Source organism: Nonomuraea sp. NPDC050786 (assembly GCF_040654115.1).
GTDB lineage: Bacteria > Actinomycetota > Actinomycetes > Streptosporangiales > Streptosporangiaceae > Nonomuraea.
Window position 1 is genome coordinate 171,804 of sequence record NZ_JBFAHJ010000016.1, and the last position, 55,977, is coordinate 227,780.

General features: G+C 70.6%; 53 protein-coding genes (1 of these 53 cut by a window edge). 16 read left to right on the plus strand and 37 right to left on the minus strand.

All coding sequences use genetic code 11. The annotated features are described in order from the left end of the window. Window positions 1-24 precede the first annotated feature (24 nt). On the minus strand, window positions 25-447 hold the full coding sequence (locus AB0H84_RS27625; protein ID WP_357609987.1) for a VOC family protein: 423 nt from the start codon (window positions 445-447) through the stop codon (window positions 25-27). 142 nt (window positions 448-589) lie between these two features. On the opposite strand from AB0H84_RS27625, the gene AB0H84_RS27630 reads away from it, so the two are divergent. Continuing rightward, complete coding sequence (locus AB0H84_RS27630; RefSeq protein WP_357609990.1) at window positions 590-1,039, plus strand: lamin tail domain-containing protein; 450 nt, start codon at window positions 590-592, stop codon at window positions 1,037-1,039. Window positions 1,040-1,193: 154 nt separating this feature from the next. Here AB0H84_RS27630 and AB0H84_RS27635 read toward each other — a convergent pair whose 3' ends face one another. Together AB0H84_RS27635 and AB0H84_RS27640 are read right to left on the minus strand one after the other, a co-directional pair. Then, on the minus strand, window positions 1,194-1,919 hold the full coding sequence (locus tag AB0H84_RS27635; protein ID WP_357609993.1) for a glycine-rich domain-containing protein: 726 nt from the start codon (window positions 1,917-1,919) through the stop codon (window positions 1,194-1,196). Between the two features lie 1,461 nt (window positions 1,920-3,380). Then, window positions 3,381-4,544: an acyl-CoA dehydrogenase family protein gene (locus AB0H84_RS27640; protein WP_357609995.1), complete on the minus strand. Its 1,164-nt coding sequence runs from the start codon at window positions 4,542-4,544 to the stop codon at window positions 3,381-3,383. A gap of 124 nt (window positions 4,545-4,668) precedes the next feature. Between AB0H84_RS27640 and AB0H84_RS27645 the strand changes: the two genes are divergently transcribed. Next, complete coding sequence (locus AB0H84_RS27645; protein WP_357609998.1) at window positions 4,669-5,982, plus strand: UDP-glucose/GDP-mannose dehydrogenase family protein; 1,314 nt, start codon at window positions 4,669-4,671, stop codon at window positions 5,980-5,982. Window positions 5,983-6,081: 99 nt separating this feature from the next. Here AB0H84_RS27645 and purE read toward each other — a convergent pair whose 3' ends face one another. Both purE and AB0H84_RS27655 read right to left on the minus strand, forming a co-directional pair. After that, the gene (gene purE / locus AB0H84_RS27650; protein ID WP_357610001.1) at window positions 6,082-6,582 is read right to left on the minus strand and encodes a 5-(carboxyamino)imidazole ribonucleotide mutase; all 501 of its coding nucleotides are present in this window, start codon (window positions 6,580-6,582) and stop codon (window positions 6,082-6,084) included. Next, the gene (locus AB0H84_RS27655; RefSeq protein ID WP_357610004.1) at window positions 6,579-7,727 is read right to left on the minus strand and encodes a 5-(carboxyamino)imidazole ribonucleotide synthase; all 1,149 of its coding nucleotides are present in this window, start codon (window positions 7,725-7,727) and stop codon (window positions 6,579-6,581) included. Before AB0H84_RS27655 ends, purE begins: the two co-directional genes overlap by 4 nt. 278 nt (window positions 7,728-8,005) lie before the next feature. On the opposite strand from AB0H84_RS27655, the gene AB0H84_RS27660 reads away from it, so the two are divergent. After that, window positions 8,006-8,488: a GtrA family protein gene (locus tag AB0H84_RS27660; RefSeq protein ID WP_357610007.1), complete on the plus strand. Its 483-nt coding sequence runs from the start codon at window positions 8,006-8,008 to the stop codon at window positions 8,486-8,488. Here AB0H84_RS27660 and AB0H84_RS27665 read toward each other — a convergent pair. Both AB0H84_RS27665 and AB0H84_RS27670 read right to left on the minus strand, forming a co-directional pair. Then, a complete protein-coding gene (locus AB0H84_RS27665; RefSeq protein WP_357610010.1) occupies window positions 8,472-9,752 on the minus strand; it encodes an ATP-binding protein in 1,281 nt (426 codons plus the stop codon). The genes AB0H84_RS27660 and AB0H84_RS27665 overlap by 17 nt on opposite strands. 3 nt (window positions 9,753-9,755) lie before the next feature. Then, on the minus strand, window positions 9,756-10,424 hold the full coding sequence (locus AB0H84_RS27670) for a response regulator transcription factor (protein WP_012888073.1): 669 nt from the start codon (window positions 10,422-10,424) through the stop codon (window positions 9,756-9,758). Window positions 10,425-10,684: 260 nt separating this feature from the next. Here AB0H84_RS27670 and AB0H84_RS27675 point away from each other — a divergent pair, with 260 nt between their 5' ends. After that, the gene (locus tag AB0H84_RS27675; protein ID WP_357610013.1) at window positions 10,685-11,161 is read left to right on the plus strand and encodes an RICIN domain-containing protein; all 477 of its coding nucleotides are present in this window, start codon (window positions 10,685-10,687) and stop codon (window positions 11,159-11,161) included. A 44-nt stretch (window positions 11,162-11,205) separates the two neighbouring features. Here the strand turns inward: AB0H84_RS27675 and bfr are convergent, their stop codons facing one another. The 6 genes from bfr to AB0H84_RS27705 form a co-directional block, all read right to left on the minus strand. Continuing rightward, a complete protein-coding gene (bfr, locus tag AB0H84_RS27680; RefSeq protein WP_357610016.1) occupies window positions 11,206-11,691 on the minus strand; it encodes a bacterioferritin in 486 nt (161 codons plus the stop codon). Between the two features lie 15 nt (window positions 11,692-11,706). Then, entirely contained in the window at window positions 11,707-11,883 is a 177-nt protein-coding gene (locus tag AB0H84_RS27685) for a (2Fe-2S)-binding protein (protein ID WP_345002194.1), read from the minus strand. Window positions 11,884-12,082: 199 nt separating this feature from the next. Then, window positions 12,083-12,715, minus strand: a complete 633-nt coding sequence (locus AB0H84_RS27690) for an MBL fold metallo-hydrolase (protein WP_357610019.1) — start codon at window positions 12,713-12,715, stop codon at window positions 12,083-12,085. After that, window positions 12,716-13,801: an S-(hydroxymethyl)mycothiol dehydrogenase gene (locus AB0H84_RS27695; RefSeq protein ID WP_357610022.1), complete on the minus strand. Its 1,086-nt coding sequence runs from the start codon at window positions 13,799-13,801 to the stop codon at window positions 12,716-12,718. 380 nt (window positions 13,802-14,181) lie between these two features. Continuing rightward, window positions 14,182-14,694: a PH domain-containing protein gene (locus AB0H84_RS27700; RefSeq protein WP_357610024.1), complete on the minus strand. Its 513-nt coding sequence runs from the start codon at window positions 14,692-14,694 to the stop codon at window positions 14,182-14,184. 39 nt (window positions 14,695-14,733) lie between these two features. Then, window positions 14,734-15,555 (minus strand): biotin--[acetyl-CoA-carboxylase] ligase, encoded by an 822-nt coding sequence (locus tag AB0H84_RS27705; protein ID WP_357610031.1) that lies wholly within the window; start codon window positions 15,553-15,555, stop codon window positions 14,734-14,736. A 35-nt stretch (window positions 15,556-15,590) separates the two neighbouring features. Between AB0H84_RS27705 and AB0H84_RS27710 the strand changes: the two genes are divergently transcribed. The 3 genes from AB0H84_RS27710 (at window position 15,591) to AB0H84_RS27720 (ending at window position 19,778) form a co-directional block, all read left to right on the plus strand. After that, window positions 15,591-17,795, plus strand: a complete 2,205-nt coding sequence (locus AB0H84_RS27710; RefSeq protein WP_357610034.1) for an FdhF/YdeP family oxidoreductase — start codon at window positions 15,591-15,593, stop codon at window positions 17,793-17,795. Next, complete coding sequence (gene fdhD / locus AB0H84_RS27715) at window positions 17,792-18,634, plus strand: formate dehydrogenase accessory sulfurtransferase FdhD (RefSeq protein WP_357610037.1); 843 nt, start codon at window positions 17,792-17,794, stop codon at window positions 18,632-18,634. Before AB0H84_RS27710 ends, fdhD begins: the two co-directional genes overlap by 4 nt. Before the next feature lie 64 nt (window positions 18,635-18,698). Next, the gene (locus tag AB0H84_RS27720) at window positions 18,699-19,778 is read left to right on the plus strand and encodes an epoxide hydrolase family protein (RefSeq protein WP_357610040.1); all 1,080 of its coding nucleotides are present in this window, start codon (window positions 18,699-18,701) and stop codon (window positions 19,776-19,778) included. A 205-nt stretch (window positions 19,779-19,983) separates the two neighbouring features. On the opposite strand, the gene AB0H84_RS27725 is transcribed toward AB0H84_RS27720, so the two are convergent. The 3 genes from AB0H84_RS27725 to AB0H84_RS27735 all read right to left on the minus strand — a co-directional run bounded on the left by AB0H84_RS27725 (window position 19,984) and on the right by AB0H84_RS27735 (window position 25,003). Further along, complete coding sequence (locus tag AB0H84_RS27725; RefSeq protein WP_357610042.1) at window positions 19,984-22,605, minus strand: phosphoenolpyruvate carboxylase; 2,622 nt, start codon at window positions 22,603-22,605, stop codon at window positions 19,984-19,986. Window positions 22,606-22,670: 65 nt separating this feature from the next. Next, window positions 22,671-24,230 (minus strand): hypothetical protein, encoded by a 1,560-nt coding sequence (locus AB0H84_RS27730; RefSeq protein WP_357610045.1) that lies wholly within the window; start codon window positions 24,228-24,230, stop codon window positions 22,671-22,673. Continuing rightward, window positions 24,227-25,003, minus strand: a complete 777-nt coding sequence (locus tag AB0H84_RS27735) for an ABC transporter ATP-binding protein (protein WP_357610048.1) — start codon at window positions 25,001-25,003, stop codon at window positions 24,227-24,229. Before AB0H84_RS27735 ends, AB0H84_RS27730 begins: the two co-directional genes overlap by 4 nt. Window positions 25,004-25,039: 36 nt before the next feature. On the opposite strand from AB0H84_RS27735, the gene AB0H84_RS27740 reads away from it, so the two are divergent. From AB0H84_RS27740 to AB0H84_RS27760, 5 genes are all read left to right on the plus strand, one after another. Next, window positions 25,040-26,629: an acyl-CoA carboxylase subunit beta gene (locus AB0H84_RS27740; protein ID WP_357610051.1), complete on the plus strand. Its 1,590-nt coding sequence runs from the start codon at window positions 25,040-25,042 to the stop codon at window positions 26,627-26,629. Further along, the gene (locus AB0H84_RS27745) at window positions 26,626-26,835 is read left to right on the plus strand and encodes an acyl-CoA carboxylase subunit epsilon (RefSeq protein WP_357610055.1); all 210 of its coding nucleotides are present in this window, start codon (window positions 26,626-26,628) and stop codon (window positions 26,833-26,835) included. Before AB0H84_RS27740 ends, AB0H84_RS27745 begins: the two co-directional genes overlap by 4 nt. Before the next feature lie 108 nt (window positions 26,836-26,943). Beyond that, on the plus strand, window positions 26,944-27,885 hold the full coding sequence (locus tag AB0H84_RS27750) for an NYN domain-containing protein (protein WP_357610058.1): 942 nt from the start codon (window positions 26,944-26,946) through the stop codon (window positions 27,883-27,885). A 63-nt stretch (window positions 27,886-27,948) separates the two neighbouring features. Then, window positions 27,949-29,328, plus strand: a complete 1,380-nt coding sequence (locus AB0H84_RS27755; RefSeq protein WP_357610061.1) for an Ada metal-binding domain-containing protein — start codon at window positions 27,949-27,951, stop codon at window positions 29,326-29,328. After that, entirely contained in the window at window positions 29,325-29,825 is a 501-nt protein-coding gene (locus AB0H84_RS27760) for a methylated-DNA--[protein]-cysteine S-methyltransferase (RefSeq protein WP_357610064.1), read from the plus strand. The genes AB0H84_RS27755 and AB0H84_RS27760 overlap by 4 nt, the downstream gene beginning before the upstream one ends. On the opposite strand, the gene AB0H84_RS27765 is transcribed toward AB0H84_RS27760, so the two are convergent. Further along, window positions 29,822-30,976 (minus strand): MFS transporter, encoded by a 1,155-nt coding sequence (locus AB0H84_RS27765; RefSeq protein WP_357610067.1) that lies wholly within the window; start codon window positions 30,974-30,976, stop codon window positions 29,822-29,824. The genes AB0H84_RS27760 and AB0H84_RS27765 overlap by 4 nt on opposite strands. A gap of 90 nt (window positions 30,977-31,066) precedes the next feature. Between AB0H84_RS27765 and AB0H84_RS27770 the strand changes: the two genes are divergently transcribed. Continuing rightward, window positions 31,067-31,501, plus strand: a complete 435-nt coding sequence (locus AB0H84_RS27770) for a MarR family transcriptional regulator (protein ID WP_357610070.1) — start codon at window positions 31,067-31,069, stop codon at window positions 31,499-31,501. On the opposite strand, the gene AB0H84_RS27775 is transcribed toward AB0H84_RS27770, so the two are convergent. From AB0H84_RS27775 to AB0H84_RS27830, 12 genes are all read right to left on the minus strand, one after another. After that, complete coding sequence (locus tag AB0H84_RS27775) at window positions 31,491-32,414, minus strand: hypothetical protein (RefSeq protein ID WP_357610073.1); 924 nt, start codon at window positions 32,412-32,414, stop codon at window positions 31,491-31,493. The two genes, AB0H84_RS27770 and AB0H84_RS27775, sit on opposite strands and share 11 nt — an antisense overlap. Then, window positions 32,411-33,010, minus strand: a complete 600-nt coding sequence (locus AB0H84_RS27780; RefSeq protein WP_357610076.1) for a hypothetical protein — start codon at window positions 33,008-33,010, stop codon at window positions 32,411-32,413. The genes AB0H84_RS27775 and AB0H84_RS27780 overlap by 4 nt, the downstream gene beginning before the upstream one ends. Then, window positions 33,007-35,703, minus strand: a complete 2,697-nt coding sequence (locus AB0H84_RS27785) for a BTAD domain-containing putative transcriptional regulator (RefSeq protein WP_357610079.1) — start codon at window positions 35,701-35,703, stop codon at window positions 33,007-33,009. Before AB0H84_RS27785 ends, AB0H84_RS27780 begins: the two co-directional genes overlap by 4 nt. 83 nt (window positions 35,704-35,786) lie before the next feature. Further along, window positions 35,787-36,191 (minus strand): flp pilus-assembly TadE/G-like family protein, encoded by a 405-nt coding sequence (locus tag AB0H84_RS27790; RefSeq protein ID WP_357610082.1) that lies wholly within the window; start codon window positions 36,189-36,191, stop codon window positions 35,787-35,789. Further along, complete coding sequence (locus AB0H84_RS27795) at window positions 36,184-36,579, minus strand: TadE/TadG family type IV pilus assembly protein (protein WP_357610085.1); 396 nt, start codon at window positions 36,577-36,579, stop codon at window positions 36,184-36,186. Before AB0H84_RS27795 ends, AB0H84_RS27790 begins: the two co-directional genes overlap by 8 nt. Continuing rightward, window positions 36,576-37,004 carry a TadE/TadG family type IV pilus assembly protein gene (locus AB0H84_RS27800; protein ID WP_357610088.1) on the minus strand — a complete coding sequence of 143 codons (429 nt, stop codon included), beginning with the start codon at window positions 37,002-37,004 and terminating at the stop codon, window positions 36,576-36,578. The genes AB0H84_RS27795 and AB0H84_RS27800 overlap by 4 nt, the downstream gene beginning before the upstream one ends. Beyond that, window positions 36,991-37,218, minus strand: coding sequence for a hypothetical protein (locus AB0H84_RS27805; RefSeq protein WP_357610090.1), 228 nt, complete (start codon window positions 37,216-37,218; stop codon window positions 36,991-36,993). The genes AB0H84_RS27800 and AB0H84_RS27805 overlap by 14 nt, the downstream gene beginning before the upstream one ends. Then, window positions 37,218-38,138 (minus strand): type II secretion system protein, encoded by a 921-nt coding sequence (locus tag AB0H84_RS27810; protein ID WP_357610093.1) that lies wholly within the window; start codon window positions 38,136-38,138, stop codon window positions 37,218-37,220. The genes AB0H84_RS27805 and AB0H84_RS27810 overlap by 1 nt, the downstream gene beginning before the upstream one ends. Next, the gene (locus AB0H84_RS27815) at window positions 38,131-38,985 is read right to left on the minus strand and encodes a type II secretion system F family protein (RefSeq protein ID WP_357610096.1); all 855 of its coding nucleotides are present in this window, start codon (window positions 38,983-38,985) and stop codon (window positions 38,131-38,133) included. Before AB0H84_RS27815 ends, AB0H84_RS27810 begins: the two co-directional genes overlap by 8 nt. Window positions 38,986-38,988: 3 nt before the next feature. After that, window positions 38,989-40,284, minus strand: coding sequence for an ATPase, T2SS/T4P/T4SS family (locus tag AB0H84_RS27820; protein WP_357610099.1), 1,296 nt, complete (start codon window positions 40,282-40,284; stop codon window positions 38,989-38,991). Further along, window positions 40,281-40,997 carry a hypothetical protein gene (locus AB0H84_RS27825; protein WP_357610101.1) on the minus strand — a complete coding sequence of 239 codons (717 nt, stop codon included), beginning with the start codon at window positions 40,995-40,997 and terminating at the stop codon, window positions 40,281-40,283. Before AB0H84_RS27825 ends, AB0H84_RS27820 begins: the two co-directional genes overlap by 4 nt. A gap of 1 nt (window position 40,998) precedes the next feature. Further along, window positions 40,999-41,670 carry a hypothetical protein gene (locus AB0H84_RS27830; protein ID WP_357610104.1) on the minus strand — a complete coding sequence of 224 codons (672 nt, stop codon included), beginning with the start codon at window positions 41,668-41,670 and terminating at the stop codon, window positions 40,999-41,001. Window positions 41,671-41,981: 311 nt separating this feature from the next. Here AB0H84_RS27830 and AB0H84_RS27835 point away from each other — a divergent pair, with 311 nt between their 5' ends. Then, complete coding sequence (locus AB0H84_RS27835) at window positions 41,982-46,625, plus strand: FtsK/SpoIIIE domain-containing protein (protein ID WP_357610107.1); 4,644 nt, start codon at window positions 41,982-41,984, stop codon at window positions 46,623-46,625. A gap of 9 nt (window positions 46,626-46,634) precedes the next feature. Here AB0H84_RS27835 and AB0H84_RS27840 read toward each other — a convergent pair whose 3' ends face one another. Next, window positions 46,635-47,204, minus strand: coding sequence for a helix-turn-helix domain-containing protein (locus tag AB0H84_RS27840; RefSeq protein ID WP_357610110.1), 570 nt, complete (start codon window positions 47,202-47,204; stop codon window positions 46,635-46,637). Window positions 47,205-47,283: 79 nt separating this feature from the next. Here AB0H84_RS27840 and AB0H84_RS27845 point away from each other — a divergent pair, with 79 nt between their 5' ends. Further along, window positions 47,284-48,690 carry an alpha/beta hydrolase gene (locus AB0H84_RS27845; RefSeq protein ID WP_357610113.1) on the plus strand — a complete coding sequence of 469 codons (1,407 nt, stop codon included), beginning with the start codon at window positions 47,284-47,286 and terminating at the stop codon, window positions 48,688-48,690. Between the two features lie 44 nt (window positions 48,691-48,734). Beyond that, on the plus strand, window positions 48,735-50,144 hold the full coding sequence (gene eccB / locus AB0H84_RS27850) for a type VII secretion protein EccB (RefSeq protein ID WP_357610116.1): 1,410 nt from the start codon (window positions 48,735-48,737) through the stop codon (window positions 50,142-50,144). A 3-nt stretch (window positions 50,145-50,147) separates the two neighbouring features. Here eccB and AB0H84_RS27855 read toward each other — a convergent pair whose 3' ends face one another. The 7 genes from AB0H84_RS27855 to AB0H84_RS27885 all read right to left on the minus strand — a co-directional run. Further along, on the minus strand, window positions 50,148-50,924 hold the full coding sequence (locus AB0H84_RS27855; protein WP_357610118.1) for a hypothetical protein: 777 nt from the start codon (window positions 50,922-50,924) through the stop codon (window positions 50,148-50,150). Beyond that, complete coding sequence (locus AB0H84_RS27860) at window positions 50,921-51,976, minus strand: hypothetical protein (protein WP_357610121.1); 1,056 nt, start codon at window positions 51,974-51,976, stop codon at window positions 50,921-50,923. The genes AB0H84_RS27855 and AB0H84_RS27860 overlap by 4 nt, the downstream gene beginning before the upstream one ends. 86 nt (window positions 51,977-52,062) lie before the next feature. Next, entirely contained in the window at window positions 52,063-53,367 is a 1,305-nt protein-coding gene (locus AB0H84_RS27865; RefSeq protein WP_357610124.1) for a hypothetical protein, read from the minus strand. A gap of 11 nt (window positions 53,368-53,378) precedes the next feature. Continuing rightward, window positions 53,379-53,846, minus strand: coding sequence for a hypothetical protein (locus AB0H84_RS27870; protein WP_357610127.1), 468 nt, complete (start codon window positions 53,844-53,846; stop codon window positions 53,379-53,381). 10 nt (window positions 53,847-53,856) lie between these two features. Continuing rightward, complete coding sequence (locus AB0H84_RS27875; protein ID WP_357610129.1) at window positions 53,857-55,305, minus strand: hypothetical protein; 1,449 nt, start codon at window positions 55,303-55,305, stop codon at window positions 53,857-53,859. A gap of 27 nt (window positions 55,306-55,332) precedes the next feature. Beyond that, on the minus strand, window positions 55,333-55,734 hold the full coding sequence (locus AB0H84_RS27880; RefSeq protein ID WP_357610132.1) for a hypothetical protein: 402 nt from the start codon (window positions 55,732-55,734) through the stop codon (window positions 55,333-55,335). 65 nt (window positions 55,735-55,799) lie between these two features. After that, on the minus strand, window positions 55,800-55,977 hold the 3' portion of the coding sequence (locus AB0H84_RS27885) for a WXG100 family type VII secretion target (protein ID WP_357610134.1). The gene runs 131 nt beyond the window's last position; 178 of the gene's 309 nt are visible here — the last part of the coding sequence; its start codon lies beyond the right edge, outside the window — the gene reads right to left on this strand; its stop codon occupies window positions 55,800-55,802.

The window sequence follows — 55,977 nt, forward strand, 5'->3', positions numbered from 1 at the left end:
ACACTCGATCGCATGTGCCGTCTGTCACGCGCTGCCTGATGGGTCCACGGCGACGAGCTCGACCTCGAAGCCGTCCCTGTCCTCCAGATAGGCGGCGTAGTGCTGATCTCCGCCGGCATAGGGGTGCCGGTCAGGGAACATCAGCGTCCAGCCGTTCGCGGGCGCCTGCGCCACCAGAGCATCGACCATGGCGCGGCTCTCCACGTGGAAGGCCAGATGGTTCAGCCCGGGGCGGCATCGCTCGTGCCGGTCGGCAGTGAGCGCGGGCGACTGCTCCAGGACCAGGTACGTGGCCCCGAGCCGCCAGCTGCGGCCACCGCTCCAATCCTGGAAGAGCGTGTAGCCGAGCGCCTCCAGCAGCCATCGCCAGCTCTCGACGGCTCGCGGCAGGTCGGGCACCCAGAGCTCGACGTGGTGCAGCATGCCGGTAGCGGGCTCGCCACTCATTCCGTGCCTCCTCAGCGTTATCTCGACGATGGGCGTGTTCGCGTGCCGTGGCCGGATGCGGACACCGGCGATTGCCAACCCCCGAATGGCAGCAATCGTCCCATTGATGTCACGTTCCATCCCTAGCCCTATGGAGCCCGTAGTGCTCAAGCGTCTGCTCGCGGCGACCGGCGCCGCGATCGTGGTCCTGCCGTTGGCCTCTACGTCCGCTCAGGCGGCGACCCCGGTCGTTCAGATCGTCAAGGTGTACTACGACTCGCCGGGGTCGGACCGGGGCGGCAACGTCTCGCTCAACGGCGAGTACGCGGTGCTGCGCAACACGTCCAAGAAGAGCATCCAGCTCGAGAAGTGGATCCTGCGGGACGAGACCGGCTACACGTACAGGTTCCCGAGATTCACCCTCAAGCCGGGCAAGTCGGTGACCGTGCGCTCAGGTCAGGGGACTGACGGCACGACCACGCTGTACTGGGGACGCAAGTGGTACGTCTGGAACAACGACGGGGACACGGCAGGGCTCTATCGAGGCAGCGACCTCAAGAAGATCGACACGTGCAGCTGGGGACGCGGCGGCATCTCCACCCTCTGCCAGTAGACCGGCACGACACAGAACGCCGGGTCCCACGGAATCGGGCGCTTTGCCGGCAACCCGGCCGCGCCCGAACCGATCGAGGTGCTTGGGCCCGCCACGGACCCTCGATGTTCGACCAGGTCACTCGGTACGGGTATCGGCGCAGCCAACGGCCTGTTCAGAACGAGAGCACCACGCAGCCGTTTGCCCCGTTGAGGCCGGGCCATGGATGGAAGTACGCGTCGCCGTGCCCACCGTCCCCACCCCGCCCGGCGTCGGCCATGCAGCCGCTCCCTATCGGTGCCCCGGCTGCGCCCCCAGCGCCTCCCGCGGCGCCCCAGTCACCATTGCTTCCCTTGGCGCCATTGCTGCCCGGGACGATGCGCGCGGCGGTGCCGTTGCACAGCGCGTTGGCAGTGCCGCCGCCGAGGCCCCCGGCTCCGCCGAGAGAGCTCAACGTGGTACCTCCTCCACGGCCGGCCGTGGCAACGACCTGGTTGGCTCCATCGATGCTGATGATCGAGAACCCACCGGAGAGGCCGTTAGGCTGAGCGCCCGTCTCAAAGCGCCCACCGGCACCGCCGGCGCCTACGCGAATGGCCAGCGTGCTACCCGCGCGGACGGCGAGTGTGCAGGTCACGGTGGCGCCGCCGCCCCCTCCCCCACCGCCGCCGTAGAAGCTGCCGCGGTCTCCCGCCCCGCCGACGCCGCCTCCCGCTCCCGCGCCGGTGACGGTCGCGACGATCTTCGTCACGCCGTTCGGCACGGTGAAGGTGTAAGCGCCCGGTGTGCTGTAAGGCGGCGGCGACGCCTGAGCGTGCCCGGGGGCGACCGCAACCATGGGGAGCAGGATGCCGCCGGACGCCGCGACGAACCTGCCGATCAACCAGTGACGCACCTGCATGGGATCTCCTGACACCGCCGGGAAAGGCTGGTTGCTTTCGCCGCCAGGATCCCATTACCGATCAGCACTATTTGGCTACTCAGCGCTACAGGCGTGTCGTCACGCTCACAAAGGAGCACCTTGCCGCCTGACTGGTCTTTGGCGGAAATTTCTCAGCGGGTGATCGCCTGGCGCAGCGGTTACGGCTCTCGTCATCTCTCGTTGGTTCTGACGTCCTCACGGAACAGTGACGGAACAGGGAAGGGCACGGACGGGACCACGACCGTGCCTCTGTGCGCAGAAGCCACTCCCCGCTGCTCGATCGCTCCTCCCAGAGGGCCTTTGGCCTGGAGCGCGGCCGAGAGGACTCGAACCCCTAGCCTTCGACCTGCGATTCTAAGGTGGAAAGGTTCAGCTGTATCGGTAGCGTGGAGGCCTCCAGCTCGGAGGTCAACAATGTCCACCCCGCATCAGGACGGCGAGGCCCTGGTCCCTCGCCCGCCATTGACCACTGCTGCTCTCCGGGCGGCAGTCGCTCAGATCGCTCCGTCCTACCTCGGCCAGTTTGTTGACCATCTCGACCAGGCGACAGAGCACCGTCGCACCCCTGCAGAACTTCTTGCAGCAATGGGGCGAGTTCGTAGCGATTCAGCGCCATCCTGCCCGAGCGGCCCGCCTACAGGCCTTGGAGGCAGAAGTCGCCACGGCCACCGACCGAGTCAAGTTGGCCACCGCCTTGGCCGAAATCACTGAGATCACGACAGCCGCGCGCCAAGAGGCCGCTGGTGAGTGACGCCTGAACCTAGGAGTACAACCCCCACGCCGAGCATGTCATTGCTGGGCTCCCGCCGACCATCATCCTTGAGATCGAGCGGCTTGCCGACCAACTTGCAGTCCTTGGCAGGACGCGATCCGCGCCGGTAGAGGCTCGCTACATGGGGGGGTCTTCGAACCCTCGATCTGTTCGGCGGCCGTGGGTTCCTCAACTTCATCGTCGCGGAGCATCTGCGCCTTGTGCTGATCATTCGTGTTACGTGGATAGGTTGAAGCGCCCTCGCCTGACCCTCACGGGAACTGAAGAACGCCCCCGAAGAATGCCCCGAAGGCCTCAGAGGGCGAGCCGCTGCGTGATCCCCGATCCTACGGACGTCAGGGCCGTCGTTCCGTGCCTTACGGAACAGGAACGGAACAGTGATCATCAAGCCGAGAATCGACACGTGCAGTTGGGGACGCGCTGGCATCTCCGTCCTCGCGCCAGTAATCCAGCACCATCGACAGGGTCTGTACGCCGTGCCATCAAGAGCGCGACGTGACCGTGGCCGAGTTCCAGACTCGCGGGCATGACGAAGGGGGCGCAGCGGCTTTTAGCTGGGGGTTGGGGGGCCGCGCCCCCCAATGTCACAGCCTGAGCCTCGAGCGCGAAGCGCCCCATCGTGAGGACCGCGCCTTTCCCTGTGGATTCCTAGGGACCCCTGGAGGCCCTTACTTGAGAAGTTGGCGGGCCATCACCATGCGCTGGATCTGGTTGGTGCCCTCGTAGATCTGGGTGATCTTGGCGTCGCGCATCATGCGCTCCACCGGGAAGTCCTTCGTGTAGCCGTAACCGCCCAGCAGTTGCACCGCGTCCGTGGTGATCTCCATGGCCGCGTCCGAGGCGGCGCACTTCGCGGCGCTGGACAGGAAGGTCAGGTCCTTCTGCGGCTCCCCGTGCATCGCCCGCTCCGACTTCGCCGCCGCGTGGTACGTGAGCTGCCTGGCCGCCTCGAGCTTCATGGCCATGTCAGCGATCATGAACTGCAGCCCCTGGAAGTCCGCCACCGGGCGGCCGAACTGCTTGCGCTCCTTGACGTAGCCGATCGCGTAGTCCAGGGCGCCCTGGGCGATTCCCAGGGCCTGGGCGGCGATGGTGACGCGGGTGTGGTCCAGGGTGGCCAGGGCGGTCTTGAAGCCGGTGCCGGGCTCGCCGATCAGGCGGTCGGCCGGGATCCGGACATCGTCCAGGATCACCTGGCGGGTGGGTGAGCCCTTGATGCCGAGCTTCTTCTCCTTCGGACCGAAGGAGACGCCCTCGTCCGACTTCTCGACGACGAAGGCCGAGATGCCCCTGGCGCCCGCCGACGGGTCCGTCACGGCCATGACGGTGTAATACTCCGAGATCCCGGCGTTGGTGATCCACATCTTGGTGCCGTTGAGCACGTAGTGGTCGCCGTCCCGTACGGCCTTCGTCTTCATGGACGCCGCGTCCGAGCCCGCCTCCGGTTCCGACAGCGCGTACGAGAACATGGCCTCGCCGCTCGCCACCGCGGGCAGATAGCGGGACTTCAGGTCCTCCGAGGCCGAAAGGAGGAGGGGGACCGTGCCGAGCTTGTTCACGGCGGGGATCAGAGAGGAGGAGGCGCAGGCCCGAGCCACTTCCTCGATCACGATGACGGTGGCCAGAGCGTCCGCCCCCGCGCCCCCGTACTGCTCGGGAATGTGTACGGCGTGCAGGTCCGACGACACGAGCGCCTTGTAGACGTCCCAGGGGAATTCCTCGGTCTCGTCGGCCTCGGCGGCGTGCGGGGCGATCTTCTCGTCGGCCAGGGCCCGGATCGTCTCCCTGAGCAGGTCGTGCTCCTCGGCGGGGGCGTAAAGAGGGAAGCTCATGCGCTAGATACTAGGACGTCCGACCATTTGTTACCAGCTAGTACGGTTTGCGAAGAGGTGCAGGTGGCACGTAGGAGGTAGCGAGTCCCGGTAGCATGCCTGCGCGACCGAAAGGAGCTCACTCGTGCCATATCGCCTCACGGTGATCGGGACCGGATACCTGGGGATCACCCATGCGGCGTGCATGGCTGATCTTGGATTCGAGGTCCTTGGGCTTGATATAGACGAAGACAAGATCGCCAGACTGAACCAAGGTGAGCTCCCGATCCACGAGCCTGGGCTCGAACCGGTGCTCCGCCGCGGCCTCGAGTCCGGCCGCCTCCGCTTCACCACCTCCTACGAGGAGGTCGCCGCCTTCGGCGACGTGCACTTCATCTGCGTGGGCACACCGCAGAAACGCGGCGAGTACGCCGCGGACGTCACCTACGTGGACAGCGCCATCGAGTCCCTCGCCCCGTTCCTCGACCGGGAGTGCCTGGTCGTCGGCAAGTCCACCGTGCCCGTCGGCACGGCCGAGCGGCTCGCGGACAAGCTCGCCCGCCTCGCGCCCGCCGGAGCGCAGGCCGAGCTGGCGTGGAACCCCGAGTTCCTGCGTGAGGGGTTCGCGGTCGAGGACACCTTGCACCCGGACCGTCTCGTGCTCGGTGTACGCACCGAACGAGCGGAGAAGGTGCTGCGTGAGGTCTACGAGCCGATGGGCGACGTTCCCTTCGTGGTGACCGATCTCGCCACCTCCGAGCTGGTCAAGACGGCCGCCAACGCCTTCCTCGCCACCAAGATCTCCTTCATCAACGCCATGGCCGAGGTCTGCGAGGCCGCTCACGCCGACGTCAAGCAGCTCTCCGAGGCCCTGTCGTACGACAACAGGATCGGCGGGCGCTTCCTCAACGCCGGGCTCGGGTTCGGCGGCGGCTGCCTGCCCAAGGACATCAGGGCCTTCATGGCGCGGGCCGGGGAGCTGGGCGCGGACCAGGCGCTGACGTTCCTGCGCGAGGTGGACGCCATCAACATGCGCCGCCGGGCCCGCATGGTCGACCTGGCGAGGGAGCTGGCCGGGGGCTCGTTCCACGGGTGCACCGTGGGCGTGCTGGGCGCCGCGTTCAAGCCCAACTCGGACGACATTCGCGACTCCCCCGCGCTGGACGTCGCCGTGACCATCGGCCACCAGGGCGGACAGGTCACCGTGTACGACCCGATCGCGCTCGTGAACGCCCGTAAGGCGCACCCCGAGCTGAACTACGGCGAGTCGGCCCTTGAGGCGGTCCGCGGGGCACACGTCGTGCTGCTGCTCACGGAGTGGCAGGAGTTCGTGGAGCTCGACCCGGAGGAGCTGGGCGCGGTGGTCGCGACCCGGCGCATCGTGGACGGACGTAACGCCCTGAACGCCGAGACGTGGCGCTCCGCCGGATGGCACTACCGCGCCCTGGGCCGCCCGTAACCCTGGAAAACGCGTAACCCCCGGAAACCCGTAACCCCGGAAACCCGTAACGCTGGAAAAGCAGTGGCCGCCCGCGAATCTGCGGGCGGCCACTCTTCATCAGCCCTGCAGCTGGGCGGCCTCCGCGCGGAGCTTCTCGCCCTTGGCGTACGCCTGCTCCTTCAGCCGCCCCTGGAACTCCTCCATGCGCTCCCGCAGCTTCGCGTCCGACGCGGCGAGGATGCGTACGGCCAGCAGCCCCGCGTTGCGAGCCCCGCCCACCGCCACCGTGGCCACCGGCACCCCGGCGGGCATCTGGACGATCGACAGCAGGGAGTCCATCCCGTCGAGGTACTTCAGCGGCACCGGAACCCCGATCACCGGCAGCGGCGTGACGGAGGCCAGCATCCCGGGCAGGTGCGCCGCCCCGCCGGCCCCGGCGATGATCACCTGGAGACCGCGGGACGCGGCGCCGCGGCCGTACTCGATCATCTCGGTGGGCATGCGGTGCGCCGAGACCACGTCCGCCTCGAAGGGCACGCCGAACTCGGCGACGGCCTCCGCGGCGGCCTTCATGACCGGCCAGTCGGAGTCACTGCCCATGACGATGCCGACGCTCATGTGTACTCCCCGGTGGTGAGATAGACGGCGGCGTGGCGGGCGCGGGCGCGGACCTCTTCGAGGTTGGAGCCGAGGGCCGTCACGTGGCCGATCTTCCGGCCGGGGCGCACCTCCTTGCCGTAGAAGTGCAGCTTGATGCCCGGATCGTGGGCCAGCACGTGCTCGTAGCGCTTGAACAGGTCGGGCTCCTCGCCCCCGAGCAGGTTGGCCATGACGACGACCTGGGCGGTCATCTTGGGCGAGCCGAGCGGCAGGTCCAGCACCGCCCTCAGATGCTGCTCGAACTGCGAGGTCGTCGAGCCCTCGATCGTCCAGTGGCCGCTGTTGTGCGGGCGCATGGCCAGCTCGTTGACCACGAGCCCGTTCGGGGTGTCGAACAGCTCCACCGCGAGCAGCCCGGTCACGCCCAGCTCGTGGGCGATCTTCAGGGCGATGCGCTGCGCCTGCGCCGCCTCCTCGGGGTCCAGCCGGGGAGCGGGCGCGATGACCTCCACGCAGATGCCGTCCTGCTGGACGGTCTCCACGACCGGGTAGCTGACGCCCTGCCCGTGCGGCGAGCGGGCCACCAGCACGGCGAGCTCCCGCTCGAACGGCACGAACGCCTCGGCGAGCAGCTCGACCCCGGTCGCGAACGCCTCCGCGACGTCCTCCGGGGACCGGCACACCCACACGCCGCGGCCGTCGTAGCCGCCGCGCACCGACTTCAGCACCACCGGCCAGCCGTGCTCGCCCGCGAAGCGCTCGGCCTCCTCGGCCGACGACACGCGCGCCCAGGCCGGGCAGGGCACGCCGATCGCGCTGAGCCGCTCGCGCATGACCGCCTTGTCCTGGGCGTGCACGAGTGCGTCGGCGCCAGGGTGCACGGCGTGGCCGGCCTCGGCCAGGGCCCGGATGTGCTCGGTGGGGACGTGTTCGTGATCGAACGTGATCGCGTCGCAGCCCTTGGCGAACTCGCGTAGATCGTCCAGATCGCGGTAGTCTCCGATGCGCGTGTCGACGATCACACGTGCGGCGCTCTCCTCAGAGCTGTTGGCCAGCACCCGCAGCTCGACACCGAGCGCGATGGCGGGTGGCTGCGACATCCTGGCCAGCTGACCCGCGCCGATGATGCCGACGACCGGTCCGATGGGGCTGTAGGAACTCACGCCAGGTGAGCTTACCGGGACGGAACGACTTTCCCGGACGCTCCGGGCTGGGCGGCCGTTCCGGGTCGCCTTCGCAGGCACGACCGCCCAGCGCTCTGCCCCGCCCGCGGGCCGGATGGCGCGGGAGGATGCCACGCAGCGTAATGCCCATTTTCCGTAAACGCCGGGCATAAGACGGTATTTGTAAGCAGGATGTCCGCGAGGCTGATATCGACCCTACATCCTGACCGGTACGCTGAGAGGGTCAGGCACGGCGAGGGAAGGGACCGAGCGGAGACGTGAATCTCGTTGGACGCCTCTACGAGCGGTTCGCCTCTCTCTTCTACGAGCTGGCCAAGTTCGGCAGCATCGGGGCCATCGCCTTCGTGATCGACTTCGGCCTCCTCAACCTCTGCAACGTCGTGCTGGGATGGGGCCCGCTGACGTCGAAGGTCATGGCGACGACGATCTCCACGACGTTCGCCTACCTCGGCAACCGCTACTGGACCTTCCGGCACCGCGAGCAGAACGGGCTGGGGCGCGAATACTTCCTGTTCTTCCTGCTCAACGGCATCGCGCTGCTCTTCGGCATGCTGACGATCGGCTTCACCACGTACACCCTGGACCGGCACGACGCGCTCAGCATCAACATCGCCAACATCGTGGGCGTGGGGCTCGGCACGCTCTTCCGTTACTGGTCGTACAAGAAGTGGGTGTTCCTGGAGGCCACCGAGCCGATCCCGGTGGAGCTGCCCGAGGCCGGGGTCAAGCAGGACCGCTGACCACCCGGTTCCTGCTGCCGTCGTCCTGCGCCGGGCGCAGGAAGATGGCGAACGTGGCAGGGCGGCGCCGTACCAGCTCCAGCCGGCCGCCGTCGGCGGCGGCCAGCGCGCGGGCGAGCGTCAGCCCCAGGCCGGTGCCTCCGCCGCCGCTGACGTTCCGCTCGAAGATCTTGGGGGCTATCTCGTCGGCGATCCCCGGGCCCTCGTCGGCCACCTCGATCACCACGTAGTTGTCGCCGCAGGTGGAGGTGACGGTGACGGCGCCGCCACCGTGGCGCAGCGAGTTCTCCAGCAGGGAGGCGATCACCTGGCCGAATCCGCCGGTGGTGGCCATCGCCTTCAGCCCGCGCCCGCCCTCCAGCCGCAGCACGCGGCCGGCGTCCCTGAACACCGGCTCCCACTCCCTGACCTGCTGGATGAGGACCTCGTCGACGGCGATCGGCTCGGCCTGGGCCTGGCGCTGGCGCCGGGCCGCGGCCAGCAGCTCGTCGATCACGGCGGTGAGCCGCTCCGCCTGCACGATCGCCGCCTCCCCCTCCTCGCGTACGACCTCCGGCTCGTTCGCGGCGGACACGATCTCCTCAAGGCGCATGGTGAGACCGGTCAAGGGGGTGCGGAGCTGGTGGGAGGCGTCGGTGGCGAACTCGCGCTCGCGCGTGAGCAGGTCGGAGATGCGGGTGGCGCTACGGTCGAGCACCTGTGCCACCCGGTCCAGCTCGGGGATGCCGTATCGGTGCTTGCTCGGCCGCGCGTCGCCCGATCCCAGCCGTTCGGCGATCTTCGCCAGGTCCTGCAGGGGTAGCGTCAATCGCCGGGACTGTACGACGGCCAGGCTCACGGCCACCGCGAGGGCGGCGCCGGCCAGGGCGACGATGAGCATGAGGCGAGCCCGTACGTCCTGCTCGACCCTGTCTCTGTCGCGACTTATCCGTACGTAGACGCCGGTGTTGGTCTGCGCGTCCTCCGTCATGAGGTGACCGGACGGCGGAGCCGTGCCGACCACGGTCACCCGGAGGGGGGTTCCGCGCTCCCAGATCTGTATGTACCGGCCCGGATATTTCTGCTCCAGTTGCTGAGGGTCGAGCGGTGTCTCCTGAACACGGGCATACTCGACCTCTCCCACGAGGCGCTTGGCCTCCGCCCCGAGCTCCTGAGCCGCCTCGTCGACGATGAGGCGGCTGACGACGACGCCCAGGGGGACCCCCAGCAGCAGGACCGCGATGACCGCGACGAGCAGCGTGGAGGAGAGCAGTCGGCGGCGCATCTCCTACTCGCGCTCGAACCGGAAGCCGACTCCCCGGACGGTGGTGATGTAACGGGGCTTCGCGGCATCGTCGCCGAGCTTGCGACGCAGCCAGGAGATGTGCATGTCGAGTGTCTTGGTCGACCCCCACCAGTTCGTGTCCCAGACCTCGCGCATGATCTGCTCGCGGGTGACGACCTTTCCGGCGTCACGTACGAGCACACGCAGGAGGTCGAACTCCTTGGTCGTCAGGTGCAGCTCCTTGTCTCCCATCCACGCACGACGCGAATCGGCGTCGATGCGCACGCCCTGGACGACGGGAGTCTCGGAGGTGCCGCGGCGCAGCAGCGCGCGGACCCGGGCGAGCAGCTCGGCCAGCCTGAACGGTTTGGTCACGTAGTCGTCCGCGCCGGCGTCGAGTCCGACGACCGTGTCGACCTCGTCGACGCGGGCGGTGAGTATGAGAACCGGGGTGCCGTGGCCCTCGGCCCGGATCCGGCGGGCCACCTCCAGCCCGTCCATTTCGGGCAGGCCAAGATCGAGAACGATGAGGTCGATGCCGCCCGACAGAGCACGCTCCAGGGCTTGCGGGCCGTCGGGGCTCACCTCAACCTGGTAGCCCTCGCGGCGTAGCGCACGCGCGAGCGGCTCCGAGATCGAGGTGTCATCCTCGGCGAGAAGTACGCAGGTCATGAAGCGATCGTAGGACCTTAGGGGATCGTTTCCCGGGCACAGCGCCGGGTTTGACTCGTCGTTGACCTATCCATTGACCTGGGCAAACGCGGCTAAATATCGGTTAGTCCGGATTAAATTACCGCTGTTGGAGCCCCAGCCGGAAAGCATCGATCATGGCGTTCCCGTTCCGCGCCATGACCGACTCTCCGCAGCCGTTCAGAACAAAAGGGAAATTGCGCGCGTCTCAGTGATCGACAGTTCGCAGAAAGGTCATAGACGTGCTCGCAATCTCCAAGAAACTGTTCGCCGTCACCGCCACCGCCGCCGTGGCGCTCTCCCTGGCCACCGCTCCCGCCTCCGCGGCGAGCGGCGGATCCCGTTTGATGAACGCCGCCACCGAGCTCTGTCTGGCCGTGGGCAAGAGCGAGGTGAAGGCCGGCAAGAAGGTCATCCAGTGGACGTGCTCCACCAACAAGGACCAGCAGTGGATCTACAAGGGGCGCAAGCTCGTCAACGCCAAGACCGGCATGTGCCTGGCGATCGCGCGTGGCGTGCAGGTCAAGGGCAAGTACGCGATCCAGTGGCCGTGCACCGACGGCGGGTCCGAGCAGGAGTGGATCTACGACAACCAGCACCTGCGGAACCAGGCCACCGGGATGTGCCTGGCGGTCGGCAAGGGCGAGCGCAAGCCGGGCAAGTGGATCATCCAGTGGACCTGCCGGAACATCACCGACCAGGTCTGGATCATGCGCTAGACCGGCTTCGGGTGGGCTACGGCAGGCCCACCCGATGACCGTGGTCAGTCGTCGGACGACGGCGGCTCGGCGTAGCGAGCCAGGTACAGCTGCTCGCCCAGGCTCCGGATGAGGCCGAGCTCCGTCTCCAGGTAGTCGATGTGCGCTTCCTCGTCCTCCAGGATCTCCTCGAAGATCCGGGCCGAGGTGATGTCGCCCTTCTCGCGCATGAGCGCGATCGCCGGGCGCAGGCGCTCCACGACGGAGAGCTCGACCTCGAGGTCCGCCCTGAGCTGCTCCTCGACGGTCTGCCCGATGTGCAGGGTCCCCAGACGCTGGTAATTGGGCAGGCCTTCGAGGAAGAGGATGCGATCGGTGAGGCGCTCGGCGTGGCGCATCTCGTCGATCGACTCCGCGCGGGTGTGCTCGGCCAGCTTGGTGTATCCCCAGTTCTCCTGCATCTTGGCATGGAGGAAGTACTGGTTGATCGCGGTGAGCTCGGCGGTCAGCTGTTCGTTGAGCAACTCGATGATCTGCTTGTCGCCCTGCATGAAACGGGCCCCTTGCTATGCGGTCGTCAGTTCTTCAGACCTTTTCAGCATTGCACAGATCTTCCGTACACATCGGGCACAGTCCCCACCAGCCCCTGTAGTGTCGCGAATCTGCTTCGCGCTCTTGGCCCCGGCAGCGATGCAGTCGTGCACCTCGTTCTCCGTCACAGCACGGCAAATGCAGACGTACATCCGGGGTAAGGCCTCTCGACAAGCAGCAACAAAGGTTAGGCACACCTAAGGTAACCCACTTTGGTAAGGCTTGCCTACGTTAGTTAGGCCACACTCTGCTATCCGCCGTGTTCATGGCCTCCACTCCGTGGAGGCAGCTCGGTCGCTGGGGAGCCGTCGCCTTCCCTCGTCGCTCTGGTCGCTACGCTCCCGACGCTCCTCAGTCCAGGCGACGGCGCTCCCTCGCGATCCATTCCTGCAGGTGAGGAGCCTCGGCGCCGATCGTGGTGGAGTCGCCGTGGCCCGTGTGCACCACGGTCTCGGGAGGCAGCGTCAGCAGCCGTTCCCTGATCGACTCGATGATCGTGTCGAACGAGCTGTACGACCGGCCGGTCGCCCCCGGGCCGCCCTTGAAGAGGGTGTCGCCGCTGAACAGGGCACCGAGGTCCGGCGCGTACAGGCACACCGCGCCGGGCGAGTGGCCCGGCGTGTGGAGCACCTCCAGCACGATCCCGCCCACCTCGATCTTGTCTCCGTCGGCCAGCGGGTGGTACGGCACCGCGTCGCCGTACTGCTGCTCCCAGAGCACCTGGTCGGCGGAATGGAGCCGGATCGGCGCGCCGGTGAGGTCGGCGAGCGGCTGGGCGGCGTTGATGTGGTCGTTGTGCGCATGGGTGCAGACGACGGCCTTGACCGTGCGCCCGCCCGCCCGCTCGGCGATCCGCCCGGCGTCGTGTGCGGCGTCGATGACGACGACCTCGCGGGCGTCGCCGATCAGCCAGACGTTGTTGTCGACGTCCCAGGTGCCGCCGTCCAGCGAGAACGTGCCCGAGGTGATGACTCTGTCGATCATCTAGAACTTCACCACCGAGCGCAGCACCTCGCCGCGGTGCATCTTCGCGAACGCCTCCTCGACCTGGTCGATCACGATCGTCTCGGAGACGAACCTGTCCAGCGGCAGCCTGTCCTGCAGGAACAGGTCGATGAGCATCGGGAAGTCGCGCGAGGGCAGGCAGTCGCCGTACCAGGAGGATTTGAGCGAGCCGCCGCGGCCGAAGACGTCGAGGAGGGGCAGCTCGAGCTTCATCTCAGGGGTGGGGACGCCGACCAGGACCACCGTGCCGGCCAGGTCCCGGGCGTAGAACGCCTGCTCGTACGTCTCCGGGCGGCCCACGGCCTCGATGACCACGTCCGCGCCGAACCCGCCGGTCAGGTCGCGGATCGCCGCCACCGGGTCGTTCTCGCGGGAGTTGACGGTGTGGGTGGCGCCGAAGTCGCGCGCCCAGGCCAGCTTGCGGTCGTCCACGTCCACCGCGATGATCTTGGCGGCGCCGGCCAGCGAGGCGCCGAGGATCGCGGCGTCCCCCACGCCGCCGCAGCCGATGACGGCGACGGAGTCGCCCCGGGTCACCCCGCCGGTGTTGATCGCGGCGCCGAGGCCCGCCATGACGCCGCAGCCCAGCAACCCCGCCACCTTCGCGGGCGCCTCGGCGGAGACCTTGGTGCACTGGCCGGCGGCGACCAGCGTCTTCTCCAGGAACGCGCCGATGCCCAGCGCCGGGGAGAGCTCCGTGCCGTCCTTGAGCGTCATCCTCTGGGTGGCGTTGTGGGTGTTGAAGCAGTACCAGGGGCGGCCGCGCAGGCAGGCGCGGCACTGCCCGCACACCGCGCGCCAGTTGAGTATCACGAAGTCGCCGGGGGCCACGTCGGTGACGCCCGGACCGACCGCCTCGACGACGCCCGCCGCCTCGTGCCCGAGCAGGAACGGGAAGTCGTCGCTGATCCCGCCCTCGCGGTAGTGCAGGTCGGTGTGGCAGACCCCGCAGGCCTGCACGTTGACGACCGCCTCGCCTGGACCGGGGTCCGGCACCACGACCGTCTCTAGGGAAACTTCCTGGCCCTTGGCTCGGGCGATGACGCCCTGCACTTCGTACGGCATGGCAGCCATCTTGTGTCAGGAGGATGGTCTCCGCAAGACATAGGCCTGGACCGCGTCTTGACCAGCCGGGCACCGTGGGAGGCCACCACATCGGAGGCCAGCGCCTCGAACCCCTCGACCAGCTCGGCCAGCTCCTTCTCGCCGAACTCGCGGGCGCCCGGCCTGCCACTGCGCCGGCCGGGCCGTCGTCTGACCGAGCGCCCGGGCCATGCGGATGACCGTCTGCTCGTCGATGGCTCCGCTGTCGAGCATCCCGCGCACCCGGCGCAGCGCCTGGACGTCGGCATCGGTGAACGTCACGGCGCCGTCGGCCCGCTGCGCGAACCCGAGCGCGCGCCAGACGCGCTCGGCGAGCTCCTGCGGCTGGGGCTGCTCACCGGTCAGTGGCCGTCGATCTCGCCGTCGGAGGCGTCCTCGACGAGCCTGAACAGGTCGGTACGGACGTCCTGGATCCTCGGGATGTCGCGCAGCACGATCTCGCCCCGGTCGCCCGCCGACTCGACGGTCAGCGTGCCGCAGCCGAGCAGCCGCTCGGGGAACGTCTGGTCGGAGCTGACCGTGTTGACCTTGGCGATCGGGATCTCGTCGGTCGACTTGTTCAGCACGCCCATGCTGATCGTGAAGCGGTGCGTGGTGAGCACGTAGCCGGTGTTCACCCAGCGCAGGTAGGGCACGAGCGTGTAGATCGTCAGCAGGACGAGGCCGATGACGACGGCGGCGATCCTGGCGTAGAAGGCGTACTCCCACTCGCCGGGGATCAGGAACAGCGCCGCGCCGACTGCCGCGACGATGAGGATCAGCGCGAAGAAGGGGCCGATGAGCCGCTTCCAGTGGGGGTGGAAGGATCGGACGCGCTGCTCACCCTGCGTCAGATGATGGTCGGGAAGGGTCATGGCCCAAATCGTCCCATCATCGCCGCTCGGCGGCCACGGTCAATCCGCTGGCCTTACATGTACGACATCTCCGGCGCTCAGCGTGTAGCGCTCGCCCTCCGACTCCACCTGCAGGTGCCCGGACAGGTCGACCCCCGTGGCGAGCCCGATCACCGCCTGCCGGCCGGGCAGCTCCACCCTGACCCGCCGCCCGATCGTGGCGCTGGCCGCCAGGTAGGCCGAGCGCAGCCCCGACGCCTCCGCGTCGCCGTCGGCCGCCGTCCACTCCCTGTAGTGGCTCTCGACCTCCCTGAGCACGGCCCTGAGCAGCGGATCCCGATCGACGCACGCGGCCTTCTCGACGGCCAGCGACGTGGCCGTCTCGGTGGGCAGCTCCTCCCGCGTGAGCGACACGTTCAGCCCCATGCCGATGACGACGGCGTCGTCGGCCCGCTCGGCCAGGATCCCGGCCAGCTTGCGCTCGCCGATCAGCAGGTCGTTGGGCCACTTGAGCCGCACGTCCACCTCTGCCATGCGGCGCACCGCCGAGGCGGCGGCCACGCCGTACAGAAGGGGCAGCCAGCCCTGCGTGGCGATCGGCGGCCGCGGCCTGAGCAGGATCGAGAACGTCAGGCCGGAACGCGGCGGCGCCGACCAGCTGCGCCCGAGCCGGCCGCGCCCCGCCAGCTGCGCCTCCGCCACCAGCACCGTCCCCTCCCCGGCGCCGCCGGAGGCGGACGCGGCGAGGTCGGCGTTGGTGGAGCCGGTGCTCTCCACGACGGTGAGGCCCGTCCACAGGGAGCCGGGGCGCACGAGCGCGCGGTTGAGCGCGGCCTCGGAGAGCGGCGGGCGTTCGAGGTCGGAATAGCGTGAGCCGGACATCCCCCTATCTTGGCAGGCAAGAGGAGGATGGAGACATGAGCAAGCCTTTGGATCCGCGTAACTGGGCCTCCTGGCGGCCGTTCGGCGTCGGGCTGCGCAAGCCGAACAACTACCTGGAGCTCTGGAAGGCGTTCAAGTCGGTCAAGGGCAACCGGCGCTACGCGTGGCGGATACTCAATCAGGGCACCTGCGACGGGTGCGCGCTGGGCACCCAGGGCATGCGTGACTGGACGATGGACGAGATCCATCTGTGCAACATCAGGCTGCGGCTGCTGCCCCTGAACACCATGCCGGCCCTCGACATATCCCGTTTGAGGGACGTCTCGGGGCTCGCGGGCAGGAAGAGCGCCGAGCTCCGCGAGCTGGGGCGGTTGCCGTACCCGATGCTCCGCAGGCGGGGCGAGCCCGGCTTCACCCGGATCAGCTGGGACGAGGCGCTGCGCGTCGCCTCCGACGGGCTGCGTGACGCGCGCTTCGGCGCCTATCTGACCAGCCGCGGCATGCCGAACGAGAACTACTACGCGGCCCAGAAGGCCGTGCGCGCGCTCGGCACCAACAGCATCGACAACGCCGCCAGGATCTGCCACTCGCCCTCGACGGTGGCGCTGAAGCAGACCATCGGCGCCGCGGCCACCACCTGCTCGTACACCGACTGGATCGGCTCCGACCTGATCGTGTTCATCGGCTCGAACCCGTCGAACAACCAGCCGGTCGCGATGAAGTATCTGTACCACGCCAAGAAGGCGGGCACGCGGATCGCGATGGTCAACGCCTACCGCGAGCCCGGGATGGACAAGTACTGGGTGCCGTCGAACGCCGAGTCCGCCGTGTTCGGCACGAAGATCACCGACGCGTTCTTCGGTGTGAACGTGGGCGGCGACATCGGCTTCCTCAACGGCGTGCTCAAGCACCTGATCGAGAACGGCTGGGTGGACAAGGAGTTCGTCGAGCGGCGGACGACGGGATTCGAGGAGCTGCGCGCCGAGCTCGCGGGCCAGTCGTGGGAGGAGCTGGAAGCGCTGTCGGGGGCGTCCAGGGAGGACATGTACCGCCTGGCCAGGCTGCTGGGCGAGGCGAAGTCGGCGGTGCTGGTGTGGTCGATGGGCATCACGCAGCACACGTACGGCGAGGACAACGTCCGCTCGATCGTGAACCTGGCACTGGCCAGGGGCTTCGTGGGGCGCGACAAGTGCGGGCTGATGCCGATCAGGGGACACAGCGGCGTGCAGGGCGGGGCGGAGATGGGCGCGTACGCGACCGGGCTGCCCGGCGGCCTGCCGATCACGCCCGAAAATGCAGCGAAATTTACGGATAGGTGGGGCTTTGAGGTCCCGGACACCCCCGGCCTGACCGCGACCGACATGATCGACGCCGCCCACCGCGGCGACCTCGACGCGCTGGTGTCGAGCGGCGGCAACTTCCTGGAGGTCCTGCCCGACCCCGCCTACTGCCGCGAGGCCCTGTCGCGGCTCAGGCTCCGGGTGCACATCGACATCGTGCTGTCGTCGCAGATGCTGGTGCCGGGCGAGGGCGACGTGCTGCTGCTGCCCGCGCAGACCCGCTACGAGATGGTCGGCGGCGTGACCGAGACCTCCACCGAGCGGCGGGTCATCTTCTCCCCCGAGGTCGAGGGGCCGCGGATCGGCGAGGCGTGGCCGGAGTGGAAGATCTTCACGGAGCTGGCCGCCCGCACACGTCCCGAAATTTCGGCAAAAGTACGCTTCACCGGCACCCCGCAGATCCGCGCCGAGATCGAACAGGCGGTGCCCTTCTATCAGGGCATCGCCGGCCTGCGCAGGTTCGGCGACAACGTCCAGTACGGCGGGCGCCACCTGTTCGCCGACGGCCGCTTCCAGACGCCCGACGGGCTGGGCAGGTTCTCCGCCGTCGGGCTGCCCGCGCTGGAGCGCCCCGACGGCGCGTTCATGGTGGCGACCAGGCGCGGCAAGCAGTTCAACAGCATGGTCCACGAGCGCCTCGACGGCTTCAACGGCGCGCCGCGCGAGGCCGTGCTGATGAGCGAGTACGACGCCGACCGCCTCGGCCTGCCCGACGGCGCCCCCGTCGAGCTGCGCTCCGGCGAGCGTGCCTACCGGGGCAAGGTCCTGCGGGCCCCCTTGATGCCGGGCAACCTGCAGATCCACTGGCCCGAGGGGAACGTCCTGCTGGACGAGGCCCGCCGCTCGCCCGACGCGCGGATCCCCGACTACAACGCCCTCGTCACTGTGCGGCCCCTGTGACGACGCGCCCGGGGCCCACGAGCCGCATCAGGATCGTCGAGCTCTCGGGCTCCACCGCCAGGGACCGCCGCGACGACCTGGCCACGGAGGAGCCGCTGGAGATCCGCCTCACCGCCGCCGACGGCACGCGCAAGACCGTGGCCATCACCATGCGCACCCCGGGGCACGACTTCGAGCTGGCCGCCGGGTTCCTGCACGGCGAGGGCCTGGTCCGTCCCGGCGGGATCGCGGCCATCGCGTACTGCGTCGACGAGGACGTCCCGCCCGAGGCCCGCTACAACACCGTGACGGTACGCCTGCACGGCCCCATCCCCGACCTGCCCGCCCTCGACCGCCACTTCCTCACCTCGAGCGCCTGCGGCGTCTGCGGCTCGGCCGGCCTCGAGGCGCTGCACGACCGCTGCGAACCGCTCCCCAGGGGTCGGCTCCAGCTCACCCCCGAGCTCCTGTACGCCCTCCCCGACCGGCTGAGGAAGGCGCAGGGCGGCTTCGGCAAGACAGGCGGGCTGCACGCGGCCGGGCTGTTCTCGGCCACCGGGGAGCTGGTGACGCTGCGGGAGGACGTGGGGCGGCACAACGCGGTGGACAAGCTGGCCGGCTGGGCGGCGCTGAGCGGACGGCTGCCGCTGGCCGAGCACGTGCTCATGGTCAGCGGGCGGACCAGCTACGAGATCATGCAGAAGGCCCTGGCGGCGGGCATCCCGGTCGTGTGCGCCGTGTCGGCGCCGTCGTCGCTGGCGGTCGACCTGGCCAGGGAGTTCGGCATGACGCTGGTGGGGTTCCTGCGGGGCGAGCGCTGCAACATCTATTCGGGCCCGGAGCGCATTTTAGTGGAATGAATCGTTCCGTTCTGCTATTCTTGGAACAGAACGAACCGTTCCCCTGCTTCAAGAGGAGCTTCCCGTGAGCATCCGCCCCTTCCGCATCGAGATCCCGCAGACCGACCTCGATGACCTCCAGGCCCGCCTCGCCCTGACCCGCTTCACGGACGAGATCGCCGGCGCCGACCAGGGCGTCAGCGTCGAGCGGGTGAAGCGCCTGGTCGGCTACTGGCGCGACGGGTTCGACTGGCGGGCGCAGGAGGCCAGGCTCAACGCGTACCCGCAGTTCACGACGGAGATCGACGGGCAGAACATCCACTTCGTGCACGTCCGCAACGAGAACCCCGACGCCCTGGCCCTGATCCTCACCCACGGCTGGCCCGGCACCTTCGTCGAGTACCGCGACGCCATCGAGCCCCTGTCGCGCCACTTCCACCTGGTCATCCCGTCAGTGCCCGGCTACGCCTTCTCCGGCCCCACGCACGAACTGGGGTGGAACAACCAGCGCATCGCCAGGGCGTGGGCCGAGCTGATGGCCCGGCTGGGCTACGAGCGCTACGGCGCGGTCGGGAACGACGGCGGCTCGATGATCTCGCCCGAGGTCGGCAGGTTCGACCCGGAGCACGTCGTGGGGGTGCACGTCACCCAGCTGTTCTCCTTCCCGTCGGGCGACCCGGCCGAGTTCGCGGACCTGAGCGAGGAGGACCAGGCGGGGCTGGCCGTGCTCGACTGGTTCTGGAAGGAGAAGGGCGCCTTCAACGTGCTGCACTCCCAGCAGCCGCAGACCCTCGCGCACGCCATCGCCGACTCCCCCGCCGGGCTGCTCGGCTGGCTCGCCCAGCTCTTCGACGAGGACCTCGACGACGACTTCGTCCTGACCAACGCCTCGATCCACTGGTTCACCGGGACGGCGGGGTCGGCGATCCGGCAGTACTGGGAGAACGCCCGCATGGAGCAGCCCAAGGAGCCCACCACCGTGCCGACGGCACTGGCGATGAGCGAGGGCGACTTCAAGTCGATCCGCCGCTTCGCCGAGCGCGACCACGCCAACATCGTGTCCTGGAAGACGCTGCCGGCGCCGGCGCGCGGGCACTACGCCGCGCACACCGCGCCCGAGGTCGTCGCGTCCGACGTCATCGCCTTCTTCAAGAGCCTCGGCTAGTACCCCTTCCCCCGCTCCTCCGCAACCCACCGCACTTCGGCTGGGGTCCCTTGGGGAGGGAGAGGCGAAGGCGGCGATTGGTGTCCCTTGGAGGGAGGGCCGGGGACGGCGCGCCGGAGCCCACCGCGCTTCGGCCGGGGCCCCTGGGCGGGAGGAGCGAGGGTGGCGGTGCGCCGTCACCCTCGCTCCGGGGTGGCGGGGCGGGTCAGCCGGTGTTCTGGAGGCCCGCCGCGACGCCGTTGACCGACAGCAGCAGGAGCGTGGACAGCCGCTCGCGCTCCTCCTCCGACGGGTTGCCGGTGCGCAGCGCGCGAAGGGCCCGCAGCTGCAGGTGCGACAGCGCGTCCACGTACGGGTCGCGGAGCTGGACGGCGCGCGAGAGCACCTTCCGGTTCTCCAGCAGCCGCGTGTGGCCCGTCACCTGCAGCACCAGCTCGCGGGTCCTGTCGTACTCCTCCAGCACCTGACGGCTGAAGTCCTCCCGGCCGCCGAGCGCCAGGTAGCGCTTGGCGATCGAGCGGTCGGTCTTGGCCAGCGACATCTCCGCGTTGTCGAGCATCGCGTTGAACAGCGGCCACTCTGCGTACGCCGCCCGCAGCTCGTCGAGGGAGCCGACCGAGGCCAGGCCGGTGCCGAGGCCGTACCAGCCGGGCAGGTTGACCCGCGTCTGCGCCCACGCGAACACCCACGGGATCGCCCGCAGGTCGTCGAGCGAGCGAGGAGCGCCGAGGCCGCGGCGCGCCGGGCGCGAGCCCAGGCGGAGCGCGCCGATCTCCTCCAGCGGGCTGACCAGCCCGAACCACTCGGGAAAGCCAGCGGCCTCGGTGAGCCCGCGGTAGGCCTGCTCCGACGCCGTGGCCACCTGCTCGGCCAGGCCGCGGAAGCGCTCGGCGGCGGCCGCCGTACGGTCGCCGACGGTGGGCGAGGAGGCCAGCAGCACGGCGTTGGCCACCTGCTCCATGTGGCGGCGGGCGATCGCGATGTGGCCGTAGCGGGCGAAGATGACCTCGCCCTGCTCGGTGACCTTGAACCGGCCCGCGACCGAGCCGGGCGCCTGGGCCAGCACCGCGCGGTTGGCCGGGCCGCCGCCGCGCCCGAGCGCGCCGCCGCGGCCGTGGAACATGCGGAGCTTCACCTCGTGCTTGGCCGCCCAGGCGGTCAGCTCCTCCTGCGCCTCGTAGAGCCGGAGCGTGGCGGCCGCGGGTCCGAGCTCCTTGGCCGAGTCGGAGTAGCCCAGCATGATCTCCATGCGCCGCCCGGTGGTCGCCAGCCGCGCCTGCACCTCCGGGATCTCGAGCATGCCGGTCAGCACGAGCGGCGAGTTGGCGAGGTCCTGGCCCGACTCGAACAGCGGCACCACGTCGAGCACGGGAGCCCGGTCGCCGAGCGCGTGCCTGGCCAGCTCGTAGACGGCCGCGACGTCGTCGGCCGAGCGGGTGAACGAGACCACGTAACGAGAGCAGGCCGTGACGCCGAACCGCTCCTGGATCCAGGCGATCACCCGGATCGTGGCCAGCACCTCCTCGGTGCGCTCCGACAGCTCGCCGCCGGCCCTGACCTCCTCCAGGGCAGCCGCGTGCACCTGGGAGTGCTGGCGCACCTCCAGCTCGGCCAGGTGGAAGCCGAACGTCTCCACCTGCCAGATGAGGTGCTGCAGCTCCCCGTACGCCTGCCGCGGCGCGGAGACGGCCAGCGACCCCTGCACCAGGCGGAGGTCGGCCAGCAGCTCGCTGGGCGAGCGGTAGGCGAGGTCGAGGTCGCGACGGTGGGTGGCGGCGATGCGCGTGGCCACGAAGAGCAGCCACTGCCGGTGCGGCTCGCGCGGCGAGCGGGTGGCCAGCTCGGAGACCACGTCTGGGTAGGCGTCCACGGCCGCGGCCAGCGCCGACTTCAGCTCGGACGACGGCGGGGCGAGCTGGACGGAGGCGGTCAGCGTGCGGGCGATGCGCGCGCAGGCGGTCTCGAGGGCCGACAGCACGTGCTCGGACTGGATCTGGATGGTCTCGCGGGTGACCCTGGCGGTGACGTTGGGGTTGCCGTCACGGTCGCCGCCGATCCAGCTGCCGTACCGGATGAAGGGCCTGGCCTGCGGCGGGCGGGTGCCGGTGTGCTCGTCGAGCGCGGCGTCCAGCGCGCGGTAGACCTGGGGCACCATGCGGAACAACGTCTCGTCGAAGGCCGCCATGGCCGTGCGTACCTCGTCGAGCGGGTCGAGCTTGGTCGAGCGAAGCTGGGCCGTGCGCCACAGGAGGTCGATCTCCTCCAGCAGGCGGCGCCTGCTCTCGGAGCGCTCGGAGGCGCCGCGGCCCGGGGTGTTGTACTCGGTGAGCTGGCCGCTGATGCGCTGGATGGCGGTCACGACCGCGCGCCTGCGTGCCTCGGTGGGGTGCGCGGTGAGCACCGGGTGCAGCTCCAGGCCCTCCAGCAGCTCGGTGACGCGCTCCTGGCCCAGCTGCTGCACGGCCTGGCCCAGCGACTCGCGCTGCACCTTGCCCTCGGCGTCACGCTCGCGCAGCGTGCGGATGCGGTAGTGCTCCTCGGCGAGGTTGGCCAAGTGGAAATAGCAGGTGAAGGCGCGGGCGACGGCCACCGCCCGCTCGATCTCCCATCCTTCGACCATGGCGGTGATCTCGTCGGCGGAGACCTCGCCCCTGCGTGCTGCGATGACGGCCTTGCGCAGTCGTTCGACGTCTGCCAGCAGGTCCTCACCGCCCTGCTCGGCGAGCACCTGGCCGAGCAGTTTGCCCAGCAGGCGCACATCATGGCGTAGCTCGTCCGGCATCTCGGTAACGGCGGCGCTGCGACGCTCGAGCCCCTGGTCAATCATGTTTTGAAGGGTATCGACTCGTTCGGGGAAGCCGTAGACCGGTCTCGCCAATTGGACTAGACCACTTAACCACCTCGGGAAACGGCCCCCAGCAGCTCCGGCATCCGGGCGAATCCGAGCCTGGCGGCCAGCCGCCTGCCGAGTGCCTCGGCCAGCAGCCCGTAGAACGGCGCCAGCGCGCACGCCCAGAACCAGCCGAGCACCAGCGCCACCACGAACGGCAGCGAGAGCAGCGCGATGCCGGCCGTGGCCGCCAGGGCCGAGGCGAGCGCCTGCCCGCCCTGCCCGGGCGCGGCGCCGCTGAAGGCGTTCATGCGCTCGGGCACCGTGTACGGCAGCACCACGCTCGTCACGGAGCCGACGCCGAGCCCGATCCCGAGCGCGCCCCATCCGGCCAGCGCCGCCGGGACGATCGAGGCGGGATGGCCGGTGAACAGGCCGGCGGCGACCGCGATCACGCCGAGCAGCGGCACGGCGATCAGCGCGTTGGCCAGGTGGCGCCCGGCCAGGTCGACGGCCAGGCCGCGCTCGGAGCCGAACGCGACGGCGTTCATCCACAGCGAGCGGCCGTCGATGCCGAACGCGTTGCCCGACTGCAACGCGATCATCAGGGCGCCGACGGAGGTGAGCACGATCGCCGCCCCCTCCCCGCTCCCGCCGCTCCTGGTGAACGAGAACGCCAGCACGGCGGTCACCACGATCGCGCTGAACCAGCCGACGCGGGACCTGGGCTCGCGCCTGATGTACTTCAGCTCCTTGGTCACCACGGCCGCCAGCGGCCCGTCCGGCAGGAGCCTGTCGATCAGGCCGCTCTCCTTGCGTACGGAGGCGCCCTGAGTGGAGCCGTCGGGCGTGACCAGGGCCCTGCTCAGCGCCTTGATCCACAGCCAGCCGAGCACCACCACGACCACGGCGACGAACGCCAGCTCGGCCAGCCCGACCAGGCCGCCGTCCGCCATCGCGTGCGCGGCCATGCCCGGCGGGGTCCACCTGAACACGGCCGCCACGCCGGCCATCATCGCCGCCGGGTCGCCGAGCCCCCGGTTCATCACGAGGTTGGGCAGCTGCGCGAGCACCACCACGAGCAGCGCGGCCACGGCCAGCACGTCGCGGCCGCGCCGGCTGCGCAGCGCGCTGGAGAGCGAGGTGGTGATCAGCCGTGACGTCACCACGCAGAGCGCGACCTGCAGCAGCACGGCCGGCACCCCGAGCAGCACGCCGCCGACGCCGCTCGCCAGGCCGACCAGCGCTCCCGCCGTGACGACCAGCATGGCCGCCGGCCAGACGCCGGTCACGGAGGCGGTGAACAGGCCGATCGCCAGCTCGCGCGTACGCAGCGGGAGCAGCGACAGCTTCGCCGGGTCGAGCGTGTCGTCCAGGCCGAACGCGAGCAGCGGCACGATCATCCAGCTGATGAGGAACATCGTGAACGCGATGATCACGAGCTGCGCGGCGACGTCGTGGTCCGCCAGGCGGAGCAGGCTCATCAGGAGGAAGCCGAGCAGTGCCAGGCCGGTGGCGGCGATCAGGGTGAAGACGAAGCCGAGCTTGCGCTGGACGTCGCCGCGCAGGTTGCCGGCCAATAACCGGAGCTTGAGCTGGGCGAAGAGGGCGATCGTGCTCACCGGTGCTCCTCCGGCTTGGCGCCGAGCCAGGTCAGGCCCGCTTCGCCGGCGCCGCGCGGGCCGCCGACCAGCTCCAGGAACGCCTGGTTGAGGCTGCGACCGCCGCGTACGTCCGCCAGCGGCCCCTGAGCCACGATGTGGCCCGCGCTCATCACCGACACCCAGTCGCACAGCCGCTCGACGAGGTCCATCACGTGGCTGGAGAAGATCACGGTCGAGCCGGACGCGGTGAACCGCCGCAGCACGTCGGTGAGCGTGTTGGCGCTGACGGGGTCGACGCCCTCGAACGGCTCGTCGAGGAAGAGCACCGACGGGTTGTGCAGGAGGGCGGCGGCCAGGCCGATCTTCTTGCGCATGCCGGTGGAGTAGTCGACGACCAGCTTGTCGGCCGCGCCGTCCAGGTCCATCACGGCCAGCAGCTCGCTCGCGCGCTGCTCGACGTCGGCCTTGGGGATGCCGCGCAGCCGGCCGTTGTAGAGGAGCAGCTCCCGGCCCGACAGGCGCTCGAACAGCCGCAGACCCTCGGGCAGCACGCCGATGCGGGTCTTGACCTCGACGGGGTCGCGCCACACGTCGAACCCGTCGATCGCGGCCGAGCCGCCGTCGGGACGGAGCAACCCGGTGATCATGCTGAGCGTGGTGGTCTTGCCCGCGCCGTTGGGCCCGACGAGCCCGGCGAAACTGCCCGCCGGGACCACGAGATCGACGCCCGCCACGGCGACCTGCGGCCCGTACCGCTTGAACAGCCCCTGCGTGCGAACCGCGTCCGTCATGGAACCAACTCTAGGAGGAGGACTAATCTTGCGCGCATGAGCACAGCTGCGGAATCGATACCGGAACAGCCGGATATTCACACCACTGCTGGGAAAATCGCCGACCTTGAGCGGCGCCTCGACGAGGCCGCGCACGCGGGCTCCGCGGCCGCGGTGGAGAAGCAGCACGCCAAGGGCAAGATGACCGCCAGGGAGCGGGTGCTCGCGCTGCTGGACGAGGGCTCGTTCGTGGAGTTCGACGAGTTCGCCAGGCACCGCTCCACGATGTTCGGGCTGGAGAGGCGGCGGCCGTACGGCGACGGCGTCATCACCGGGCACGGCACGGTCGACGGCCGACAGGTGTGCGTGTTCTCCCAGGACGTGACCGTGTTCGGCGGCTCGCTCGGTGAGGTGTACGGCGAGAAGATCGTCAAAGTGCTCGACATGGCGCTCAAGACCGGGTGCCCGATCATCGGCATCAACGAGGGCGGCGGCGCGCGCATCCAGGAGGGCGTGGTCGCGCTCGGCCTCTACGCGGAGATCTTCAAGCGCAACGTGCACGCCTCCGGCGTGATCCCGCAGATCTCGCTCATCATGGGCGCCGCGGCCGGCGGGCACGTCTACTCCCCCGCGCTGACCGACTTCGTCGTGATGGTGGACCAGACGTCCCACATGTTCATCACGGGTCCCGACGTGATCAAAACGGTGACCGGCGAGGAGGTCACCTTCGAGGAGCTCGGCGGGGCGCACGCGCACAACACGAAGTCGGGCGTCGCCCACTACCAGGCCGCCGACGAGCACGACGCGCTGGAGTACGTGAAGGCGCTGCTGTCGTACCTGCCGTCGAACAACCTGGACGAGGCCCCGGTCTTCGAGGCCGCCGCCGACCTCGAGCCCGACCCGGAGCTCGACGAGCTGATCCCCGACTCGGCGAACCAGCCGTACGACATGCACCGGGTGATCGAGCGCGTGCTGGACGACGGGGAGTTCCTGGAGGTCCACGCGCTGTTCGCGCCCAACATCGTGGTGGGGTACGGCCGCGTGGACGGCCAGCCGGTCGGGGTCGTGGCCAACCAGCCCATGCATTTCGCGGGATGTCTGGATATCAATGCATCGGAGAAGGCAGCCAGATTTATACGAACATGTGATGCCTTTAATATTCCGATACTGACTTTTGTGGATGTGCCGGGATTCCTTCCTGGGACCGATCAGGAATGGAACGGAATCATCCGCCGGGGCGCCAAGCTCCTCTACGCCTACGCCGAGGCCACCGTGCCGCTCATCACGGTGATCACGCGCAAGGCGTACGGCGGCGCGTACGACGTCATGGGCTCCAAGCACCTCGGCGCGGACGTCAACCTGGCCTGGCCGACCGCCCAGATCGCGGTCATGGGGGCACAGGGCGCGGTCAACATCCTCTACCGGCGCGAGCTGGCCGCCTCCGAGGACCCCGAGGCCGAGCGCGCGCGGCTCGTCACCGAGTACGAGGACACGCTGGCGAACCCCTACATCGCGGCGGAGCGCGGCTACGTGGACGCGGTGATCCGGCCGTCCGAAACCCGGCCCCAGGTTGTGCGGGCGCTGCGGGCGCTCAGGAACAAGCGGGCGACGCTCCCGCCGAAGAAGCACGGGAACATCCCGCTATGACGGCAGATCTGCGAATTATCCGGGGCGACGCCACGCCCGAGGAGATCGCGGCGTTGGTGGCCGTACTCGCGGCGCGCCGGGCCTCCCGCACCGAACCGGAGAAGTCTCCAGTAACGCGACGGCAAACATGGCGAAACCCAGCCAGAGGTATGCGTAAGCCTGTCGTCCCAGGGAAGTCGGCTTGGCGGATGAGCGCACTACCCTAGATAGATCCTGGGAAACGGGTGTCAAGGACCCCGGGAGTTGGGACTATCTAAGAGAAAGTAGGCGTATATAGTCGGCCGATCAACTAACACCGCGGCCTGGAGGACGACATGGCCATCCCAGACCTCATGCCGCATCCTGTGGCAGCCAAGTACGCCGTCCTGGTGGATGTCGGTTATCTGTACGCGGCGGCGGGTGAAGTGCTGCTCGGTGCCAAGGAGCGCAAGGAATATCGGGTGGCCGCCGATGAGCTCATCCAGAGTCTACAGAAACATGCAGAGGAACGTATTTCCGGCGAACTTCTGCGGATCTATTGGTATGACGCAGCCCGTGATCGCGTGCCCACCGTCGACCAGCGTGTCATCGCTCAGCTGCCCTGGGTCAAGGTGCGACTTGGCAACCTGAACGCCCGTGGCCAGCAGAAGGGCGTGGACGCGCAGATCAGGAGTGATCTGGAGGCACTGGCGAGACATCATGCGGTCACCGACACGATCCTGTTGGCGGGCGACGAGGACATGGTCCCGGCGGTCGAGGCGGCGCAGGCGTACGGCGTCCGCATCCACCTGTGGGGCGTCGAGCCGCCTTACGGCACCAACCAGGCCGAGCGCCTGGTGTGGGAGTCCGACACCGTAGAAGTGATCTCCGCTGATTTCCTGAGGCCTTTTTTCAGCCGTGCTCCCCAGCCCGTCCCGGTCACTCCGCCGGCCGCCGCTCCCTCGCCCGCGCAGGTCTTCGCCGGGCGCGCGCCCGTCAAGCCGCACGTCAAGCCCGGCCAGGTGGCCAAGCTCGGGCCGAGCCGCCCGCGCGTGGAGGACGTGGGCGAGCACGTGGCACAGAAGTGGATCCTCACCCGTGGCCGCGACAACATCCGCGACCTGCTGCCCGGCCCGATCCTGCCGACCGTGATCGACACCGAGCTGCTGATCGAGGCGGAGAAGGAGCTCGGCCACTCGCTGCGCCCGTACCCGGAGGCCCGGGTGTGGCTGCGTGACGGCTTCTGGGCCAGGGTCTACCGGGAGTTCGACCTGGGGGTGGGCGTCTCGTCCAAGTAGCCGTCACGTACGGGTCCGATTTCCGCCAGTCGGCGCCGTTGGCGAGCGCATACTGTCGGAGGCATGTCACCACTAGAGCTCGACTTCGACTCCTGCTACCGGGCCGTCTCAGCCAGAGACGCCCGGTTCGACGGGCGCTTCTACACGGCGGTGACGACGACCCACATCTACTGCCGTCCGATCTGCCCGGCCCGTACCCCCTCCTCCCGCAACGTGCGCTTCTACCGGCACGCGGCGTCGGCCGAGGCCGCCGGGTTCCGGCCGTGCAAGCGCTGCCGGCCCGAGCTCTCGCCCGGTGATCCAGGCTGGGACATCCGCGGCGACCTGGTCGGCCGGGCGCTGCGGCTGATCGACGACGGGGCGGCCGACGACGACGGCGTCGCTGGACTGGCCAAGCGGTTGCACATCACGGAGCGGCACCTGCACCGCCTGTTCGTGGCCGAGCTGGGCGTCGGGCCGCTGGCGGTCGCGCGGACGAAGCGGCTGCTGCTGGCCAAGCAGCTGCTGACGGAGACGGGGCTGCCGGTCACCGAGGTGGCGTTCGCGTCGGGGTTCGGGAGCGTGCGGCAGTTCAACGCGACCATGCGCGAGACGTACGGCTTCACGCCCAGCGAGCTGCGTGCCACGGCGGGGCCCCGTGTGTCCGACGCCACGCTCCGGCTCCGGCTGCACCGGCGGGAGCCGTACGACGTGGAGGGGGTCTTCGCGTTCCTCGCCGCCCGTGCCATCCCCGGGCTGGAGGTGGCGTCCCTGACCTCGTACGAGCGGGCCGTGCCCGGTGGGACGATCACGCTCACACCGCGGCGCGACCACATCGCCCTGGACGTGGTGGTGGACGACACGCGGCAGCTCGCCCGCATCGTGGGGCGCTGCCGCCGCCTGCTCGACCTCGACGCCGACCCCGGCGCCATCGCGGAGATCCTCGGCGGGACCTCGCTCGGACCCCTGGTGGCGGCGCGTCCGGGGCTGCGGGTGCCGGGGGCGTTCGACGGCTTCGAGCTGGCCGTACGCGCGGTCGTGGGCCAGCAGATCTCGGTGGCCGGCGCCCGCACCATCCTCAGCCGCATCGTCGCCAGGGCCCCCGGCCCTCTCTTCCCCACGCCCGCCGAGCTCCTCGACACCGACCTCACCGGCCTCGGCCTGACGAACCGCCGGATCGCCACGCTCAAGCACCTGGCCGACCGCCTGGCGATCGGCCACATCGACCTGGACGGCGGCCAGGACCCCGCCGAGGCGGTGGCGGCCCTGCTCGAAGTCCCCGGCATCGGCCCGTGGACGGCCAGCTACATCGCGCTGCGGGCGCTGCGCGACCCGGACGCGTGGCCCGCGGGCGACCTCGTGCTCAGGAAGCGCATGGCCTGCTTGGGCATTCCCGACGACCACATCGAGCGGTGGCGGCCCTGGCGGGCCTACGCCGCCCTGCATCTTTGGAGCTCATCATGATCGCTGCTCAGCTCGTCCCGACCCCGGTGGGGCCGCTCTCCCTGCTGTCCCGCGAGGGGGTGCTGGTGGCGGCCGGCTTCACGGCCGACCCCAAGGAGATGTTCGCCCGCCTCACGCCCGCCCTGCAGGCGGAGGGCCTGGAGGTCGTGGACGGCCTCGGGCCCGCGGTCTCGGCGGTCCAGGCGTACCTGGGCGGGGACCTGGACGCTCTGGACGCCATCCCGGTCTCCCAGCCGGGCACGCCCACCCGCAAGCGCCTCCACCAGGCGCTGCGCGAGGTCAAGGCCGGGACCACCATCTCGTACGCGGAGCTCGCCGAACGGGCCGGCCTGCCCCGGACGGCCGCCCGCGCGGCCGGGTCCGCCTGCGCCCAGAACCTGATCGCCCCCTTCGTGCCGTGCCACCGGGTGCTGCCCAGCGGCGGAGGATATGGCGGGTACCTTTACGGCGTTCCGGTCAAGGAGTGGCTGATCGCCCACGAAACCGGCGCGCTCTAGGCGGCGGGCACCAGGCGGCGGGCCTGGAGGCCTGCCGCTCCCGCCACCGCCAGTCCCACCAGGCCCAGCAGGGCGGCGGTCCAGGCGGGGGCCGTGTAGCCGAGGCCGGCGTCGATGGTGAGGCCCGCCGCGAAGGAGCCGATCGCGTTGCCCAGGTTGAAGGCGCCGATGTTGGCCGCCGACGCGAGGGTCGGCGCCCCGGCGGCGGCGTCCAGGACGCGGGTCTGCAGGGGCGGGACCGTGGCGAAGGCGGCCACGCCGAAGAGCGTGATGGTGATCACGAAGGCCGCCTGGCTCCCGGACACCAGGGCGACCACCACGGCCAGGAAGGTGAGCAGGGCGACCGAGCCGTAGATGCTCGGCATGACCGCGCGGTCCGCCAGCTTGCCGCCGACCAGGTTGCCCACGACCAGGCCGACCCCGAACAGGGCCATGACCACGGGCACGGCTCCGGGCGAGAAGCCGCCCACGCCGGTCATGATGGGCGCGATGAACGTGATGACGGCGAAGACCGGCGCGAAGCCGAAGACGGTCATCGCCAGGGCCAGCCAGACGCCGGGCTTGCGGAACGTCGACAGCTCCCGCAGGACGCCGCCGGACGGGCGCGGCTGTCGGGGCACGAGCGCCACGACGCCGGCGAGGCCGGCCACGCCGATGGCGACCACGACCCAGAACGTGGCCCGCCAGCCGAACGCCTGACCGATCCAGGTCCCCAGGGGCACGCCCAGAACGTTCGCGAGCGTCAGGCCGGTGAACATCAGGGCGATGGCGCTGGCCCGCTTCTGCGGCGCCACCAGGTCGGCGGCGACCACCGAGCCGATCCCGAAGTACGCGCCGTGCGCGAAGGCCGACAGGAAGCGCCCGATCATCAGCACCGCATACGAGGGCGCCAGCGCCGACAGCAGGTTCCCCACGATGAACAGCACCATCAGCGACAGCAGCATGGTCTTGCGCGACAACCGCGCGCCGAGCATGGTCAGCGGCGGCCCGCCGAGCGCCACGCCCAGGGCGTATCCGGACACGAGCAGTCCGGCGGCCGGGATGGTCACGCCGAAGTCGGCCGCCACCTCGGGCAGCAGCCCGTTGATGATGAACTCCGTGGTCCCGATGCCGAAGGCGCTGATCGCGAGGGCGAACAGGGCGAGAGGCATAGACTACTCCTCAGACGACGTTAGTGAGCGTGGACATTATTTGCACACGCCGACTAAGTGACCATACAAGGATGCCGAGGAGGTTGTCACATGCCCCTAGCCGATGACGCCGTGGAGGCGCGCGCCCAGGGCTGGCGCACCCTCGCGGCGCTGCACGCGAAAATCGAGGACAGGCTGGAGAAAGCGCTCCAGAAGGAGCACGAGCTGAGTGTGAGCGAGTACACCGTGCTGGACGCGCTGGCCAGGCAGGACGGCTGGCACATGCGCATGCAGCAGCTCGCCCGCGCCGTCGTGCTCAGCCAGAGCGCCACGACCCGGCTGGTCACCAGGCTGGAGAACCGCGGCCTGCTCAGGCGCTACCTGTGCGAGGACGACAGGCGGGGCATCTACTCGGAGGTCACGCAGGCCGGGTTCGAGCTCCTCGGCCGGGCCGGTCCCACGCACGACGCCGTGCTCAAGGAGGTGCTGGACGAGGCGGCCGAGCAGCCCGAGCTGGCCCCGCTGGTCTCGGTGGTCAGGGCTTGACGTTGCTCTGGATCTCGCCGACCGGCACGTCCCGGGTGGCGCCGACCTGCACGGGCGCGAACTGGAACGGCACCACGTCGCCGGCCGCCTGGACCGGCCAGACGGTGGTGACGGTGAGCGTGTACTTCTCGCGCGGCTGATCGATCGACGAGCGCAGGTAACGCACGCCGCAGGTGAACTCCGCGCCCTTGACGTACGGCTTCCCCGAGGGCCCGCAGCCGTCCTCGCGCACCTCGGCCCGGTCCGCGCCCGTACCAGCGTCGATCTTGATGTCCTGCAGCGTGGCCACCAGGGTCACGCTCATGACGCCGGGGATCGACGCGGTGACCGTGCGGCGCGGCCGGCCGACGTTCTCCAGCCAGACATAGGTCGGGAGGTTGACGAAGCTCTTGGCGTCGGGGTTCAGCTTGACGGTGGGCTCCGGGACGGTCAGCGCGGCCCTGGCGATCTGCGCCAGCTGCTCGATCGTGATCCCGGACGGGGGCGTGACGTTCGGCGGCACGAAGACGAACAGCTCGAGGCCGCCCCAGCAGGCGGCGCCGTTCGGATCGGCCTTGTTGTACGCGGGCACCCACCACCGGCCCGGCTTGCCGAGCTTGTCCTTGAACTGCTGGATGAAGGCCCGGAAGCTCTCCTCGTCGATGCGCGCCCGGTTGGCGGGGTCGCGGCCCTCGGTGTGCAGGCGGAACATCTCCTCGGCGTTCAGGCTGGGCTCGTACCAGCAGGGGCGCGGAATGCGATAGCCGTCCCCCCTGCCGCCCCGGGCACCGTCACCGGTGATGGTGATGCGGCTGGCCTCCAGGTTCACGAACCTGGTCGGGCCGGATCCACCCGCATCGACGTCGACCTTGGGAGGGTCTGTCGGAAAGAGCATCAGCGGCACCGCGAGGAGTATCGCGATCAAAGGTTTCATCGGGTGCATCTCTCTGTGGAGGTGATGTAGGACCTGATGCGCCACACCCCGTCGTCACCACGGTGAGCGACCACGCTCTGGCTGTAGGGGGTGCGCAGCCAATCGGGTTGAGGGGCGACGGCCTTGCCGGTGCGGGAAGAGATCATCCGCACCCCCGACTCGTCCACGCACGCGTTGACCTGGGCGCCCTTCCCCATCTGCGCGCTGACGCGCAGCTTGTAGAGCCGGCTCGTCCCCCGCAGCGAGCGTTCCTGGTCGACGAGCTGGTTCACCCACTCCGTCGCCTGCTCCTCGGCGTTGATCTCGAGATCGCGCTTGTAACCGCGGGTGCCCTCCACAACGGCCTTGCGGGTGCCCACGTACTGGTCGACCATGACCTTCAGCAGCGGGTCGGGGTCCGCGGGCCACTCCACCCGCACGCGCAGGCCCTCGCCGATGGCGATGGTCTGGGGGCCGGACGGCAGCGCCTTCTCCGCCGGGTCCGCACTCTCCGGAGCTTGCGCTGAGGGTCTCGGCACCGGAGCGGGCGTGTACGGACGCTCGGCCTGCCCGCAGCCGGCCAGGACGATCGCCAAGAGCACCAGGACTCGTCTCATGCCGATGACTCCCTCACCACATGGATGCGCCACGTGGGCAGCAGTTCCTCGATCAAGGCCTCGGTCTCCGGGGCCATCCCGCCGCCGTACGGGTGCGAGGCCGCCCTGCGGGTCAGCCCCTCGACGACGGCACGCAGCCGTACGACGTCCTCGGTCGCGTGCGTGGCCCGCAGCAGGTCGCGCCAGAGGCCCTCGTCGTCGGCCGCCAGCAGCAGCGCCGCGCGCACGGCCGCCACCGCGGCGTCCGGCTGGCCGTGCGCGAGCCTGAGCTCGCAGAGCCGGTGCGCCGCGTCGGCCACCTCGGCGGCCACGTCGTACTCCAGGTCCTCGGCCGCCAGCCAGGCGTACCTGCCCGGCTGGCGGCCGGTCAGCAGCGGGCCCCTGACCAGGCCGAGCGCCTTCTCCAGCAGCACGGCCCTGGCCGTCTGGTCGCCGTGCGAGCGGCGTACGAGCTCGCGGAAGAGCGCCCAGTCCGTACGCACCTCGGGCCCCAGGCTGAGCCGGCCGGCCTCGTCGGTGAGCAGGTGGTCGGGGCCCAGCCATTCGGCGACCCTGGCGATCGTGGCGTCCCTGACCATGGCCTGCACGCCGCGCGGCCACAGCACCCCGCCGAGCACCGAGGGATGCACGCCGCCGGGATGGGTGGCCAGGTAGACCAGCAGCTCGGTGGCCAGCGCCATCCGGCCTTCCTCCAGCGGCCGCAGGCCCGTGACCTGGATGGGGCCGAGAATCCTGATCTCGACGGCGGGCGGGTGCAGCCCTTCCAGCGGCTCCGGCTCGGGGACGGGCTCGCCGTCGACCCGGTCGGCCGTGCGGAAGAGGTCGACCAGCGCCTGGTAGTGGCGGCGCGGCAGAAGCTGGGCCTGCACGTCGAAGCCGAGCTCCGCGATCCTGGCCCGGCCGTCGTCGCCGATCTCCAGCGTCCAGGTGGCGTGCGGCACGTCGCCCGCCAGGACGTACCCGGCGGTGTCCCTGCGGGCCAGCAGCGCGAGGCGCCTGGCCTCCTCGTGCGTGGGCGCCACCGCCGACAGCAGGTAGTGGGCGTCGCGCGGGCTGCCGGAGATGCGCCCGGTCAGCACCTCCCTGCGCGGTGCCGCGCTCGCCTCCAGTTCGGGCAGCACCTCGGCCAGGCCGCCCACGGCCCTGATCCGGTCGGGCGCGATGGCGGTCAGCTCCGCGCCGAAGCCCACGAGAGTGACGCGCATGCGGTCGGACCAGCGGTTCGTGGCCAGCTCGACGGCGAGCGCGGCCAGCGCGGCGGTGGTCTGCGGGCCGCGCACGTTGATCAGGCCCTGCGCGGCCTCCAGGTCGATCAGCACGCGCCCGCTCGCGTCCGTGCCGATGGAGACCAGCCCGGGGTACGGTGCCCCTCCTGGCTGGTCCTCCAGCAAACGGCCCTCGTGGGCCGGCAGCCGCCAGACCTGGCCGCCGTCCTGGGTCGTCCAGGGCGCGGGCGGGTTGTCGTCCGGCGGATGGATCCACAGGTCGAGGGTGCGTGCCGACAGGTGTGCCCCGTACACGGTGGGCGGGGTGCGGTTCTGGGCGGCCAGCTCGGCGCCGAGCAGCCGCAGGCCGATGTCGAGGATGCGGGCGCCCGGCGCGTCGCCGCCCAGCCGGAGCGCGACCTCGGCCTGGGCGGCGTCGTCGCGCGGGCGGACGATCCGGCGGCCGAACACCCTGCGCCAGAGCTGCTCGCGCCGCCGCCTGGCCAGCACCAGCAGCAGGCCGGCGGCGGCCAGCGAGGCCGAGGCGAGGTAGTCGGTGAGGTCGGCCTGGCTCTCCTGGATGACGATGGGCTGCTGATCGGCCCGCTGCTCCGGCTGGCGGTGCCTGGCCTCGGTCTTCTTCTCGGTCTTCTTCTCGACGTGGTCGCTCTTCGAGCCGTGCTCGAGGTGCCGGTCCACGTGCGCTCTGCCGGGATGCTCGCGCAGCGTCTCCGCGCGGGGCTGGTCGGCGGGGACGATGTGGACGTGCCTGGCGTCGTCCGGCATGTCGAGCACCCAGCCGGGCCTGATCAGGTCGGCCATGCGCAGGCGGCTGCCGTCCGGCTGCTCCTTCGCCTGGTTGAGCCGGTAGATCTCGGGATATCGGCGGCCGTCCCCTAGGCACTTCTCGGCGATCTCCCACAAGCTCTCGTGGTGCCGGCCGTGCGGGGGCTGCACCACGTACACCTTCTTGGTCTTGTTCGTCTCGAGCGTCTTCTCGACGATCGGCGCCGAGTACGCGACCGCCGTCACGGGCGGCGCGGCCGGGGTCGGCGCCAGCTTGACCAGCGGCGCGATCATCGCCCCGGTCGTGAACAGCAGCAGCACGGCGCCGACGAGCTTGTTGGCCAGCGCCTGCGTCCCGCCCGAGAGCGGCACGCGGGCGGGCATGCCGACCCTGCGGACCCCGGCGTACACCTCGACCACGACGCACACGAAGAGCTGGAACCAGGCCAGCCACACCAGCAGCACCAGCACGGCCACGATCGTGCTCGGGCCGACGCGGCTGGTGAGCAGGTCGAGGTCGAGCAGCTCGGGCGCGATCGGCGGGCCGACGAAGGTGAGCAGCGCGTACGGCACGCCGCCCACGAGCGCGACCAGCACGATCAGCGACACGATCCCGGCGAGCACGTCACCCGCGCTGCGCCTGGCCTTGACGCGCACGGGCTTGTGACGTCCGTGCGGACGCGCCGGCTCTCGCGTCGCCATCGTCTCTCCCTTCCGTCGTCCAGCGTCGTGCCTGGTACGTCCGCCGATCCATCGAGTGATGCGATTCGGTCTATCTGGTCGGTCTATCTCGCTTCGGGCGCGGCGACCGCCTGGGCGGTCATCTCCGAGCCGGGGAACCCGATCGCGCCCAGGAAGAACGCCTGCCACTTCACCGACACGGTGACCGTCACCTGCGCCTGGCCCACGGTGCACTGGCCCCGGGTCACGTCGTCGCCGCCCTGCGCCGCGACGATCTCGTCGGCCCTGGCGCACACCTGGTCCTCGCCGAGCAGCCGGGTCTGCCCGGTGGCGCGCAAGTGGTCGACGTCGATCTGGTCGGCGCCGGCCCGCGCGGCCTGCTCGGCCACGTCGGCGGCGCGCAGCCGGGCGTTGATCGCCGCGCCGCCGTCCACGAGCAGTCCCGCCAGCAGGAACACGACGACGGAGAAGAGCACGGTGAAGACCGACATCGACCCCCGCTCATTCATCGACCCTCCTGAACTGCTCGATCGGCACCACCGCCGTGCCGGTCATCCGCTTGGCGCCGCCGAACCCCAGGAACCCGAGGTCCAGCTCGCAGCTCACCTCGGCCTGGACCTGGCCGCCCTGCTCCCATGCGGAGCCGTCCAGCGACACCGACGGCGACCCGCAAGGCCCGGTCAGCGTGCTGTCGGCGATGGCCTTGGCGGCGGCCTCCGCTTCGCCGAACGAGCGCTGCACCGACGCGGCGCGGGCCGCGTCCCTGGCCGCCCCGTTGACCCGGCCCTGCGACTCCACCAGCACCCCGGCCCCGGCCAGGAACATGAGGAAGAGCAGGAAGACCGGGGCCAGCATCACGGTCTCCACGGCCATCGAGCCGCGCTCTCCCCCGCTCACGAGCAGTCCTCGCCGCCGTTGTCGGGGCGGAAGCACTCGACGGGCCCGCCCGCGGTGGCGGTGATCGTGAACGTCAGCTGCGGCAGGAGCGGGATGACCTGTACGGCGCTGCCGGTCACCGTGACGAAGCGCTCGTCGGGCTCCTTCTCGGACGTCGTGGCCGTGGCGCCCTGGAGCAGCTTCGGGCCGACGGCCTGGATGATGTCGGTGGCTTTCGCGGTGGCCTGCCCCGGCCAGTCACCCGAGTCGAACGGCGCCGCCCTGGCCACGCGCGCGCCCTCCTGAGCGGCCGCCTCCGCGACCTGGCGGGCGTGGAACCAGAGCGCGACCTGCACGATGAGCAGCGCGACCGCCAGGATGACCGGCATGAGGATGGCCAGCTCGATCACCGTCGCACCCCGCTCGCCCCTTTTACGGGTTGCCACCGCCGCCACCACCGCCGAAGTTGCCCTGGATCTCGCTCTGCTTCTGCTCGACCAGCGTCTTGATCAACGTGGCCAGGCCCAGCGCGACACCGGCGATGATGGCGGTGATGATCACCCATTCGACGGCGGAGGCGCCGCGGGTGGGGGCGGTGCGGGCGCGGTGGATGCGCACGCTCAGGTACGCGGTCAGATACACGATCCAGGGATGGTTCATCAGGACCCCAACATCTTCATTGCGGCGGGAAAACTGAGAAAAATCACGAAACCGGCGCAGAGCAGGAGCTGGGCGACGAGCATCGACTGCGACCGCTCGCCGGCCCTGCCCTCGATCTCCGCCAGCTCGCGGCGGCGCAGCGTGGCCGCCCTGGCCGTCAGCGACGCGCGTACTTTGGCGCCGTCGTCGGCCACCAGGCCCAGCGCCGCGGACAGGTCGCGCAGCTCGTCGACGTTGATCTCCTCGCCGAGCTGGCCGAGGGCCTGCCAGGGGGTGATGCCGACGATCCTGGCGCCGCTGAGCGCGTCGCGGATGCGGCCCATCGCCCAGTTGGGCTGCTCGCCGCTGACCGAGACGGCCATCATGAGCGCCTCGGGGACGCCGCGGCCGCCGGCCAGGTTCATGGAGACGAGGTCGAGGAAGGCCCCGACGACATGGCGGAAGTCGCGCCGCCTGGCCGCCGCGTCCTTGCGTACCTGAAGGTCGGGCAGGAAGAAGAAGACGACCGCGACGAGCACGGCGGCCCAGAACGGGACGGCGAGCGAGGTGCCCCACTCCATGAGCACCAGCCAGCCGAGCAGCAGCGGGAAGGCCAGCAGGCCGCTGGCCGCCAGCAGCACCTTGCCGGCCAGGTACGCCTCGAACGAGCGGCCCAGCAGCGCCAGGTCGGCCCTGATCGACTTGGCCTCCCAGCCGCGGGACCCGTACAGGCGGGCCAGCCGCTCGCCCAGGCCGCGGCGGAACGCGCTGACCTCCTCCTCGGGCAGCACGAGCTGGATGCGGGGCCCGCCCGCGTCCTCGCGCACGGCGTCGAGCGCCAGCAGCCGCGCCACCAGCCCGGGGCGGGCCGGGAAGAGCGCCCTCAGCAGCACGAACAGGCCGAGCCCGAGTACGGCTCCGCCCAGCGCGCCCTCAACCATTGCCGCCTCCTCCCATGAGCAGCCGCGTCGGCTTGTCGAACCTGGCCAGCCGCTTCATCCAGGCGAACCCGGCCCCGAACAGGCCGGCGACGACCACCAGGACGGCCTGGCCGAGGAAGCCCTCGTACTCGGCCACGTACGAGGGGTTGAACAGGATGAGGAGCCCGGCGAAGACCAGCGCGGTGATCACCACGATCTGGACGCTGCGCCTGGTCGCGCGGCGTTCGGCCTCGACGCGGCGGCGCATGTCGAGCTCCTCGCGGGCCGAGACGGCCAGCGCGCCCAGCACGTCGCGCAGCCCCGGGCCGCGCAGGCGGGAGTTGAGGATGAGCGCGGCCACCACGAGGTCGGCCGAGGGGTCGTCGAGCTCGTCCGCGAACAGCGCCAGGGCCTCGGGGAGCGCCATCCTGGTGTGCAGCCGGTCGATCATGGCGCGCAGGTGGGGCCTGAGCGTGGGGGCGGCGGCCCTGATGGACGACGGGATGGCCTGCTCGAGCCCGGCCGCGCCGGCGATCGTGTCGCGCAGGGACTCGGTCCAGGCGGCCAGCCCTTCGAGGCGGCGCATGGCGGCGCGCTCCTCGGCGGCCCCGCCCGAAAGGCCGCGCCAGGCGAACACGAGCAGCACCGTGCCCGCCGCCATGACCGGCCAGCCGGTGATGATCAGGACCAGCCCGGCGGCCACCACCGCCACCGCGGTGCGGGTGGTCAGCATCTTGACCAGGTGGCGCTTGGGCTGGGGCGGGCGGGGTCGCATGCCGTACAGGGACATGAAGAACAGGAACAGGCCGCCGCCGCCGAGCGCTCCGCCCAGCACCGCGGCCAGCATCGCCAAGGGGTCGAGCACCATCGCTCACCACCCCCCTGGCGTGTAGCCGTGGGCGGCGAGCTCCTCCAGGCAGGAGACCGGGGCGTGCGGGAGGGCGATGCCGTCGGGGCCCGGCGCGAACACCTCGCTCGACAGGACGCGGCCGTCGACGCCGTTGACCTCGCGGATGCTGGAGACGTAGCGGCGCAGGGTGCCGCCGACGTTGTAGTCGTTGCGCTTCTCGATGAAGACGACGAAGTCGATGGCGCCCGCGATGAGCATGTGGGTGGCGTCGATGGGGAGGCGTTCGCTGGCCTGCAGGGCGTAGGTGGAGATGCGGTTGAAGACCTCCATGCTGGAGTTGGCGTGGATGGTCGACAGGGAGCCGTCGTTGCCCTGGGTCATCGCGTTGAGCATGGTGACGATCTCGTCGCCGAGGACCTCGCCGACGATGACGCGGCTGGGGTTCATGCGGAGTGAGCGCCTGACCAGCTCGGCCATGGAGATCTCGCCCTGGCCCTCGGAGTTGGGCAGGCGCTGCTCGAAGGCGACGACGTTGGGGTGGAGCTCGGGGAACTGGTCGAGGCCCAGCTCCAGGGCGCGTTCGACGGTGATGAGACGCTCGCTGGGCGGGATCTCGTTGGCCAGGGCTCGGAGCAGGGTGGTCTTGCCGGCGTTCGTGGATCCGGCGATCATGATGTTCTTGCGGGCGGCGACGGCGGCCGTCAAGAACCTCGCTATGTCCCGACTTATCGTGCCGTTGCCTGCTAAGTCGGACAGGAAGACCTTGCCGAGGCGGGCGCGGCGGATCGAGACCGCCGGCCTGACGGTGACGTCCATGACGGCGCTCAGCCTGGAGCCGTCGGGCAGGCGCAGGTCGAGCTGCGGGTTGGCGGTGTCGAACGGCCTGCTCGACAGGCCCGAGTACGCCGCCAGGATCTGGATGAGCTCGACCAGCTCGTCGTCGGACTCGGCGACCGGGTCGTGCATGACCTCCTGGCCGTCGGCGTAGCTGACGAACACCTTGTCGCAGCCGTTGATGTCGATGTTCTCGACCTCGGGGTCGTCGAGCAGCGGCTGCAGCCTGCCCACGCCGAACAGCGCGGCGTGGATGCCGGCGGCGAGCGCCTCTTCCTCCTCGACCGTGGGCGGCGTGCGGCCGAGGCCGATCTCGTTGCGGGCGTGCTCCTCGAGCACCCGGGAGATCAGCGCCCTGGCGAACTGGCGCTCGTCCTCCCCCGTCATCGGGGGCAGGCCGTTGGCCTGGTCGAGCCGGCGCTGGTGGGCCAGGCGGTCGCCGACCTCCTGGCGGAAGCGCTTGACGAGTGAGTGGTCGATCATCGGTGGCTCACCAGCCTCGTCGCCAGGTCGCGTGCCGTACGGATGAGGAGCGAGCGGTCGAGGCGGCCGCCCCACTGGCCGCGCAGCAGCTCGGCGCCCTTGGGGTCGTGCGCCAGGCCGTACACGTACGGGACCACCGGGCCGACGATCCTGCGTACGTCCTCGATGGAGGCGCGGTAGTTACGCGGGTCGGCGATCACGGCGACGCCGTGCGCCTTGGTGATCTGGAGGCGTTCGCGCAGGTGGGCGACGTGGTCGAGGGTGGCCCTGGTGAGCAGCACGACCTGCTCGGCCTCGGCGATCAGGTCGCCGAGCTGCGGGTACGCGCCGAGCCGGCCGCAGTCGGCGATCACGTCGGCGTCCGGGATGGCGGCGAGCGACCTGCCCAGAGGCCCCCACAGCCAGGTCAGCCCGGCGGCCTGCTCGCCGTGGGTCAGCCCGACCAGCACGTCGAGCCCTCCGACGATCTTCTGGGTGTGCTGGTGGATCTGGGCGGGCTCGAGCCCGCGCCGCGCCGTGGCGCCGAGCGTGAGGAGCCCCTTGCCGGGGTTGAGCACGCCGCCGTCCACGGCCGGGAGCCGGTAGGCGATGTCGCCGCCCGCCGGGTCGCATTCGGCCAGCAGCACGGGACGCGGCCACACCGCCGCCAGGGCCGTCGCCGCAGTGGTCACACCCGGCGCGCCCTTGTCGGCGGCCAGTACGATCAGGGCCACGTCAGCGTGCCCCCGGTAGCTCGGCCACCGCGATCTCCCCGCTGGAGGCGAACGCCACCATTTCCGGCGACGCCGTCGCATCCACGACCACGGTGATCTGACCGGAATTTCCCGTCCGGGACTTGTCGCCGACCGAGAAGACGAGCGCGCTTTCGGCGAGTACGCGTGTTTGTCCCTGACCGGAACGGCTTGGCACGTATATCACCTGGACGCGGTCGCCCGGCTGCACTTCCGCAGGCATTTGCCCCGGCTTGAGAGACAATCCGACGGTGGCCTTTCCCTCGCCCAGCTCGGTGCTCGTCCTGACGCCCATCTTGTTCGTCAGCAGGGTGCCGGGGAGGATCGTGACGGTCGCGAAGCTCTTGGTCACGAGGTCGCGCTGCGACCAGCTCACGTAGTCGACGCCGCTGTCCGCCGCGATCTTGACTTCTTCGAGGGCCTGCTCGGTGAACTTCTGACCTGCGCCGACCTGCTGGGTGACGCGGATCGCGGAGACCCGGTCGCCACTGCGCAGCACGAGCAGCGTCGTGGCCAGCGCGCCGCCGAGTATGAGGAGAACGGCCAGGGCCGCCAGGGCCGGCTTGCGTTCTCGAGGGGGCACGGGGAGCTTGCGCGAGGCCGGGCCGGACAACCCCGCCGCCGCGTTGACGGCAGGCTTTTCACTGGTCCTCATGGGTGGGGGGCTCCCAATTGAATGGTGGAATTCCCCGCCATTATGTGGGGCCGGACGTGCGCTCGTGGGCGGAATGCGAGGACCCATGCTTGTTTCGCAGGTGACGGTATGCCAATGCGGAGCAATCGATGCTGATTGTCGCTATCGAGTTGACGAATGACGATATTTCCGGCTAGCCGTCACAACAACAACAATTGTCACAGTATTCACATCGTTCGACGCCCGCCATGCCATTGCCGTCAACCAGCGGGCCCGGCCCCGTTTCTGGCGCTACCTTTGGGCGCCCGAGGTGCGAGCGAGGAGACGACACCATGCGGATCATGCTCACCGTGCTCGGCGGGCAGGGCGACCGTGACGTCGTGATCGACGGTGACGACGGCGCCACGGTGGCGGCGGTGAGCGGGGCGCTCAGCGATCAGGGGCCGCTGGCGCAGGTCGTCCGCCTGTCCGGAGCGCGGGCACCCTATGGGATGTCGGCCTCCGTCGACGTGGGCGCCCGCGTGCCGCGCCCCCGCCGGCCGGAGCGTGCCGCCGCGGCGGCCGGTCCTGCCGGGACGGCGTCGGAGCGTGCCGCCGCGGCGGCCGATCCCCTCGGGGCGGCGCCGGAGCTGTGGCGTGACGGCCGCCCGCTCGATCCCCGCGCGCCCGCCGCCGCCGTGCTGCGCGACGGCGACAAGGTCACCCTGGAGCCGGAGCTGGCCCGCGCCACCGTCATCGAGGAGCCGGGCGGGGTGGCCGAGGTACGCGTGGTGGGCGGTCCGGCGGCCGGCACCGTGCACAGGCTGGGGCTGGGCGTCCACGTCATCGGCTCCGACCCGATGTGCGCCATGTCCACAGCCGACCCGGCGCTCGCACCGGAGGCGGTGACCGTACGCGTGACACCGGAGGCGGTCACGGTCGAGCGTGCGTGGCTGCCGCCGGACGAGGCGCCGAAGCTCAAGCTCAAGGGCAGGTGGGCCGAGGAGGTCGCCGAGTACACGGCCCGGGTCGCGGAGCGGGAGGCGGCCGAGCTGGCCGCCGACTACGGCGAGGTGCCCGAGCTGAACGGCCGGCCGCTCACCGAACGCGCGGAATGGCCCGATCAGGCGGTGCTGACCTGCGGTTCGTCGGTGTTCGTGCTGACGTCGATCGAGCCCAGGGACGCGCATCTGGCGCCACGGAGCGAGGGCGGCGTCTCCTACAACCGCCCGCCCAGGCTCCGGCGCCCCGAGCCGGAGCGCACGTTCGTCAGGCCCAAGGAGCCGTCCAGGAACGAGGGGCTGCGCCTTCAGCTGCTCGCCGCCCTCCTGCCCGCCGTGCTCGGCCTGACGCTGGCGTTCGCTCTGAAGCAGTGGTACTACCTGCTCGTCGCCCTCATGACCCCGGTCATCATGATCGGCCAATGGTGGAGCGACCGCCGCCACGGGAAGAAGCAGCACAAGAAGGCGATCAAGGAGTACGCCGCGGAGCTCCAGGCGTACGACGAGGCCGTGGAGCGGGCGCGGGCGGCGGACGAGGCGGCGCGCAGATCGGACGCGCCCGACCCCGCGCAGGTGCTGCTCACGGCGACGGGGCCGCGCCGGCGGCTGTGGGAGCGCCGGATCCACGACTCCGACTCGCTCCGCCTCCGGGTCGGGCTCGCCGACCTGCCCGCCAACCTGGAGCTGTCGGAGGAGCAGGGCGGGCCCATCGACCCGCCGATCTGCCGCTCCGTGCCCGTGGCGCTGCCCATGCGCAACCTGGGCGTGGCCGGTGTCACGGGCCCGCGTACGGAGGCGGCCGGCCTCGCGAGCTGGCTGATCGCGCAGGCGGCGACCCTGCACAGCCCGCGCGACCTGGCCATCGTGGTCGTGTCCGCGCACGCCGACGGCGAGCGCCGCTGGGGCTGGACGCGCTGGCTGCCGCACTGCGCGCCGCGCTCCGGCGAGGAGTGCGTGGCGCTGGTCGGCACCGATCCGGATTCGGCCGCCCGCCGCGTCTCCGAGCTCGCCGCCCTCATCGACGAGCGCCAGAACACCTCGATCCCCGAGCTCGGCAAGATCCCCACCGGCTGGGACGACCTGGGCGGTCCGGAGAAGCCCACGTTCTCCTCCTACGACGTGCGCCCGTACGACGTGCTCGTGATCCTCGACGGCGCCCAGGTCCTGCGCGGCCTGCCCAACATGCCGCAGGTGCTGCGCCAGGGCCCGCGTTCGGGGGTGTTCACGCTCGCCATCGACGACGACCAGCGGCTGCTGCCCGAGGAGTGCCAGACCGTGGCAGCGTGCGGCGGCGACGGCCTGGTCCGCCTGCGCGGCGGCGGCCTCGACGTCATCGGCCCCGTCCTGGCCGACCTCGTCTCCTCCACCTGGTGCGACCGCCTCGCCAGGGCTCTGTCCCCGATCCACGACGTGAGCAGGGACGACCCGTCGGGCAATCTTCCTGACGCCGTCCGCCTGCTCGACCTGATGGGCATGCCGAACCCGACCGGCCGGGAGCTGGCCGCCCGGTGGCGCGAGCGCGGCTCCACGCGGGCGCTGATCGGCGTCGGCCCGGACGGCCCGTTCTCGGTGGACCTCAAGCTCGACGGCCCCCACGGACTGATCGCGGGCACCACGGGCGCGGGCAAGTCGGAGCTGCTGCAGACGCTGATCTGCGCGCTGGCGGTGGCCAACCGGCCGGACCAGCTCACGTTCGTGCTGATCGACTACAAGGGCGGCGCCGCCTTCAAGGAGTGCGTACGCCTGCCGCACACGGTCGGCATGGTCAGCGACCTCGACGGCCACCTGACGCAGCGCGCGCTCGACTCGCTGGCCGCCGAGATCCGCCGGAGGGAGCGGCTGCTGCTGGCGGCCGGGGCCAAGGACATCGACGACTACACGGGGCCGGCGATGCCGCGCCTGGTGCTGATCATCGACGAGTTCGCCGCCCTCGTGGCCGAGCTGCCCGACTTCGTCACGGGCCTGGTCGACATCGCCCGCCGGGGCCGTTCGCTGGGCATCCACCTCATCCTGGCCACCCAGCGGCCCGCGGGCGTGGTCACGGCCGACATCCAGGCGAACACGTCGTTGCGCGTCGCGCTGCGGGTGACCGAGCCCGCCGAGTCGGCCGACGTCATCGACCTGCCCGACGCCGCCCACATCTCCAAGTCGACACCCGGCCGCTGCTACGTGCGTTCCGGTGTGGGGGCGGCGACCGCCGTACAGACGGCCAGGGTCGGGGGCCGCAGCCCCGCGCCGGCGGCCTCTTCGGGCAGCCCGTTCCCGGCGCCGAGCGCCCGCGTCCGGGTGCTCGAGGTGACCTGGCGCTCCCTGGGCCGGCCCCTGCCGCCGCCCCCGGAGCCGGAGGAGGACTCGACAGTCACCGACCTCACCCTGGTCGCCGACGCCCTCATCGAGGCCACGCACCTGGCCGGCGTCCCCGTGCAGCCCAGCCCCTGGCTGGATCCGCTGCCCACGCAGTTCGTCCAGGAGCTCACGGTCCCGGCGGGCCCCGCGTCGGGAGAGGTGACGCCGCTGCCGTTCGGCCTGACCGACCGGCCGTGGGCGCAGGACCGGCACCCTCTGGCGCTCGATCTCGTTCACGGAGGTCACCTGCTCATAGCGGGCGCCGCCCGATCCGGCAGATCGACGGCGCTGCGCACGATCGCGGGCTCCATCGCGGCCCATGCCTCCCCTGAGGACGTGCACGTCCACGCGGTCGACTGCGGCTCGGGCGCGCTCCTGCCGCTGGTGGCGATGGCGCACTGCGGCGCCGTCGTGACCCGAGACCAGCTCGACCGGGTGGAGCGCCTGCTCACCCGCCTCCGTGCCGAGGTGGGCCGCCGCCAGCAGCTCCTGGCCGAGGCCGGCCACGCCTCCCTGGCCGAATACCGCCAGGCCGGGCACCGCCTGCCCTGGCTGGTGTTCATGCTGGACCGCTGGGAGGGCTTCGTCGCCGCCTTCGAGGGCTACGACTACGGCCGGTTGATCGAGGCGCTCCTCCAGCTCCTGCGCGAAGGTCCCGCGGTCGGGCTGCGGGCCGTGGTCACCAGCGACCGTTCCGGCCTGCTGGGCCAGGTCTCGACGGTCTTCGACGACCGCCTGCTCCTCCGCCTCTCCGACCCCGCCGACTACGGCCTGGCGGGCTTCCCCCTCAAGGGCCTGCCCTCCTCGATGCCGCCCGGCCGGGCCCTGTCGATGGGCGAGCACGGCATCGTCGAGCACCACATCGCCCTGCTCTCCCCCGATCCGTCCGGCCCGGCGCAGGTGGCGGCCCTCCAGGCGCTGGCCCGCGCCGCCGGCGGCGGTGGACGGGATGGGGAAGGAGAGCCGCCGCTGCGGGTGGACGCCCTTCCGATGCGCGTCACGGCGTCCCAGGCGCTCGACCTCGACCCGGCGTTCACGCCTCCGTCCCCCCTGTGGGCGCTGGTCGGCGCCGGAGGGGACGCCCTCGCGCCGCTCGGCCTCGACCTGCTGGCCCACGGGCCCGGCGCCGTGATCGCCGGCCCGTCCCGCTCCGGCCGCTCGTCGGTCCTGCTGACGGCCGCTCATTCGCTGATCGCCCGAGGAACGCCCGTCATCGCCGTCGCGCCCCGGCGCAGCCCGCTGCGCGACCTGGACGGGGCCGTGGCCGTGCTGGACGGCAACGCCACGAACCTGGCCGAGCTGGTCGCCGAGCTGCGGCACTACGTCGTGCTGGTGGACGATGCCGAGCTGGTCAACGCGGACGGCCCGCTGGGGACGGCGCTGGAGGAGGTGCTCCGCTCGGGCAGGGACGGCGATCACGGGCTGCTGATCGCCGGGGCGACCGGGGATCTGGCCGTCGCGTACCGCGGCTTCGTGGCCGAGACGCGCAAGTCCCGCACCGGCGTGCTGCTGGCGGTCCAGAGCCAGGCCGACGGCGACATCTTCTCCATCCGCCTGCCGCGCGGGACCGTCGGCGGTCCGCCCGGGCGCGGCTTCCTGGTGCGGACCGGCACCATCACCCCCATCCAGGCGGCTCTTCCCAACGGCTGACCGTGCGGCTCAGGGCTCGTCGGCGGGGAGGGTGAAGAAGCGGACGTACACGGGGCGGGCCTCCGGTGGCGCGTCCTCCGCCGTGTGGCTGTACCTGAGCAGCAGCGCGACGTACTCGTCGTGGAAGGCGGCCAGCTCCTCCTTCGTCATGCGGGCCAGGCCCCTGGAGCCCTTGGCCCAGTCGGGGTCGGCGCGGTAGGCGGCGGGGAAGCGTTCCAGCAGCGCGCGGTCCTCCTCGAAGCCGATCCTCTGGAACTCGGCCAGGACCGCGCGGTCCTCCGGCGCCAGCTGGTCCGGGGTGGGGAGGCGCATGTCCCTGGGGGTGCGGGCGCGGCGCCACCAGCGTTCGCGGCCCGACGAGCGCTCGGGGATCTCCTCGATGAAGCCGTACTTCTCGAGCTGCCGCAGGTGGTAGCTCGTCGTGCCGGTCTTGGCGCCGAGCAGCTCGCCGAGGGTGGTCGAGGTGGCGGGGCCGTGAATGTTGAGGTGGGTCAGCATGCGGCGGCGCATGGGATGGGCCAGGGCCTTCAGCCGGCCCGGATCGTCGAGGACGAACGGCTCGTCTGCTTCCTCCTTCATGAGGAGGAGGGTAGTCCTCCAGAACGATATCTGCAGACTTCTGTTTGCCGAGAACTCTCTGCAGAGTAAGTTCGGCGATATGCGAACGATTCTCGCGGCCCTCACCGCCCTCCTCTTGGTGCTCGCCCCCACCGCCGCCCTGGCCAGGGATGCGCCGATGGCCTTGCCCGACGATCTGCGGGCGAGCGAGGTGAGCTTCCGCGGCGGCGGGCTGCTGCTGCACGGAAGCGTGATCAGTCCGGTACGGGCCCGCAGCGGGCGGGCCGGCGTCGTGCTGGTGCACGGCGCGGGCACCGGGACGAAGCGGGAGAAGCTGCTGGCCGAGGCGGTGGCCTTCGCCCGGCAGGGGATGTCGGTGCTGGTCTACGACAAGCGTTCCGAGGGGTACTCGCTGTTCACGCGGTCCTACTCGCAGCTGGCCGACGACGCGCTGGGAGCCGTGGCGACGCTCCGGCGGCAGGCCGGGGTCGATCCGTCGAAAGTCGGCATCTGGGGGCTCAGCGAGGGCGGATGGGTGGCGCCGCTCGCGGCGTCGCGCTCCGCCGACATCTCCTTCGTGATCCTCGTCGGCGCCAACGCGCTGCACCCGCTGCGGCAGCAGACCTGGGCGGTGGCGGCCGGGCTGCGGAAGGCAGGCGTACGGGGGTCACTCGTCGACCGGGCCGAGCCCGGCCTGTACCGGGTGATCGCGGACGGCGGGATGTTCCCCGAGCCCTACTACGACCCGGAGCCGGTCATCGCGAGCGTACGGCAGCCCGTACTGGGGATCTGGGGGGTGCACGACCTGCTGACGCCTCCCCGGGAGACGCCTCCGCTCTTCGCCGGGGCCCTTGAGAGAGGCGGGAACCGGCACTACACGTTCCGGTTCTTCGCGGACGCCGATCACGCCGCCCACCGGACGCCCGACGGCGGGGTCACGCGGCTGCCCGAGCTCGCTGCCGGCTACGCGGAGCTGGTCGGCGAGTGGGTGGGACAGGCGACCTCGGGGCGGGCGCCGGTCGCGCGGGTGTCGGGGCCCGCGCCGGTCCAGGCGGACGACTCGGTGGCGGTGCCGCCTGTCGCGTGGTGGGAGTCGGCCGGCGTTCAGGCCGCGGCGCTGGTGCTGTTCCTGGTCGCGTTCGCGGGGTATCCGGTGGTCGCCTCGGTACGACGGGTCAGGCACCGGGCCGGTGTGTCGCCCGTCAAGGCGGCGCGGCTGGTCAGCGCGGGCGGGCTCGTGTCGGTGCTCGGCGGGTTCTCCTACCTGTTCTACGTGATCATGACGGGGAACAAGCTGGCCGCGCCGGGCCCCCTGGTTGCGGGCAGGCCGCTGGTCTGGGTGGCGTTGCAGGCGATCTCGATCGTGACCCTCGGGGCCGCCGGCATGACGGCGCTGAGGCTGCGGCGGGTGGCCGGACGCGGCGAGCGGACCCGCCTGGTGCTCCTCCTCGCGGGGGCCGCGGTGTTCCTGCCGTGGGCCCTGTACTGGGGACTGCTGATTCCCTAGAGGCGGGCGCTCTATGCTGATCCTTGCGATACGGGAGGGGTGAGATGCAGACCCGGAAGGACCTCTACCAGGCGCATCGGCTCATGCAGCAGCGTCTGGGAATGGCGCTGCTGCAGGCGGAGCCCGACGTGCCGGAGACGCCGATGCGGCGCCACAACGTGGCCATGTTCTGCGGGGTCCTGGTCGGCGTGCTCATCGTGGCCGCGTTCGGGATCTGGGGGCTGGTCAAGCCCGGCAACGCGACGAACCTCGAGGATCCCGGCCAGCTCCTCGTCGAAGAGGAGACGGGCGCGAAATACGTCTACAGCCAGGAGCAGCGGCGGCTGCTGCCCGTCGCCAACTACGTCTCCGCGCTGCTGCTGCTCGACGCGTCCAACTTCGAGGTCCGGAGCGTCTCCGCCGCCTCGCTCGCCAAGTTCCCGCGCGGCCCGCTGGTGGGCATCGCGGGCGCCCCCGACTCGCTGCCCGACAGGGAGAAGCTGGTCAAGGGCCCGTGGTCGGCGTGCGTGACCGAGGCGCCCGACGCCACGGGGACGCGGGTGCCGTACGTCACCCTGGTGGGCGGCACCGACGTCGGCGGCACGCCGGTCGGCGGCGGCGCACTGGTCGTCACGGACGGCCAGCAGCCCTGGGTCATCTGGAACGACATCCGCATGAAGGCCAACGACAGTGGCGTGCGGGCGCTCAACACCCGGCCCCGTAAGGTGCCTCCCACGTGGATCAACGCGATTCCCGCCGGACCCGACTTCATGGCGCCCAGGATCCCCGACATGGGCAAGAAGGTGCGCGGGCCGAACGGCGGCACGACGGCCGTCGGCCGCGTCTACACCGTGAAGGGCGTCGGCGGGGCCGCGACGCGGTGGTATGTGCTGCTCGCCGACGGGCTCGCGCCCATCAACCTCACGCAGGCCACGCTGCTGCTCGAGGATCCCAGCACCAAGCGGGCGTACGGCGGCAAGGCCGCCTGGCCGGTGGCGATCGACGCGGCCACGGCCAACTCCAAGCTCTCCGGCCGCAACCTCACCGTCGGCGGGCTCCCGACCAGCCTCCCCAAGGTCGTGGGGACGTCGTCGTCGCCGCTCTGCGCCGTGTACGCCGACACGCAGAACGGGTCGGCGCGGGCGAAGGTGACCGTCGGCGGCACGATGACCATTCCGCCGCCCAGCTCGCGCGGGGACCAGGAGCACTTCGACCAGGTGCTGCTGCCCGCCGGGGCGGCGGCGCTGGGCGGGCTGCTGCCCGGGGACGGCCAGAAGGGGTTCGTCCAGACCTACTTCCTGCTCAGCGACCAGGGCCGGAAATATCCGCTGCAGTCAGCCGAGCAGATCAACAAGCTGGGGTACGGGGCCGAGGACGTGGCGCCGGTGCCGGACAATCTCGTGCATCTGATCCCGGAAGGACCGACGCTCGACCCTGCAGCGGCGCGGTCGCCGCTGCAGATCACCGCCCAGTAGCCCTTAGAAGAAGCCCATGCTCGGCATCGAGGTGTTGAGGTTCGGCATGCCGTTGTTCTTCGGCTGCAAGGTGCCCACGCCCGACTTGTCCTTGGGAGCCGCGTACTCCAGGTCCGCGGGAGAGAAGTCGGCCTTCGGGCGGTTCTTGTCGAAGAGCTGACTCAGCGAGGCGCACAGGCCGTTCACCGTGAGCAGGATGCCGGTCATCACGGCCACCGTCTTGACCTGCTTGCCCACCAGCCCCCTGAGCACCTGGCCGAGCGAGACCAGGATGCCGTTGATCACGCCCCGGACCGTCATCGCGACCGCGACGTTCAACACGAACATCGACAGCTTCGCGAGCGCCACGCCCATCATTGCGGCGGCGACCAGCATGCCCACTTGCACCGCCCAGTGGTACACGTTGCCCACGCCGTGCATGCCGGCGCCGACGCTCTGGTGGTAGCGCTTGGCCGCGTCCAGCTGCTCGATGAACGTGTCCGCCGCCTCGCTGAAGACCTGCCAGGCAGGCCCCTTCCAGTGGCCCTTCTCCTCGATCTGCTCCTTGAGCTTGACCATCTCCTGCTTGATGGTCTCGAAGTTCAGCCCGTCCGCCCCTTCGGCGGGGGCCTTCCAGGCCGCGGCTGCCTCCGCCATGCCATCGGGGTTCGAGACCAGGGTGCCGACCATCAGGGCGATGTTCCTGGCCAGCGGGTACTCGAAGAGGATCACGGCCGCCGCGGAGGCCATCGCGGCTGCCTGCAGGGCCCGCTCCCGGTCGCCACTGAATTCGGAGCTCATGCTTCCTCACCGATGACCGAGGGCGCGATGTCGACGTCGTCCATCCAGTCCTCCTCGCTGCCCCGCACGTAGTCGGGCTTGTCCCGCTCTTTGTTCTGCTCGCCGCCGGCGCCTCCGCCCATCATGGGCCCGTACGGCATGCCGCCCATTCCGGTCATGCCGCCGCGGGTGCCGGCCGCCGCCGCGCCCGCTGTGCCCGGCGTGGTGACCGACGAGCCGCTGCTTGTCCCCGGGGAGATGCCGGGGCCGATGGACGTGGTCGCGGTGTTCGGGTTGGTGGGAATGGTGCCCAGCTTGGAGGGGTCGAACGAGGACAGGTTGGTCTTCGTGGGGTCCACCTGAGGGTACTTCGGGTCGACCGTCGGCACGTTGTGGTTGAGCTGGTCCTCGATGGACGGGGTCTTGGGGAGGCTCGCGTTCGGGTCCGGCAGGTTGGTGTCGGGAAGGTTCGGGTTCGGGACGTTGGCCTGCGGGACATTGGCGTCCGGGAGGTTCGGGTTCGGGACGTTCGGGTTGGGCAGATCGGTCTTCGGCAGGTCGGTCTTGGGAAGATCCGTCTTGGGGAGGTCCGTCTTCGGCAGGTCCGTCTTGGGCAGGTCGCCGGGGCCGGGCATCTTCGTCTTCGGCAGATCGCCCGCGCCGGGCATCTTCGGCGTCTTGAGGTTGGCGGGCTTGATCCCGCCGGGTCCGCCCGGTCCGGTGCCCGGCCCGCCGGGGCCGCCAGGGTTGATCTTGCCGTCGCTGTCCTCGTCGGCCTTCTGGTAGTTCTTGTCCAGCTTGCTCAGGGCGTCCTTGTAGTCCTGGAGCACGGTCTTGGCCGTGTCGAGGGCGCCCGCGGCGCCGTCCTTAACCCTGTCGTGCGCGTAGTTGAGGCCGACCCCTACCAGGCCGAAGGCCGGAGGGGCGACGCGGATCCCCCCGGTGTTGCGGGCGATGTTGCCCACGGCCGGGGCCTGCTCGGCGTAGTCCTGTCCAAGATTTTCGATCTTGCCCTTTTTGAACTGGATCTCGACCCCGCCGAGGGAGCCGCCGTACTGGTATCCGGACCCCATGTCGCCCTCCCTGGCCCTGCACCGCGCCGATTTCGATCAAGGGGCAGGCGCGGCGTGCCGCGCCTGCCCCGCACGTCCGCTCGGGATCAGGCGATCGTCGAAGGGCCGGCGCCTTCCGGCCCGCCCCATACGTCGTCGTCCTCGTAGATCCCTGTCGTGGTCTCCTTCTTCTTCTGCTCCTCCTCGGAGCCCCGGCCGGTGAGGCCTGCCGGGTGCGGCGCGAACCCCCCCGTGCCGTTCCCCCCGCCGCCACGGCTCGCCACCGCGGAAGTCACCCCGCCGGCGGTGGTGCCGCCACCGGCACCGTGGCTGATGGCGGGGCCGGTGGCGGGACCGCCTGGGCCGGTGCTCGGGCCGCCGGTCGTCGGCGTGGTGTACGACGGGTTGACGGAGGGCCCGCTCAGCGAGGGGTCGTAGCCCGCCAGGGTCGTGCCCGGTGAATCCGGGACGTTCGCCGAGGGCGAGGACGGAGCGGACGGAAAGTTCGGATTGGCTCCGAGCGTGGTGCCGGTCACCCCGGCCGGCCCGCCGCCGCCATAGGGGTTGTCGCCCGCGTTGACGCTCCCGGGGACACCTCCGCCGAAGCCGCCGGCGGCGCCGCCGTCGATGCCGCCGTTGATCCCGCCGCCCACGGAAGCGCCGGGGTACTGCCCGGACGGATAGCCGTCGGCCGGCCCCTGCGGGGCGGCCAGGCCGGGCACCGAGCCGGGGTTGAAGGAGGCCGCGCTGATGTCGCCCGGTCCCGGCCCGCTGCGCAGGTTCGGCATGGGAGGCACCTTGCCGCCGCCGTTGTTGAAGTCGGGCATCTCCACCTGGGCCGGGTCCGGGACTGCCTGCTGCATCTCAGCGGGCAGGTCCGCGAAGTGCTGGGCGATGCGCTGGTTGACCTCTTTGAGATGGTTGACCGCTCGCTCGTTGCCGCGCTTGAGCCGGTAGAACGGGATCTGCCCGGCCCAGTCGATGTCGTGGTCGGAGCGGGAGTCACGGCCGGGGGACTCGACGACGTTCGCCTGGGCCCACCTGAGTGTCTCGCCGTAGTCCTGCAACACCTTGCCGATCTGGCCGAGCTTCTGGGCGAGCTCGCGCGTGCTGGCGTGCATGCTCTGCAGCTGCTTCTGCGTCTCGACGGCGACCGGGCCCTTGTAGTGCTCGGCCAGCTCGGTCGCCTTGGTCTTCAGGTCGTCGGCGAAGCCGTTGAGCAGCGACTGCGCGGCCGTGTAGTACATGCCGGCGATCCGCACTTTCCCCGGGTTCGTCGCGTCGATCCAGTCCTTCACCTGGTCGATCGAGTCGACGACCATGCTCTCCCAGAAGCCGGGCGTGTGCACCGACGTGTCGATGCGCATGGACTTGTCGACCAGAGGGGTGTTCACGATGTGGGGCTTGGCCATGGTGCTCTCCCTCAGGTCTCGGTCCGCGCCGCGGCCTCTTCCGAGGCCTGCTCGGCCCTCTGTGAGGCGTTCTTGATGTCCACCAGCGCGTCGAACGTCTTGTCGGCCTGCTCGAGCAGGACCGCGTACTTGCCGGACTTGCTGCCCTGCTGGCCGACCAGCTGCTCGTAGGCCCAGTTCGCGGCGAAGGAGAACTGCACGGCGGCGGGCCACTTGCCCATCTGGTTCTCGCTGAGCGCGCAGTACTGCTGCAGGTCCGGCAGCGAGCCGGCGCCCGCGGGCAGCTGGACCTCGGGCGGAGTGTCCCCCGGCGCGGTCACGAACTCGTCCTGCAGGATCCCCGAGGAGGCGGTGAACTTGTCCAGCAGCCCGCTCAGCTCCCCGGCGATGCGCTTGACCTCCGTACGGTTGATGTAGGGGTCCTCCGACTCGTCCTTGTCCGAGAGGCCGGGCCAGTTCGGGTCGAGCTCGAGTGCCATGTCGCCTCCCTCAGGCGCCGATCACCGGCGAAATGTGGTTCTCCCCCGGCTTCCACATCTCGTGGTCCTCCGGCACGTGTGTCGTGCGCACGTAATCCTGTCCCTCCTCAGCCGGTGCCGCACCGCTCATCATGGGCGCGATCGGCGTGGTCATGCCGTTCACGCCCGCCCGGGCCGCGGCCGCCGCAGCGGCGCCGGGCTGGCTGTACGGCCCGCCCCCGCCGATCACCGCCGGCGCGGCCGTGGCCGGCGTGGGGTAGCCGGTCGGCGTCTGCGTCGTCGGGGTCCAGCCGGTCGTCGTGGGGCTCCAGCCGTTCGTCGTGGGGACGTGGGTCGGCGTGCTCGCCGACTCCGTCGCACGCGGGTCCTGCGTGGTGCCCGGCGTGTGCGTGGTCCTGTCGCCGTCGGTGGCGTTGTTGTCGATGACGGGCGGCGTGGTGCCGTCCCCGCTGTTCCGGCCCGGGGACGACGATCCGGTCTGGTCGCCGGTGGAGCCGCTGTCGCCGGGCGTGTCCGCACCCGGGGTGTCGGTTCCCGGAGAGTCGGAACCTGGCGTGTCGGAACCGGGCGTGTCCGTGCCCGGGCGATCGTGCGAGCCGGGGCCCGTGTCCGAGCCCGAGCCCGATCCGGAGCCCGAGCCGCCACCGGAGTGGCCACCGGAGGAGGACCCGCCGGAGTGGCCGCCGGTGGACGAGCCGCCGGAGGAACCGCCTGACGAGCCGCCGTCCGAGGAGCCGCCGCCGTTCCAGTACGCACCCTGCCGGTACGGGCTGCGCTCGGTAACCGGCAGGTCAGTGTCGCTCTTGGCGAGCGTGGCCGGCCCGACCTCAGGCAGATCGATGGTCACGCTCTGCGGGATCGTGAAGTCGTACAGGTCGACGATGTGGCGGTTGAGCTTGCGCAGCGCCTCCCTGGCCACCTGGTCGTCCGCCTCGGACGCCGCCGGGCTGGGCTGGGCCGAGGGCTCGGAGTTCGGCTGCCCGTGAGTGGTCTGCCGGGTGATCGTCGGCGGCGTGGTCGGCTCGGGGGAGGACGAGGCCGTGGGCTGCGGTCCGGGCGACGGCTGCGGTGTCTGCGCCTTCCCCTCCCCGGACGCGGCCCGCACCGCCTCGATGGCCTCGGGCAGGTAGTCGCGCCCGTAGCTGGTGAGGGCGGTGGACATGTCCTCCATCGCCCTGGCCAGCTCGAGGCCGCTGGCGTTGAGCAGCTGCAGCGCCCGCTGGGTCTTCGCGGCGCTGTCCGACTTCCACGCTCCGTTGAGCGTCGAGCCGATCTCGGGCAGGGCCTCGGCCACCGATTTGATCGCGGCCGCGACCCGCGCGTAGGTCAGACCCCTGTCGTGCACCTCTAAAGGCGACGTGGCCTCAAGCCACGCCTTGATCTGCTCCCGCGACGCCGTGACCGGCTCGTCCTTCGGCGGGTAGGAGTTGTCGCGGATTTGCACTGTCCGCTCTGCCACGGCAGCCTCTCACTTTCAAGCGTTGCGCTACACCTGGTTCGTGCCGTCGTAGGTGTCGGCGCTGTCCCTGATCGCCTTGACGACCTTGTGGCAGTGCTCGACGAACTCCTGGTAGAGCTGGCCGAGCTGCCCTCCGGCCCCAGGGAAGTACGGGCCGTACACGCTCGTGTCGATCTCCTTGGAGGCCACGCTGCGCGCGAGCGCCTGCGCTGCCTGCCACTTGCCGATGTGCTCCTCGTTCAGGTCGAAATACCTGGTGAGGGCCTCCACCGAACCCCTGCCACCCTGCGGAGTCCCGCCCGGGCCCGCCGTGGGCGACAGGGCAAGCTCCAAGGCGTCGGCAACGGCCCGCATCTTGCCGACGTCGTAGTAGAGGTCAGCGTCGGTGTCGTCGAGTCCGGGCCATGACTGCGGGTCGAGCTCGCCCATGATTCACCCTTCCGTCAACGCCTACGGCCACCGCGTGCGGTGGCCGGAACAGAGAACTACGGGGATCAGCCGTCGTACCACATGGACTTGTTGCGGTTCTCCGCGGCGCGGTAGTTCTCGTTGGCGATCTGCACGGCCTTCTGCAGCTCGTCCAGCTGCGAGCGCATCGTGGCGGCGGCCTGGTTCCACTTGGCCTCGTGCTGCCGGAAGAACTCCTCGGCGCCACCCTCCCAGTGCGAGCCG

Coding starts and splice junctions, on each gene's coding strand:
- AB0H84_RS27625 (WP_357609987.1), bottom strand. CDS start 447: ATGAGTGGCGAGCCCGCTACCGGCATGCTGCACCACGTCGAGCTCTGG.
- AB0H84_RS27635 (WP_357609993.1), bottom strand. CDS start 1,919: ATGCAGGTGCGTCACTGGTTGATCGGCAGGTTCGTCGCGGCGTCCGGC.
- AB0H84_RS27640 (WP_357609995.1), bottom strand. CDS start 4,544: ATGAGCTTCCCTCTTTACGCCCCCGCCGAGGAGCACGACCTGCTCAGG.
- purE (WP_357610001.1), bottom strand. CDS start 6,582: ATGAGCGTCGGCATCGTCATGGGCAGTGACTCCGACTGGCCGGTCATG.
- AB0H84_RS27665 (WP_357610010.1), bottom strand. CDS start 9,752: ATGCGCCGCCGACTGCTCTCCTCCACGCTGCTCGTCGCGGTCATCGCG.
- AB0H84_RS27670 (WP_012888073.1), bottom strand. CDS start 10,424: ATGACCTGCGTACTTCTCGCCGAGGATGACACCTCGATCTCGGAGCCG.
- bfr (WP_357610016.1), bottom strand. CDS start 11,691: ATGCAGGGCGACAAGCAGATCATCGAGTTGCTCAACGAACAGCTGACC.
- AB0H84_RS27685 (WP_345002194.1), bottom strand. CDS start 11,883: ATGTACGTCTGCATTTGCCGTGCTGTGACGGAGAACGAGGTGCACGAC.
- AB0H84_RS27690 (WP_357610019.1), bottom strand. CDS start 12,715: ATGATCGACAGAGTCATCACCTCGGGCACGTTCTCGCTGGACGGCGGC.
- AB0H84_RS27695 (WP_357610022.1), bottom strand. CDS start 13,801: ATGCCGTACGAAGTGCAGGGCGTCATCGCCCGAGCCAAGGGCCAGGAA.
- AB0H84_RS27700 (WP_357610024.1), bottom strand. CDS start 14,694: ATGACCCTTCCCGACCATCATCTGACGCAGGGTGAGCAGCGCGTCCGA.
- AB0H84_RS27705 (WP_357610031.1), bottom strand. CDS start 15,555: ATGTCCGGCTCACGCTATTCCGACCTCGAACGCCCGCCGCTCTCCGAG.
- AB0H84_RS27710 (WP_357610034.1), top strand. CDS start 15,591: ATGAGCAAGCCTTTGGATCCGCGTAACTGGGCCTCCTGGCGGCCGTTC.
- AB0H84_RS27725 (WP_357610042.1), bottom strand. CDS start 22,605: ATGATTGACCAGGGGCTCGAGCGTCGCAGCGCCGCCGTTACCGAGATG.
- AB0H84_RS27735 (WP_357610048.1), bottom strand. CDS start 25,003: ATGACGGACGCGGTTCGCACGCAGGGGCTGTTCAAGCGGTACGGGCCG.
- AB0H84_RS27740 (WP_357610051.1), top strand. CDS start 25,040: ATGAGCACAGCTGCGGAATCGATACCGGAACAGCCGGATATTCACACC.
- AB0H84_RS27745 (WP_357610055.1), top strand. CDS start 26,626: ATGACGGCAGATCTGCGAATTATCCGGGGCGACGCCACGCCCGAGGAG.
- AB0H84_RS27750 (WP_357610058.1), top strand. CDS start 26,944: ATGGCCATCCCAGACCTCATGCCGCATCCTGTGGCAGCCAAGTACGCC.
- AB0H84_RS27755 (WP_357610061.1), top strand. CDS start 27,949: ATGTCACCACTAGAGCTCGACTTCGACTCCTGCTACCGGGCCGTCTCA.
- AB0H84_RS27760 (WP_357610064.1), top strand. CDS start 29,325: ATGATCGCTGCTCAGCTCGTCCCGACCCCGGTGGGGCCGCTCTCCCTG.
- AB0H84_RS27765 (WP_357610067.1), bottom strand. CDS start 30,976: ATGCCTCTCGCCCTGTTCGCCCTCGCGATCAGCGCCTTCGGCATCGGG.
- AB0H84_RS27770 (WP_357610070.1), top strand. CDS start 31,067: ATGCCCCTAGCCGATGACGCCGTGGAGGCGCGCGCCCAGGGCTGGCGC.
- AB0H84_RS27775 (WP_357610073.1), bottom strand. CDS start 32,414: ATGAAACCTTTGATCGCGATACTCCTCGCGGTGCCGCTGATGCTCTTT.
- AB0H84_RS27780 (WP_357610076.1), bottom strand. CDS start 33,010: ATGAGACGAGTCCTGGTGCTCTTGGCGATCGTCCTGGCCGGCTGCGGG.
- AB0H84_RS27785 (WP_357610079.1), bottom strand. CDS start 35,703: ATGGCGACGCGAGAGCCGGCGCGTCCGCACGGACGTCACAAGCCCGTG.
- AB0H84_RS27790 (WP_357610082.1), bottom strand. CDS start 36,191: ATGAATGAGCGGGGGTCGATGTCGGTCTTCACCGTGCTCTTCTCCGTC.
- AB0H84_RS27805 (WP_357610090.1), bottom strand. CDS start 37,218: ATGAACCATCCCTGGATCGTGTATCTGACCGCGTACCTGAGCGTGCGC.
- AB0H84_RS27810 (WP_357610093.1), bottom strand. CDS start 38,138: ATGGTTGAGGGCGCGCTGGGCGGAGCCGTACTCGGGCTCGGCCTGTTC.
- AB0H84_RS27815 (WP_357610096.1), bottom strand. CDS start 38,985: ATGGTGCTCGACCCCTTGGCGATGCTGGCCGCGGTGCTGGGCGGAGCG.
- AB0H84_RS27820 (WP_357610099.1), bottom strand. CDS start 40,284: ATGATCGACCACTCACTCGTCAAGCGCTTCCGCCAGGAGGTCGGCGAC.
- AB0H84_RS27830 (WP_357610104.1), bottom strand. CDS start 41,670: ATGAGGACCAGTGAAAAGCCTGCCGTCAACGCGGCGGCGGGGTTGTCC.
- AB0H84_RS27835 (WP_357610107.1), top strand. CDS start 41,982: ATGCGGATCATGCTCACCGTGCTCGGCGGGCAGGGCGACCGTGACGTC.
- AB0H84_RS27840 (WP_357610110.1), bottom strand. CDS start 47,204: ATGAAGGAGGAAGCAGACGAGCCGTTCGTCCTCGACGATCCGGGCCGG.
- AB0H84_RS27845 (WP_357610113.1), top strand. CDS start 47,284: ATGCGAACGATTCTCGCGGCCCTCACCGCCCTCCTCTTGGTGCTCGCC.
- eccB (WP_357610116.1), top strand. CDS start 48,735: ATGCAGACCCGGAAGGACCTCTACCAGGCGCATCGGCTCATGCAGCAG.
- AB0H84_RS27855 (WP_357610118.1), bottom strand. CDS start 50,924: ATGAGCTCCGAATTCAGTGGCGACCGGGAGCGGGCCCTGCAGGCAGCC.
- AB0H84_RS27860 (WP_357610121.1), bottom strand. CDS start 51,976: ATGGGGTCCGGATACCAGTACGGCGGCTCCCTCGGCGGGGTCGAGATC.
- AB0H84_RS27865 (WP_357610124.1), bottom strand. CDS start 53,367: ATGGCCAAGCCCCACATCGTGAACACCCCTCTGGTCGACAAGTCCATG.
- AB0H84_RS27870 (WP_357610127.1), bottom strand. CDS start 53,846: ATGGCACTCGAGCTCGACCCGAACTGGCCCGGCCTCTCGGACAAGGAC.
- AB0H84_RS27880 (WP_357610132.1), bottom strand. CDS start 55,734: ATGGGCGAGCTCGACCCGCAGTCATGGCCCGGACTCGACGACACCGAC.